64 protein-coding genes are annotated in these 57470 nt (G+C 58.1%); 63 read left to right on the top strand and 1 reads right to left on the bottom strand.

Annotated features, from left to right (window positions below; genetic code table 11):
* The first annotated feature begins 42 nt into the window (after positions 1–42).
* From GFC01_RS07695 to GFC01_RS07650, 10 genes are all read left to right on the top strand, one after another.
* Positions 43–636, top strand: coding sequence for a prepilin-type N-terminal cleavage/methylation domain-containing protein (locus GFC01_RS07695; protein WP_152946052.1), 594 nt, complete (start codon positions 43–45; stop codon positions 634–636).
* Positions 637–734: 98 nt separating this feature from the next.
* A complete protein-coding gene (locus tag GFC01_RS07690) occupies positions 735–1115 on the top strand; it encodes a prepilin-type N-terminal cleavage/methylation domain-containing protein (RefSeq protein WP_194174862.1) in 381 nt (126 codons plus the stop codon).
* 24 nt (positions 1116–1139) lie between these two features.
* Positions 1140–1799 (top strand): prepilin-type N-terminal cleavage/methylation domain-containing protein, encoded by a 660-nt coding sequence (locus GFC01_RS07685; RefSeq protein ID WP_152946050.1) that lies wholly within the window; start codon positions 1140–1142, stop codon positions 1797–1799.
* Between the two features lie 54 nt (positions 1800–1853).
* The gene (locus GFC01_RS07680) at positions 1854–3359 is read left to right on the top strand and encodes a PilX N-terminal domain-containing pilus assembly protein (protein ID WP_152946049.1); all 1506 of its coding nucleotides are present in this window, start codon (positions 1854–1856) and stop codon (positions 3357–3359) included.
* Between the two features lie 101 nt (positions 3360–3460).
* On the top strand, positions 3461–3955 hold the full coding sequence (locus tag GFC01_RS07675) for a prepilin-type N-terminal cleavage/methylation domain-containing protein (protein ID WP_152946048.1): 495 nt from the start codon (positions 3461–3463) through the stop codon (positions 3953–3955).
* A gap of 34 nt (positions 3956–3989) precedes the next feature.
* On the top strand, positions 3990–5057 hold the full coding sequence (gene pilM / locus GFC01_RS07670) for a type IV pilus biogenesis protein PilM (RefSeq protein ID WP_152946047.1): 1068 nt from the start codon (positions 3990–3992) through the stop codon (positions 5055–5057).
* Positions 5054–5854, top strand: coding sequence for a PilN domain-containing protein (locus tag GFC01_RS19970; RefSeq protein WP_152946046.1), 801 nt, complete (start codon positions 5054–5056; stop codon positions 5852–5854). The genes pilM and GFC01_RS19970 overlap by 4 nt, the downstream gene beginning before the upstream one ends.
* Positions 5854–6567, top strand: a complete 714-nt coding sequence (locus tag GFC01_RS07660; RefSeq protein ID WP_243137340.1) for a type IV pilus inner membrane component PilO — start codon at positions 5854–5856, stop codon at positions 6565–6567. The genes GFC01_RS19970 and GFC01_RS07660 overlap by 1 nt, the downstream gene beginning before the upstream one ends.
* A 113-nt stretch (positions 6568–6680) precedes the next feature.
* Positions 6681–8099 carry a TldD/PmbA family protein gene (locus GFC01_RS07655; RefSeq protein ID WP_152946044.1) on the top strand — a complete coding sequence of 473 codons (1419 nt, stop codon included), beginning with the start codon at positions 6681–6683 and terminating at the stop codon, positions 8097–8099.
* A gap of 37 nt (positions 8100–8136) precedes the next feature.
* Entirely contained in the window at positions 8137–8778 is a 642-nt protein-coding gene (locus tag GFC01_RS07650; RefSeq protein WP_152946043.1) for a Uma2 family endonuclease, read from the top strand.
* Between the two features lie 228 nt (positions 8779–9006).
* On the opposite strand, the gene GFC01_RS07645 is transcribed toward GFC01_RS07650, so the two are convergent.
* On the bottom strand, positions 9007–9285 hold the full coding sequence (locus GFC01_RS07645) for a DUF3243 domain-containing protein (protein ID WP_243137334.1): 279 nt from the start codon (positions 9283–9285) through the stop codon (positions 9007–9009).
* A 231-nt stretch (positions 9286–9516) separates the two neighbouring features.
* Between GFC01_RS07645 and GFC01_RS07640 the strand changes: the two genes are divergently transcribed.
* The 53 genes from GFC01_RS07640 to GFC01_RS07380 all read left to right on the top strand — a co-directional run.
* Entirely contained in the window at positions 9517–9729 is a 213-nt protein-coding gene (locus GFC01_RS07640) for a hypothetical protein (RefSeq protein ID WP_152946041.1), read from the top strand.
* 190 nt (positions 9730–9919) lie between these two features.
* A complete protein-coding gene (locus GFC01_RS07635) occupies positions 9920–11248 on the top strand; it encodes a TldD/PmbA family protein (RefSeq protein WP_152946066.1) in 1329 nt (442 codons plus the stop codon).
* A gap of 150 nt (positions 11249–11398) precedes the next feature.
* Positions 11399–11854 (top strand): type II 3-dehydroquinate dehydratase, encoded by a 456-nt coding sequence (gene aroQ / locus GFC01_RS07630; RefSeq protein ID WP_152946040.1) that lies wholly within the window; start codon positions 11399–11401, stop codon positions 11852–11854.
* On the top strand, positions 11844–12923 hold the full coding sequence (locus tag GFC01_RS07625) for a M24 family metallopeptidase (RefSeq protein WP_341473826.1): 1080 nt from the start codon (positions 11844–11846) through the stop codon (positions 12921–12923). The genes aroQ and GFC01_RS07625 overlap by 11 nt, the downstream gene beginning before the upstream one ends.
* A gap of 44 nt (positions 12924–12967) precedes the next feature.
* Positions 12968–13525 carry an elongation factor P gene (efp, locus tag GFC01_RS07620; RefSeq protein ID WP_341473825.1) on the top strand — a complete coding sequence of 186 codons (558 nt, stop codon included), beginning with the start codon at positions 12968–12970 and terminating at the stop codon, positions 13523–13525.
* Positions 13526–13743: 218 nt separating this feature from the next.
* The gene (locus GFC01_RS07615; protein WP_152946038.1) at positions 13744–14193 is read left to right on the top strand and encodes a CD1247 N-terminal domain-containing protein; all 450 of its coding nucleotides are present in this window, start codon (positions 13744–13746) and stop codon (positions 14191–14193) included.
* A 402-nt stretch (positions 14194–14595) separates the two neighbouring features.
* A complete protein-coding gene (locus tag GFC01_RS07610; protein ID WP_341473824.1) occupies positions 14596–16275 on the top strand; it encodes an FAD-dependent oxidoreductase in 1680 nt (559 codons plus the stop codon).
* 237 nt (positions 16276–16512) lie between these two features.
* A complete protein-coding gene (spoIIIAA, locus tag GFC01_RS07605) occupies positions 16513–17523 on the top strand; it encodes a stage III sporulation protein AA (protein ID WP_152946037.1) in 1011 nt (336 codons plus the stop codon).
* Positions 17523–18041 (top strand): stage III sporulation protein SpoIIIAB, encoded by a 519-nt coding sequence (gene spoIIIAB, locus GFC01_RS07600; RefSeq protein WP_152946036.1) that lies wholly within the window; start codon positions 17523–17525, stop codon positions 18039–18041. The genes spoIIIAA and spoIIIAB overlap by 1 nt, the downstream gene beginning before the upstream one ends.
* 94 nt (positions 18042–18135) lie before the next feature.
* On the top strand, positions 18136–18339 hold the full coding sequence (gene spoIIIAC, locus GFC01_RS07595; protein ID WP_152946035.1) for a stage III sporulation protein AC: 204 nt from the start codon (positions 18136–18138) through the stop codon (positions 18337–18339).
* Between the two features lie 13 nt (positions 18340–18352).
* Positions 18353–18739: a stage III sporulation protein AD gene (spoIIIAD, locus tag GFC01_RS07590; RefSeq protein WP_341473823.1), complete on the top strand. Its 387-nt coding sequence runs from the start codon at positions 18353–18355 to the stop codon at positions 18737–18739.
* A gap of 10 nt (positions 18740–18749) precedes the next feature.
* Complete coding sequence (gene spoIIIAE, locus GFC01_RS07585; RefSeq protein ID WP_152946034.1) at positions 18750–19934, top strand: stage III sporulation protein AE; 1185 nt, start codon at positions 18750–18752, stop codon at positions 19932–19934.
* 15 nt (positions 19935–19949) lie between these two features.
* The gene (locus GFC01_RS07580) at positions 19950–20597 is read left to right on the top strand and encodes a stage III sporulation protein AF (RefSeq protein ID WP_152946033.1); all 648 of its coding nucleotides are present in this window, start codon (positions 19950–19952) and stop codon (positions 20595–20597) included.
* A gap of 70 nt (positions 20598–20667) precedes the next feature.
* Positions 20668–21297, top strand: a complete 630-nt coding sequence (locus tag GFC01_RS07575; protein ID WP_152946032.1) for a hypothetical protein — start codon at positions 20668–20670, stop codon at positions 21295–21297.
* Complete coding sequence (locus GFC01_RS07570; protein ID WP_152946031.1) at positions 21298–21876, top strand: SpoIIIAH-like family protein; 579 nt, start codon at positions 21298–21300, stop codon at positions 21874–21876. It begins immediately after the preceding gene.
* Positions 21877–22389: 513 nt separating this feature from the next.
* On the top strand, positions 22390–24279 hold the full coding sequence (gene accB / locus GFC01_RS07565; protein WP_152946030.1) for an acetyl-CoA carboxylase biotin carboxyl carrier protein: 1890 nt from the start codon (positions 22390–22392) through the stop codon (positions 24277–24279).
* A gap of 92 nt (positions 24280–24371) precedes the next feature.
* Entirely contained in the window at positions 24372–25718 is a 1347-nt protein-coding gene (gene accC / locus GFC01_RS07560) for an acetyl-CoA carboxylase biotin carboxylase subunit (protein WP_152946029.1), read from the top strand.
* A gap of 90 nt (positions 25719–25808) precedes the next feature.
* A complete protein-coding gene (locus GFC01_RS07555; RefSeq protein WP_152946028.1) occupies positions 25809–26213 on the top strand; it encodes an Asp23/Gls24 family envelope stress response protein in 405 nt (134 codons plus the stop codon).
* Positions 26214–26226: 13 nt separating this feature from the next.
* Entirely contained in the window at positions 26227–26757 is a 531-nt protein-coding gene (gene amaP / locus GFC01_RS07550) for an alkaline shock response membrane anchor protein AmaP (protein ID WP_152946027.1), read from the top strand.
* A gap of 52 nt (positions 26758–26809) precedes the next feature.
* A complete protein-coding gene (locus tag GFC01_RS07545) occupies positions 26810–27028 on the top strand; it encodes a DUF2273 domain-containing protein (RefSeq protein ID WP_152946026.1) in 219 nt (72 codons plus the stop codon).
* Between the two features lie 30 nt (positions 27029–27058).
* A complete protein-coding gene (gene nusB, locus GFC01_RS07540; protein ID WP_341473822.1) occupies positions 27059–27490 on the top strand; it encodes a transcription antitermination factor NusB in 432 nt (143 codons plus the stop codon).
* A 124-nt stretch (positions 27491–27614) separates the two neighbouring features.
* Positions 27615–28472 carry a sulfide/dihydroorotate dehydrogenase-like FAD/NAD-binding protein gene (locus tag GFC01_RS07535; RefSeq protein ID WP_152946024.1) on the top strand — a complete coding sequence of 286 codons (858 nt, stop codon included), beginning with the start codon at positions 27615–27617 and terminating at the stop codon, positions 28470–28472.
* On the top strand, positions 28472–29899 hold the full coding sequence (gltA, locus tag GFC01_RS07530) for an NADPH-dependent glutamate synthase (RefSeq protein WP_152946023.1): 1428 nt from the start codon (positions 28472–28474) through the stop codon (positions 29897–29899). The genes GFC01_RS07535 and gltA overlap by 1 nt, the downstream gene beginning before the upstream one ends.
* A 17-nt stretch (positions 29900–29916) precedes the next feature.
* Entirely contained in the window at positions 29917–31125 is a 1209-nt protein-coding gene (gene xseA, locus GFC01_RS07525; protein WP_152946022.1) for an exodeoxyribonuclease VII large subunit, read from the top strand.
* Positions 31126–31152: 27 nt separating this feature from the next.
* Positions 31153–32004 (top strand): bifunctional 5,10-methylenetetrahydrofolate dehydrogenase/5,10-methenyltetrahydrofolate cyclohydrolase, encoded by an 852-nt coding sequence (locus GFC01_RS07520; RefSeq protein WP_152946021.1) that lies wholly within the window; start codon positions 31153–31155, stop codon positions 32002–32004.
* 53 nt (positions 32005–32057) lie between these two features.
* Positions 32058–32690 carry a cyclodeaminase/cyclohydrolase family protein gene (locus GFC01_RS07515; RefSeq protein ID WP_341473821.1) on the top strand — a complete coding sequence of 211 codons (633 nt, stop codon included), beginning with the start codon at positions 32058–32060 and terminating at the stop codon, positions 32688–32690.
* Between the two features lie 219 nt (positions 32691–32909).
* Positions 32910–33176, top strand: coding sequence for a DUF4160 domain-containing protein (locus GFC01_RS07510; RefSeq protein ID WP_152946020.1), 267 nt, complete (start codon positions 32910–32912; stop codon positions 33174–33176).
* Entirely contained in the window at positions 33086–33748 is a 663-nt protein-coding gene (locus tag GFC01_RS19340; RefSeq protein WP_341473820.1) for a DUF2442 domain-containing protein, read from the top strand. The genes GFC01_RS07510 and GFC01_RS19340 overlap by 91 nt, the downstream gene beginning before the upstream one ends.
* A 10-nt stretch (positions 33749–33758) precedes the next feature.
* Positions 33759–34742 carry a tRNA modification radical SAM protein MnmL/YtqA gene (gene mnmL, locus GFC01_RS07500; protein WP_152946018.1) on the top strand — a complete coding sequence of 328 codons (984 nt, stop codon included), beginning with the start codon at positions 33759–33761 and terminating at the stop codon, positions 34740–34742.
* Between the two features lie 55 nt (positions 34743–34797).
* Entirely contained in the window at positions 34798–35055 is a 258-nt protein-coding gene (gene xseB / locus GFC01_RS07495; protein WP_152946017.1) for an exodeoxyribonuclease VII small subunit, read from the top strand.
* Positions 35056–35061: 6 nt separating this feature from the next.
* Positions 35062–35946, top strand: a complete 885-nt coding sequence (locus GFC01_RS07490) for a polyprenyl synthetase family protein (protein WP_152946016.1) — start codon at positions 35062–35064, stop codon at positions 35944–35946.
* An 888-nt stretch (positions 35947–36834) separates the two neighbouring features.
* The gene (locus GFC01_RS07485; protein ID WP_152946015.1) at positions 36835–37422 is read left to right on the top strand and encodes a hypothetical protein; all 588 of its coding nucleotides are present in this window, start codon (positions 36835–36837) and stop codon (positions 37420–37422) included.
* Between the two features lie 27 nt (positions 37423–37449).
* On the top strand, positions 37450–39375 hold the full coding sequence (gene dxs / locus GFC01_RS07480; RefSeq protein WP_152946014.1) for a 1-deoxy-D-xylulose-5-phosphate synthase: 1926 nt from the start codon (positions 37450–37452) through the stop codon (positions 39373–39375).
* Between the two features lie 3 nt (positions 39376–39378).
* Positions 39379–40197: a TlyA family RNA methyltransferase gene (locus GFC01_RS07475; protein WP_152946063.1), complete on the top strand. Its 819-nt coding sequence runs from the start codon at positions 39379–39381 to the stop codon at positions 40195–40197.
* A gap of 12 nt (positions 40198–40209) precedes the next feature.
* Positions 40210–41076 (top strand): NAD(+)/NADH kinase, encoded by an 867-nt coding sequence (locus GFC01_RS07470; RefSeq protein WP_152946013.1) that lies wholly within the window; start codon positions 40210–40212, stop codon positions 41074–41076.
* Positions 41066–41647 carry a tRNA 5-(aminomethyl)-2-thiouridylate-methyltransferase MnmM gene (gene mnmM, locus GFC01_RS07465; protein ID WP_152946012.1) on the top strand — a complete coding sequence of 194 codons (582 nt, stop codon included), beginning with the start codon at positions 41066–41068 and terminating at the stop codon, positions 41645–41647. Before GFC01_RS07470 ends, mnmM begins: the two co-directional genes overlap by 11 nt.
* Positions 41644–42099, top strand: coding sequence for an arginine repressor (gene argR, locus GFC01_RS07460; protein WP_152946011.1), 456 nt, complete (start codon positions 41644–41646; stop codon positions 42097–42099). The genes mnmM and argR overlap by 4 nt, the downstream gene beginning before the upstream one ends.
* A 5-nt stretch (positions 42100–42104) precedes the next feature.
* Complete coding sequence (gene recN / locus GFC01_RS07455) at positions 42105–43796, top strand: DNA repair protein RecN (RefSeq protein ID WP_152946010.1); 1692 nt, start codon at positions 42105–42107, stop codon at positions 43794–43796.
* Between the two features lie 232 nt (positions 43797–44028).
* Positions 44029–45375, top strand: coding sequence for a SpoIVB peptidase (gene spoIVB / locus GFC01_RS07450; protein WP_243137331.1), 1347 nt, complete (start codon positions 44029–44031; stop codon positions 45373–45375).
* Positions 45376–45570: 195 nt separating this feature from the next.
* Positions 45571–46332, top strand: a complete 762-nt coding sequence (spo0A, locus tag GFC01_RS07445; RefSeq protein ID WP_152946061.1) for a sporulation transcription factor Spo0A — start codon at positions 45571–45573, stop codon at positions 46330–46332.
* A 223-nt stretch (positions 46333–46555) separates the two neighbouring features.
* Complete coding sequence (locus GFC01_RS07440) at positions 46556–47245, top strand: P-loop NTPase family protein (RefSeq protein WP_152946009.1); 690 nt, start codon at positions 46556–46558, stop codon at positions 47243–47245.
* 160 nt (positions 47246–47405) lie between these two features.
* Positions 47406–47627, top strand: coding sequence for a 4Fe-4S binding protein (locus GFC01_RS07435; RefSeq protein WP_341473828.1), 222 nt, complete (start codon positions 47406–47408; stop codon positions 47625–47627).
* On the top strand, positions 47620–48687 hold the full coding sequence (locus GFC01_RS07430) for a 3-methyl-2-oxobutanoate dehydrogenase subunit VorB (protein ID WP_152946007.1): 1068 nt from the start codon (positions 47620–47622) through the stop codon (positions 48685–48687). The genes GFC01_RS07435 and GFC01_RS07430 overlap by 8 nt, the downstream gene beginning before the upstream one ends.
* Positions 48687–49433, top strand: coding sequence for a thiamine pyrophosphate-dependent enzyme (locus GFC01_RS07425; protein WP_207707590.1), 747 nt, complete (start codon positions 48687–48689; stop codon positions 49431–49433). Before GFC01_RS07430 ends, GFC01_RS07425 begins: the two co-directional genes overlap by 1 nt.
* Entirely contained in the window at positions 49434–49994 is a 561-nt protein-coding gene (locus GFC01_RS07420; RefSeq protein ID WP_152946005.1) for a 2-oxoacid:acceptor oxidoreductase family protein, read from the top strand.
* A 131-nt stretch (positions 49995–50125) separates the two neighbouring features.
* Positions 50126–51235, top strand: a complete 1110-nt coding sequence (locus GFC01_RS07415) for a M20/M25/M40 family metallo-hydrolase (protein WP_152946004.1) — start codon at positions 50126–50128, stop codon at positions 51233–51235.
* 79 nt (positions 51236–51314) lie between these two features.
* Positions 51315–51938 carry a stage II sporulation protein M gene (gene spoIIM, locus GFC01_RS07410; RefSeq protein ID WP_194174860.1) on the top strand — a complete coding sequence of 208 codons (624 nt, stop codon included), beginning with the start codon at positions 51315–51317 and terminating at the stop codon, positions 51936–51938.
* Between the two features lie 57 nt (positions 51939–51995).
* On the top strand, positions 51996–52301 hold the full coding sequence (locus GFC01_RS07405; protein WP_152946002.1) for a hypothetical protein: 306 nt from the start codon (positions 51996–51998) through the stop codon (positions 52299–52301).
* 128 nt (positions 52302–52429) lie between these two features.
* A complete protein-coding gene (locus GFC01_RS07400) occupies positions 52430–53536 on the top strand; it encodes a DUF362 domain-containing protein (RefSeq protein ID WP_152946001.1) in 1107 nt (368 codons plus the stop codon).
* Positions 53537–53809: 273 nt separating this feature from the next.
* The gene (locus GFC01_RS07395; RefSeq protein ID WP_152946000.1) at positions 53810–54001 is read left to right on the top strand and encodes a hypothetical protein; all 192 of its coding nucleotides are present in this window, start codon (positions 53810–53812) and stop codon (positions 53999–54001) included.
* 139 nt (positions 54002–54140) lie between these two features.
* A complete protein-coding gene (gene xerD / locus GFC01_RS07390; RefSeq protein WP_152945999.1) occupies positions 54141–55049 on the top strand; it encodes a site-specific tyrosine recombinase XerD in 909 nt (302 codons plus the stop codon).
* Positions 55050–55136: 87 nt separating this feature from the next.
* A complete protein-coding gene (locus tag GFC01_RS07385) occupies positions 55137–56336 on the top strand; it encodes a phosphopentomutase (protein ID WP_152945998.1) in 1200 nt (399 codons plus the stop codon).
* Positions 56318–57470, top strand: a 1153-nt coding sequence (locus GFC01_RS07380) for a pyrimidine-nucleoside phosphorylase (protein WP_152945997.1), incomplete at its 3' end; no start/stop codon positions are given. The genes GFC01_RS07385 and GFC01_RS07380, both read left to right, overlap by 19 nt.

The following is a 57470-nucleotide window of genomic DNA, read 5'->3' as shown; positions in this document are numbered from 1 at the left end:
GGGCGTACCATCCGCTTTTTTATAGGCCGGGGGGATTCTGGATTGATTAAACGATTTTCTAAAAATGAAAAAGGTTTCACCCTTGTGGAGCTCCTGGTGGTCATCGCCATTATCGGCATTCTTGCTGCCATCATCATGCCAAATGCCTTCAGGGCGGTACATAAGGCAAAAATTACCAGAGCCATCAATGAGTTAAAAGCTATTGCTGCGGCAGCTATGCAGTTTTATGCCGGTGTGGGAACCTGGCCCAGCGATGCTGAAGGTGCTGATCCAGGCCTGGTTACCAGGCCGGCTGATGCCGGGCGCGGCGATGGGGGGAACTTCGGGTACACAACTGATCTCAGTAACTGGAACGGTCCGTACCTGGAAAAATGGCCCCTGCGCAGCCCCCTGGGCGGGGTGGGTCCCCTGTCCGGAGATGGTGCCTATGGGTGGCATTTGGGGGCAAAGCATCCCGGCTGGGAAGGGCCGGCTTACTGCTGTGCCGCTGAGTTGCGCGGCGTGCCCAAGGATATTTTTGAGCAGATCGACGAGGTTGTCGATGGCGGCGACGGTTGGACAAAAGGGAAGATAAGGTCCTGGGGTGACCCGGCTAATGTTGACTCCTTGCAGTATATTGTCAGTGAGTGGAACTAGTTAACGACTTTGCTTTAGAGGCTTGATACAGGCTGATCGTGTTAGATGAGGTTATTAAAGAAAGGTTTTCTCTTGAAATGAGGGCAAGTGTTTATAGATTGAAAATATTGAGTAGCAATCATGACCGCGCCTTCACCCTGATCGAGGTCCTGGTGGCCGCCGCCATTTTGGTGCTGGTGGCGGCCACCGCCGTAAATCTGCTGGTCTCAGGCAAGATGGCTGCTCAGGCAGCCTGGGAGGATACGGTGGCCGTAAACGCCGCCCAGGCCGTGATGGAGGAACTGCTGGCCAGCTCCCTTGCCGGCGGCGAAAGGCAGGATGAACCGCGGTCCTTTCCCGGCGCGTCCGGTTATGCTTACACATATTCGGTAGATACCTATCAGCCGGATGAGCGTCTGGTCCAGGTGCGGGTCACCGTCCACTACCGGCACCAGGGGCGGGAGCGGCAGCTGGAGCTAGTGACGCTGAAGCGCAGGTGATGATGGATACAGGTGGCGATAATAATGGTGAACGGGGCGAGCGCGTGCAGGCGGCAGGCAATTGTAGCTTTCAGGGCGGGAGCCGCTGAAAGATCCCGGCACGGGAAAACAGGTGCTGAAGGGAAACCGGTTACCGGATGGCGGGCGTGGCTGCCAGGGCTGGCCCTGGGGTGCCGGGGCCTGACGCTGATTGAGGTCTTGGTGACGGCCGTCCTTCTGTCTTTAATCCTGGGGGCGGCCTATTTCGTCGTCGATAGCACCATGCTCAACTGGAAAAAGGGCGACGAGCAGGTTGACGTGCAGCAAAACCTGCGGCTGGCCATGGACCGGCTGACCCGGGAGCTGAGGACAAGCGTTAGTATAGATCCAAATATGGATCTATTTATCGGAAAAGATGAAAATGGCCGGCAGTGTATAATTTTTAAGAATATCCTTAGGCGCCAGAACAACACAGAATACATAGGGTATATTAAGTATTATCTTGATGGCAGCGAGATAAAGCGGGCCACCAGCAGCAATAAAATTAACTGGGAAGGGGACAATCCCGTGGCCGGGCGGGTTCAGGCGGTATCATTCCAGGGAGTTACCGGCTTGCCGGCCACGGTGGAGATAAAGCTCACCGGCACCAACGGTTTTGTTTTAACTTCCCGCGTGACCGTGCGGATGATGCGCGAACAAAATTAATTTTCCCGGAATAAATGTTCCGTATAGAAGAGAATTTGGGGAGGGCATCTTGCATTGACCGGCGGGCGCAAGGGAAAATTCAAGAGCGGGCAGGTATGCCGGAGGCTTCCTGGTTTCTGGAAAAACATGCGTGCTGGAGCACAAAAAGGCGCGGCCCTGATCACGGTGCTCCTGCTCACCCTCCTGCTCCTGGTCTTTGCCGGCTCCCTGGTCCAGCTGACCACGGTGGACAAAAGAATGTCCGCCAACCAGGTGGCCATGACCCAGGCCCTCTACCTGGCCGAGGCGGGGGTGGAAATGGCGGTCGTCCGCCTGGCCGGGAATTTTGATGCCGGGCCGCCGTCCACGCCAATCGTGTTGGGGAACGGCCGGATCTCAAAAATTACCGTGAGCCCGGTGGATGCCAGCACCAGAGAGATCCTGGCCGAGGGGCGGGCGGGCAACGCCCGCAAGGCACTCAAAGTGCGTGTCCAGCGCACGGTTGCCCCCGTGCTGCAGAACGCCCTTTGTGCCGGAAATTCCCCTAACTTAAGCGGCAACGTATCTATTAGCGGCAACTTGTTGATTAACGGCAATTTGGAAACTGGCTCCAGTATAAGCCTTACCAATTCCAGGCTGGTGGTGGTGAAGGGCAATCTGGATAATGAAAATGGTAGCATCAACATTTTGTCCGGAGGCAGCCTTTTGGTGGGAGGCAACCTCTACAATAGACACGGCCGCATTGAAACTCCGGGCTACCTCCAGGTGGACGGCAGCATTGATAACGCTTCAGGCACCGTAATTTTCTCCCCCGGCGGGATCTACTACACCCCTTCCACGGAATACCCGGGGGGCACGTTCATCATTCAAAATGACGGCCAGGTACCCCGGCTGGACGGCCCGCGGGAAAATATTGCCAAACTGGTTGAGCCGGCGGACAACCTGGACCCGGCGGGAAAAGTGGCCGCCTACCAGGGCTATCCCCGTTTGGCCGTGACCGAACAGGGAAACAAATATGAGTTTGACTTCACCGGTAAAACTGCCGGCACCTATTACCTGGATACCACTACTTTGGGTGGACAGGATAATAAAGTCCAAAAAATCCAGCTTGCGGGTACATACACCGGGAAATGGTTCATAGCTGTTAAAGGGGACGTGGAGATCAAAGGTAATTTAATGCCGTCGAATGCAAGCCAGGATGTTCTGGTTTTGCTGGTGGATGGTATGGTTAAAGTATCCGGAAATGGGAATGTTAATAATAGTAATGGTAATGGTAATGGTAATGGTAATAGTAATGGTAATGAAAATGGCAATGGCAATGAAAATAGAAACGGAAATGAAAATGAAAATGAAAACGGAAATGAAAACAAAAGTTTAAGTGCCATTATATATGCAAGCCGGTTCGAGGCTGCTGGGAGCAGTACCATCAGGGGGACGGTGGTTGCCCAATCTTTTGATGTCGGTGGTAACGCGAGCCTGATTCAGGATAATAACCTGATCCGGAACGCCGTTCCCGTCCTGCCGTCAGATCTGGTCACTATGAAAATTATTTCCTGGCGGGAGGAATACGACGTATTTTGATTTCCCGAACCTGCCCGTATCGACCTGAAAGTTTGGTAACATATCCATTTCAGGGTTTCCTTCAAGCAGGACTTTTTTACTTACACCACGAAAGTATATTCATGTTTCGCCAGTTTTCGTTCCCAAAAATTACATTCTTGCCCGGGGGCTTTACTTTGCTCGAGGTTCTTGTCTCCACGGCCATCAGTGCCACCCTGCTTTTAATTGTGGTGCCCGCCGTACTTAACGGTTTAAGCAAGTACGCCCTGTACACCGGCGCCCGCCAGATGGCCACGGATATACGCGGCTGGCAGCAGCAGGCCCTTTCCGCAGGGGATACCATGTCTACTTACAGCATACAGTTTGATCCCCTCAATGACACCTATCATTTAATGATTAATAATGTGTCCAGACAAAAACAGTCTCTCCCTGTTTACCTGGACCTGGACTCGACAAATTTTCCGTCCAATGAGCTAAAATTCAACCTGCGGGGGGTCCCTGTTTCCGGTGGCGGGACGATTACCTTGCGTGAAAAGTTGACCCGAAGAAGTTATTACGTCATTGTCGCCCCTGTTACCGGAAGGGTACGAGTTTCTCCTCTGCCCCCGGCAGGTTAATCCAGATTATCTAAATATAAATGGAAGGTCGCCGATGTTTAGAAGCAAAAATTTTACTGCTGTTGATGTCGGAACTGGCGAAATCAAAATTGCGGTTCTTTCCTGCCGCCGCCGGAGAGTGATCTGCAATCTGCTGCATCGTTACATGAGCCCCGGCATGGAACACCTGGAAGGGGAAGGGACTGACGAACTGGCCGCAGCTCTCAAGGCGGCCTTTAAATCTGCGCCCGGAGCAGGAAGAAAGGTAATTACCGCCATCGGGGGACAAAGAGTGATTACCCGGCAGCTGCGTCTGCCGGCAATGCCTCTGAAGGAGCTGGAACAGGCGACCGTGTGGGAGGCGGAGAAACTGGTGCCGCTGCCCGTCGATGAGCTGGTAATCAGGCCCGTGGTGCTCGGGGAAAGCCAGAATGGAGAAAGCGGGCTGTTTCATGTCCTCCTGGTGGCCGTGAGAAAAGAACTCGTCTACCGCTACTACGATGCTTTCGACCGGGCCGGTCTGCAGATTACGGCCATTGACCTGCAGCACCTGGCCCTGTGGCGGGTCTTTCACGGCCCTTTTGGATACCCGGTTCATGACGGTGGGGTACGGGCAGTGCTGGATCTGGGTTTTTCTTCCGGCCAGTTTGTCGTTTTAAAAGGACAGGAACTGGTTTATGTGCGTTCTCTGCCGGTCGAATTGGGAAGGTTGCTGCCCGCTGGCGTTTTTGAGCCGGCACCGGCAGAACCCGTACGACCTCCCGGGGGTATGGATATATCGGGCGGGGAAGCCGCTGCCGCCGCCGCGGAAGAAATATCCGGTGAGTATGCCGGTTATGATGAAACACAGTTCGAACATTTGGGGGAGCTGGTACGGGAGATCCGCCGCTCCCTGGACTTTTACCAGCTGCAGGAGCGGGACAACCCGGTGGAAACCCTGGTGGTTACCGGCGGCTTCAGCAAAATCAAGGGGTTGCCTGCTTATCTGGCCGGTCAGCTGGGAATAAGGGTGGCGGCCGGTTTTCCCCGGCTGCCTTTCCGGGATGTTAAGAATCCTCCCCAGGTGCTGGACCCGGGCTTTTCCGTGGCGGTGGGCCTGGCTTTGCGGGAGGTGTTGCAGTGAATTACCGGGTTAACCTCCTGCCTGCGGAACTGCAACCCGGGCCCGTCCTGGAACCGAAACGCCTGCTGTTAATTTCCCTGGCTACCTTCACAGCAGGTGGGCTTGTTATTGCCTGTGTCTTTTGGGGCATAAATTTTTACCATATGCGAATTGAGCTGACTGCCATCAAGCAGCAGGTGCCCAAACTCCAGGAAACGGTTGCCCGGCTGGAGGAACTCAAGAAACAGCGCCAGGAGCTGGAGGCAGCGTCCGGTGAACTGGAACGCCTGATCCAGCAAAGGCACGCCTGGTCCGGTATGTTGCGGGACGTCAATAAAGTGGTCCCCCGGGAAGTCTGGCTGACTGCCCTGCGATTGCAGGCGGCTGGAAATGTTTCAGGAGCAGGCCAGAAGGTGACCGGATCCGCCGCCGATCAAAAACCGGGCTCCGTTCCTTCCCTGCTGCAGAGCAGCCTGGAGCAGGCCGGTCGGGCAGCAGGTGATGCACTCCAGCAGGTATCCGCTCAGCCCGGAGCACCGGCAGCCGTGCCGGCAGGCCAGGGGGGAGAAACCGGGCAGTCGGGGCAGGCAGCCAGCCAGGTCCGGCGCGAGGACGGGAATGCCATTCCCCAGCCGCCCGATACTTTAACCCTGGAAGGGAATACTACTTCCCTGGCCGCCGTGGGGGTCTTCATTTATCAGTTGGGAAAACTACCCTATTTCTCTCGGGTTGACCTGAACGAAATTAAATATGATGAGACAAAGGGCGTCACCACTTTTAGCATTTCCGCCCGGTTAAAAGGGGGCGGTGGGTTTTGATGGCACGTGGCCTGGAGAAGAAGACCGGAACCATACTCATACTGTTGCTGGCCTTTATTTATGCCGGTTACCGTTTCGTATTAATGCCCCAAATCCAGGCTTACCAGATAACAAAAACCGATTTGAACGAAACCAGGGCACTCATCTCCCGGTTGTCCGCCGGGGCCGGTACCCTGGAAGAAGAAAAAAAGGTTCTGGAAAAGACCCAAAAGCGTTTTCTGGAGTTGAACAACAGGTTCAACACCGATATGCAGGACGGCCAGTTTCTCGTTCAGTTCAGCCGTGTGACGGAAAAAAACCGGGTACTGGTTTTGAAATTTAAACCGCTGGCCATCGTGGATAGGGGATATGTGCTGGTTCTGCCTGTGGAAATAGAGCTCAAGGGTTTATTTCCCCAGGTGACGGTGGTGATCGATTATCTGGAAAACCTCCCCAATTTCAGTGAGCTGCGCAATATTCAAATTACCCGTTACGAGCCTGAAAATGCGGGTGGACAGTCCCCGACACTGCCTGATGGTACGGTGACGGCAAGTACGACGCTTCTGCTCTACTCACGGCCGACTCCTGCCGGACGCCTGCAGCTGGAGGAGGTCAGACGCTGGGCACTGGGCCGTCCCAACCCCTTCGTTTCGGGCCGGCCGCCTATTTCTTCTGCATTGCCGGAAAAGGCATCAGGAACGGCTGGCCAGGGATCTGTTCCGGCGTCTTTCTAGCCTGGTGCGATGAGGATACCCGGGTAATCTCTCCAGCAGGAAACAGGTATAGATTGTTAAATTTTTATAACAATAAATATGGAGTGATTAATCCCGCCAGGAGGTGATTCTTTTTGGTCGATAAACAGTTGTTAAAAGAAGTCCTGGATCTCGCCCTCTCCAGCGGCGGCGATTTTGCCGATATCTTCGTGGAGCATAAACAGGCCACGGGCATCGGCCTGGAGGGGGGCAAGATCGAGCGGGTGCATTCGGGCATCGACCTGGGCGCGGGTATCCGGGTGCTCAACGGCGATGCCACGGCCTATGCCTATACCAACGACCTGAGCAAGGACGGCCTTACTGAGGCGGCGCGGGTTGTCAGCCATGCCTCCCGGGGGCAAAAAAAAGAATATCACCTGGATATGCGCCGCGTGCGGCCCCTGGTGGAATTCTCCATCAAGGAGCGCCCCGACGGGGTGAAGCCGGAACGCAAGGTGGAAGCCGTGCAGGCCGCCGACCGGGCCGCCCGGGCGGTGGACGGGGACAGGATCAAGCAGGTGATGGTGGGTTACGGGGATGTGGTCCAGAAAGTAACCGTTGCCAACAGCGCCGGGGAATATGTGGAAGACGAGCGGATCCGCACCCGCCTGATGGTGCAGGTGGTGGCCGCCGAGGGAACCCTTTTGCAGACGGGTTACGAGGCGGTGGGCGGCCTGGCCGGGTTTGAACTGCTGGAGCAGTTCCGGCCGGAGGCGGTGGCGGAAACGGCCGCCCGGCGGGCCGTGGAAATGCTCAAGGCGCAGCCGGCCCCCACCGGCAAAATGCCCGTGGTCATGGCCGGGGAAGCCGGGGGGACCATGGTGCATGAGGCCTGCGGCCACGGGCTGGAGGCGGATCTGGTACAGAAGAAGCTTTCGGTTTATGCCGGCAAAAAGGGGCAAAAGGTGGCTGCCGACATTGTTACCGTTATTGATGACGCCGGTATGTCCGGCCGGTACGGCTCCTACCGTTTTGACGATGAAGGGGTGCCGGCCAGGAAGGTGACCCTCATTGAAAAGGGCGAGCTGACCGACTACATGTATGACCGGCTCACCGCCTCCCGGGAAGGGCGGGAATCCAACGGCCACGGCCGGCGGGAGTCCTACCAGCACAAGCCCATCCCCCGCATGGGGAACACCTACATAGCCCCGGGGAAAACGGATCCGGAGAAAATAATCAAAGAGACGAAAAACGGCCTGCTGGTCAGGAAAATGGGCGGCGGCCAGGTGAATACCACCACCGGGGATTTTGTCTTTGATGTGGCCGAGGGGTACCTGATCCGGGACGGGGAGGTGGGTCACATGGTGCGGGGCGCCACTTTGACGGGCAACGGCCCCGAGGTGCTGCGCATCGTGGAGATGATCGGCAAAGACCTGGGTTTCACCATCGGCACCTGCGGCAAGGACGGCCAGGGGGTGCCGGTGAGCGACGCCCAGCCCACCATGTTTATCAAGGAGCTCATTGTGGGCGGTACGAGCCATGGCCGGCCCAATGGCAAGATCCGGCGTCTGTAGGGCCGGCGGTCACAGGCAAAGCTAAGGGGGGGCAATAATGAGCCGGCTTAAGGAAACGGCAGCGGTTTACGAAACCAGGCCGTTGCCGGAAGGCAAAATCACCTTTGAGGAGTTTTTGGCCTGGTGCGACGAGGATACCTGGGCGGAGTGGGTGGACGGGGAGGTCGTTATATTGACGCCGGCAGCCAGAAAGCATCAAAAGATAAATGCGTTATTATCAACCTTGTTAAGGGAATTTGTTCTCAGGCACAATTTAGGAGATGTTTTGACCGCTCCCTTTCTGGTGCGTCTGCCCGAAACCCTGCGCCGGGGCCGGGAGCCGGATATTCTTTATGTAAGTAACGAAAAACTGCCTCTATTAAAGGAAACATACATGGACGGCTCCCCCGATCTGATCGTGGAAATAACCTCGCCGGAAAGCCTGGCCCGGGACCGGGGGGAAAAGTATGTGGAATATGAGGCCGCAGGCGTTAAGGAATACTGGCTTATCGACCCGGACCGGCGGCAGGCGGAGTTTTACCGGCTGGGGGAAAAGGGGCGCTACCGGACAATCCATCCGGATGACAGTGGAATCTACCGTTCGGAGGCCATCCCCGGCTTCTGGCTGCAGGTGGGCTGGTTGTGGCAGGAGCCGCTTCCTTCGGCTATCGACTGTTTGAAAGAAATGGGTTTGATTTAAATAACAAAGGATCGCGTTGCTTCGCCGTGGTTCACTTTTTACGCGCCGGGTGCGGGATGCCGGCACTAAACGACCTGGTGCTTCCGGGTCCCTTCGATGAATATCTTTCGGTAGATGCCGGGCCGTGCCTGTTCCGGTTTGCCTGAATCGTAACCCGAAAAACAACAGGCGGGGTTCAATGCCGGATCCCGCCTTTGGAAATTTTATTCCTCCGCTCTTAAATCTGTTTTAAAATGCCGCATAATTCCCCGGCCGCTGGCTGACCAGTTTGGTCATCAGGTTGGCCAGGGCCTGCTTTTCCTGCTGGTCGGCCACCGTCCACAATTCTTTCAATACCTTTTGTTCCGGGTTGGCCGGGGCCACGTTGTCGGCCAGCACCTGTCCCGCCTGGTGGGCCAGGCTGACGATGCGGTCTCTGGAAACGCCCAGTTCCTCGGCAAACTCCACCGCCTGCCCCAGAAAGCGTTTCCAGTTCTCCCAGTCGGTACTTACCTGCCGTATGTCCAATTCAACCGCTCCCTTCATGGATCTGATTACCAGGCACCACGGTTCCAGTGGTGCTGTATATTAGTTTGCTCCTTTTTTCACCGGATTATTCAAGAAAAGGAATACACAACTGTTGAAAAAGCGGCATATGGTAACAAAGAGATAATGCCTGACACCTTGAGATATTGTTGCAAAACCAGCGAGGTACAGGCGGCGGTTATGCTACAGTATCCTTGAGGAGGTTTTGGGGCCGTGAAAATTGGCGACATAGTAACCCGCAGGGTCTGCGGCGAGGAAATGCAGTTCTGCATACTGGGGTTTTATACCAAACAGAGTACCGGGGAACGGGTGGCCATTCTGGCCATGCTGGACCCCGCCACCATAGTGGAGACACCGGTAAGGGAGCTGGCTCCCGTAAAGGTGCGCGATCTCTTCGCCCTGACCACCAGCCTGTATGTGCACTGACTGCCTTAAGGCAGTTTTTATTTTGGGTTCTTCCGGTGTGGTAGGGTAACGCGAATTCTCCCGCCTGTCCGGGTGGGCGGGGGCGAAAAAGTGGCGGATTTCGAATGCTTCACAAAGGAATAGGTTTAAATTCATTGAATAATACTTATGTTGATGTGGAAAGGAGTGGGGGTTGACATTGGTTGATTTGATGGATATTGCCCGGTTTGCCCTGGAGCGGGCCGGGGCCCTGGGAGCAGGCATGGCCGAGGCCTACCTGAGCGCTGAAAAGGAACTGACCATTGAGGTGCGGGACGGCAGGGTGGAAACCATGAAGCTGGCCCGGGACCGGGGGCTGGGTTTGCGGGTTGTGCAGGACGGCCGCGCCGGCTTTGCCTTTACCACGGACCTGAACCGGGCGGCAGTGGAAGAAATAGTCAGACAGGCCATGGGCAATGCGGCCAGCACCGCACCCGATCCCTACCGGGTTCTGCCCGGGCCGGCAGCAGCCTACCCGCAGCTGGACCTGTACGATCCGGCCATCCGGCAGGCCACGGTGGAGGAAAAGATCGAAATGGCCCGGCAGATGGAAAGGGCGGCCCGGAATGTGGATCCCCGGGTGAAGATCATTGAGACCGCCGCCTACCAGGACGCCGAAAGCGAGGTTACCCTGGTGAACAGCCGGGGCATTACCTCCCGGTACCGCAGCGCCTACTGCGGCCTGTATGTGTCCCTGGTGGCCACCGAAGGGGATGACAGCCAGACCGGCTTTGCCCTGGACTACAGGCTGCACTACCGTGAACTGGATCCCTGGAAGGTGGGGCAGGAAGCCGCCCGCCGGGCGGTGCGCATGCTGGGGGCCAGGCCGGTGGCCACCCGCCGGGCGGCGGTGATCCTGGAACCCTATGTGGCCACGGGTTTTCTGGGCCTTTTGGGCCCCGGCCTGACCGCCGAGGCGGTGCAGAAGAACCGCTCCCCCTTTGCAGGCAAGGTGGGGCAGCAGGTGGCCTCCACCCTGGTCACCGTGCTGGACGACGGGGCAATGGCCGGGGGCATTGCCTCCGCGCCCTTTGACGGCGAAGGGGTGCCCACCGGCCGCACGGTATTGATTGAAGGGGGCGTTTTAAAGGGCTTTTTACATAACACCTATACGGCCGCCAGGGACGGTGTGCAATCCACCGGCAACGGGGTGCGGGGCTCCTTTAAAAGCACGCCGGAAGTGGGCACCACCAACTTTTTCATCCAGCCCGGCACGGTTTCGCCGGAGCAATTGATCCGGGATACGGCCAGCGGGCTTTATGTCACCGAGGTAATGGGGATGCACACCGCCAATCCCATTTCCGGGGACTTTTCCGTGGGGGCGGCGGGCATACTGATCGAGAACGGTCAGCTGACCCGCCCCGTGCGGGGGGTGGCCATCGCCGGCAACCTTTTGGAACTGTTGAATCACGTGGATGGTGTGGCCGGCGACCTGACCTTTTTCGGCGGCCGGGGGTCCCCCACCATCAGGGTGGCCCGGATGAGCATCAGCGGCCACTAACCCCAAACGGTTCAGCACCAGTAATTGCACTGGAGTGAGCGTGAACAACGCGGCACCATAGCGAGGTCACTGAGCATTTACGGCTTTGCAACCCGCCGGCCGTGTGGTAAAATGTGTGTTGTTATCCTTTCCGGCGGTGGTGTTTCTTTAATGAAAATACTGGTACTGCACGGTCCCAATTTAAACATGCTGGGGCGCCGGGAGCCCGGGGTTTACGGCACCCTGACCCTGGACGAAATCAATGCCGGCCTGCAGGAACTGGGCCGGGAGCTGGGGGTGGAGGTTCATTGCTACCAGTCCAACCACGAGGGGGACCTGGTGGACAGGCTGCACCGGGCGGCAGAGGAAGAGGATGCCGTGGTCTTTAACCCCGGTGCCTACACCCACTACAGCATCGCCTTAAGGGATGCGGTGGCCGCCACCGGCCTGCCGGTGATCGAAGTGCACCTGTCCAATATTTATGCCCGGGAAGAATTCCGCCACCATTCGGTCATTGCTCCGGTGGCGGCCGGCCAGATCAGCGGCCTGGGCGTGACCGGCTATGGCCTGGCCCTGCGGGCGGCGGTGGAACTGGCGCAAAACAGGAGGAGCAACAGTGCCGGATAGAATTGACCGCCTGCGGGCGAAGCTGGCCGGAGAAAAGGTGGATGCCTTCCTGGTGCTCCGTCCGGAAAACCGGTTTTATTTAAGCGGCTTTACCGGTACCGCCGGGGCTTTGCTGGTTACCCCCCGGGAGGTATTTTTCTTGGCCGATTTCCGTTATGTGGAACAGGCCCGCTCCCAGTGCACCCGCTGCCAGGTGGTTATGTTCAAAGATTCCCTCCACGAACTGCTGCGGGAGAACCTGCCCCGCTGGGGAGTATTCCGGCTGGGATGTGAGGGGGATTACCTTACATACAAACAATTTGCCACCTTCCGGGAAAAGCTGGAGGGAATAACCCTGGTTCCCCTGTACGGTATTGTGGAAAACCTGCGGCAGGCCAAGGAAGAAGCCGAACTGGACATAATCTCCCGGGCCGTGTCCATAGCCGACCTGGCCTTCAGCCACATCATGGGTCTTTTAAAGCCGGGCATTACCGAGTGGGACGTGGCCCTGGAACTGGAATTTTTCATGCGCCGCCATGGAGCATCCAAAAACGCCTTTGAGACCATTGTGGCCTCCGGCCCCCGGGGGGCCATGCCCCACGGCGTAGCTTCCCACCGGGTCATTCAGCCCGGGGACCTGGTGACCATGGATTTCGGCTGCCAGTACCAGGGCTACCATTCGGATATTACCCGTACGGTGGCGGTGGGCAGGTCGCCCGATGCCCACCAGCGGGAAATCTACAACCTGGTGCTTTCGGCCCAGAGGGCCGCCCTGGCTGCCGTGCGGGCCGGGGTGAAAGCCTGTGATGTGGACCGGGCCGCCCGGGAGGTTATCGAAGGAGCCGGGTACGGGGACAATTTCGGGCACAGCACCGGCCATGGCGTGGGTCTGGCGGTGCATGAGGAGCCATCCGTATCAAAGAAGAATGAAAACCCCCTTGAACCGGGAATGGTGATCACCATCGAACCGGGTGTATACATATCCGGCTGGGGCGGTGTGCGCATTGAAGACATGGTGGTGGTGGAGGAAGGGGGCTGTCGTGTCCTCACCGGCGCGCCCAAAGACACCCTGCTCATCTGCCCGTGTTAGCGGCTGCAATGTTTATTCTGCATTTCAAGGAGGTTTTTTGACCTGTGATTTCCACCAATGATTTCCGGACCGGGTTGACCATTGAGCTGGATGGAGACGTTTATCAGGTAATTGACTTCCAACACGTAAAGCCGGGCAAAGGCTCGGCCTTTGTGCGGTCCAAGCTGAAAAACCTGCGTACGGGGGCGGTCATTGAAAAGACCTTTAACGCCGGCGAAAAAATTCCCCGGGCCCATGTGGAGCGGCGGGAAGCCCAGTACTTGTATAATGACGGCACCAGTTATAATTTTATGGATATGGAGACCTTCGACCAGTTTTCCATGACCGCCGAGCAGCTGGGTGATGCGGTAAAGTTCCTCAAGGAAAACATGACCATCAACCTGCTCATGTTCCAGGGGAGGTCCATTGGGGTGGACCTGCCCAACTATGTGGAACTGACGGTGGTGGAAACCGCTCCCGGCATCAAGGGAGATACCGCTTCCGGCGGGTCAAAGCCGGCCACCCTGGAAACGGGTTATGTGGTTCAGGTGCCCTTTTTCATTGAAGTGGGCGACGTGTTACAGATTGACACCCGCACCGGCCAGTACATCAAGCGCGCCTAGCCATTGGGATGTGGGAAGTGGGAGGTTGGAGGTGGGATTAAGAAGGCATTCGGCTAAGGCCGAATGCCGGCCATAAAATCACATCCCCTTGCCCCTCGTATCATGGCTTCAGAGAAGTGGTCCATTCGCTTTTTTAGGAAATATATGTTTAAAACCCCCCGGCCGGAGAAATACTATAAAAGTCCAACTGCGGCATTAATTTTGAAGGGGGTTCTGTAATGGAAGACCTCAAGTCTAGGGTAGCCTACCTGCAGGGTCTTTCCGCAGGTATGAACCTGGAACCGGATAGCAAGGAGGGCAGGCTTTTAAGCGGCATAATCGACGTTCTGGGTGATTTTGCCAATTCCTTCGGCCGGCTGGAGGAGGCCCAGGAGCAGCTGGAGGACTACCTGGAAAGTATTGACGAAGACCTCTATTCCCTGGAAGACGAGGTTTATGATGGCGGGGCTCTGGATGATGAAGAATACATGGAAGTGGAATGCCCCCGTTGCGGCGAAATAGTGTGTTTCGACCCGGAAATTGTGGAAGACGATGATGTCATTGAAGTGACCTGCCCCAACTGCGACGAGGTGGTCTTTGTCAACGACGACACCTATGCCTCCGCTGACGAACCGGAACTGCTGGAAGGGCGGGTCTCCCCGGCCCGGGAAGAGGACGATGATCTGTGATTGCTTACCGGAGCCGTATTCAGGAGAATGAGCTTTCGCCAGCATGGGAAGAAGAACCATGATGGCTTACCGGAGGGTTCCGGCACCGGCTTGTTCCCGGGGTTGCCGGAACCTTTTTTATTTACCCGCGGCAGGGTTTTCATTCTGCTGCGGAAGTGTTCACTGAAACTGGTGGTTAATATAAAGGCACGGCGTTGTCCTTAAGCGATAAGACATTGCGAAGCGCCGGTAACAGCACCCAGCGAGCTGTGGTGCTGTCGGCGCGGAGCACTGGAGTGAACGGGACAACGCCGTGCCTGCACCGGTTTGATTGAATACGTACCCGCTGCGTTACCCCCTTGACTTGTCCGGAAAAACAGGTTTACAATAGGCCAGAGGTACAAAGGGGAGGCGAATTACCACGTGAGTAAGATTGTAATCATTGGCGGTGTGGCGGCAGGCCCCAAGGTGGCGGCCCGGGCCCGGCGTTTGATGCCGGATGCGGAGATCACCATCATTGAAAAAGGCCGTTTGATTTCCTATGCCGGCTGCGGCATGCCCTTTTATGTGGGCGGCCAGATCAAGGACTTCAACCAGTTGTTCAGCACCTCCTATGGCGTTATGCGGGACGAGCATTATTTTATGAATGAAAAGGGGGTAAAGGTGCTCACCCGCACCGAGGCCACGGCCATCGACCGGGAAAAGAAGGAGGTAACCGTTACCAACCTGGACACCGGGGAAACCTTCACCATACCCTACGATAAACTGGTGCTGGCTACGGGTTCCGAGCCCTTTGTCCCCCCCATTCCGGGCATGGATTTAAAGGGGGTGCACCGGCTCAACCACCCCGACGATGCCCGGGGGATCATGGAACAGGTGGAGGGAGTGGGTGAAGCGGTGGTCATCGGCGCCGGCCTCATCGGCATGGAAGCGGCCGATGCCCTGGTCAAGCGCCGTATTTTCGTGTCCGTGGTGGAACTGAAGGACCAGATCCTGCCGGGGGTGCTGGATCCGGACCTGGCTGCCGTTCTGGCCTACCGCCTGGAAGAGGCGGGGGTGGAATTCCACCTGGGGACAAAGGTGCTGCGCCTGGAGGGAGACGATGAAGGTAATGTGGCCCGGGTGGTCACGGAAAGCGGGGCCATTGACGCGGAAATGGTGATTGTGGCCGTGGGGGTGCGGCCCAATGTTAAGCTGGCCCGGGAGGCGGGGCTGGCCATCGGCGAGACGGGAGCCATCCAGGTGAACGAATACCTCCAGACCAGCGACCCGGACATCTACGCCGTGGGCGACTGTGTGGAAAACCGGCACCTGGTTTCCGGGCGCATGGTCTACATTCCCCTGGCCTCCACGGCCAACCGCCAGGGCCGGGTGGCCGGCGACAATGTGGCCGGCGGCAGGAGCAGGTTCAAGGGAGTGCTGGGCACGGCCGTGCTCAAGGTCATGGGCTGGAATGTGGGCCGTACCGGTTTGGGCGAGCAGCAGGCCCGGGAGCTGGGTTATGACGTGACTGCGGCGGTCAACGCCACCCACGACCGCACCCATTATTATCCCGGCCATGACAACCTGCTGATGAAGCTGGTGGTGGAAAAGGGCAGCCGGCGTATCCTGGGCGCCCAGGCCATCGGCGGCGGCGAGGTGGTCAAGCGCATTGATGTGGTGGCCACGGCTCTGCACTTCGGGGCCACGGTGGACGACCTGGCCGATGTGGATCTGGGATATGCGCCGCCCTTTTCCACTCCCATCGATCCGGCCCACCACACGGCCAACATCGTCCGGAACAAGCTGGCCGGGCTGGCCCGGACCATCACTGCTCAAGAGCTCAAGGAAAAAATGGACCGGGGCGACGACTTCGTCCTGCTGGATGTGCGCACGCCGGAACAGTACAATTACCGGCACATTGCCGACGACCGGGTGATGCTGGTCACCCTGGGCGACCTGCGCCGCCGCATTGAGGAGATTCCGCGGGACAAGGAAATCGTCACCCTCTGTGCCCTGGGCATGCGCGCCTATGAAGCCATGCGCACCCTGGCCGGGGCCGGCTTTAAGGATGTGAAATTCGTCGAAGGGGGCCTGCAGGCCTGGCCCTACGATCTGGAGTAAATAAATACCGGGCCCGTTAATTTATTAATCGCGTGATAATTATTATCACCCTGCAGTGGCGAATAATGCCACTGACAAACTTACCAGAAGAGGTCTGCCCCCCATAACATCATTTACCAGGATGGCTTCGGCCACAGGACCCTTCACTTTGAGTGGAGGGTTCTTTTTTTGACAAATTATGGGGGTCTAAATCCCTGTCCGGCTAAATATCTATGGAGTGTAAGGGAGGGACAAACCATGGGCGTTACCCCTGTATTGCGGCCGGTTTGGCCGGACAAGGGTTTTCCGGGCGGGGAAATACTGCCGGTGCTGCCGGCCCACATCAGAAAATTCATAGCCGGGCTGCCTCCTGAAATCCTGGAAGGGCTGGAAGAAATCCGCTTGCGCCAGAACAGGCCCCTGATCCTGGGGCTGGTACATAAAGATGTCTTCCTGGATCCCGAAGGAAACCCGGTCCTGACCCCGGAGCGGGCCTACCGGGTAAGTGCCGACGACCTGGAACGGGCCGTACAGCTGATCACCGGTTCATCCCTGTATGCCCTGGAGGAGGAACTGCGCAACGGTTACATCACCCTTCCCGGCGGGCACCGGGTGGGCCTGACCGGCCGGGCGGTTATGGAAGGGGGGCGGGTCAAAACCTTAAAATACATCAGTTCCCTGAACATACGCATCTGCCGGGAGGTGCCGGGCATGGCCATGTCCCTTTTGCCCCACCTCATCGACCGGCAGACGAAGGGCATATATCACACTTTGATTTTCTCCCCTCCCCGCTGCGGGAAGACCACACTGCTCCGGGACCTGATCCGCCTCCTGAGCAACGGTGTGCCGGAACTGGGGCTGCCCGGGGTCACCGTGGGGGTGGTGGATGAACGCTCGGAACTGGCCGGCTGTTACCGCGGGGTACCCCAGCGGGATGTGGGTATGCGCACCGATGTGCTGGACGGCTGCCCCAAGGCCGAAGGGATGGTTATGCTCCTGCGCTCCATGGCTCCCCAGGTGATTGCCACCGACGAGATCGGGCGCAGGGAAGACATTGCCGCCCTGGAAGAGGTGTTCCATGCCGGGGTGCGGGTGCTGGTCACCGTCCACGGCTCCAGCCTTTCCGAACTGAACAGCCGCCCCGCCCTGCAGCAGCTTTTCCGCTTAAGGGTGATCCAGCGCTTTGTCCTGCTGGGACGCTCCCGGGGTGTGGGCACCGTGGAGGATATCATTGACGGCATCAACATGCGCTCCCTGGGGGTGAAGTAATGTTCAAACTGCTGGGCAGTCTCCTGATTATCCTGGCCGCCGGCGGTATGGGCATAACCATCTCCAGGAATTATGCCCGCCGTCCCAGGGACCTGCGCAGCCTGCAGGCGGCACTGCAGATGCTGGAGACGGAGATCACCTATACCGCCACCCCCCTGCCCGAAGCTCTGGGCCAGGTGGCCCTCAGGGCCGGGGGGCGGGTGGCTCCCCTGTTCAGCCGTGCCCGGGAAGAGCTTTTGTCCATGTCGGGTTGTACGGCCCGGGAAGCCTGGGAAACTTCCCTGAAAGAATTTTACCCGGGCACCGCGTTGCAACCGGTGGATCTGGCCGTTTTACGCGGACTGGGCGCAGCCCTGGGCATTTCCAACATACAGGATCAGAGCAAGCACCTGCGCCTGGCCATGGAACAGCTGGGGCTGGAGATGGTCAGGGCGGAAGAAGAGGCCGCCCGTTATGTAAAACTGTGGAATTACCTGGGCTTTCTGGGCGGCCTGGCGGCGGTACTCATGCTGTATTAAATGCCGTGACCAAACCGGAGAGTGCCCGGGAGGCGTCTGCGGCGGGGAACGGCCGCCACCGGGGAATTCATGTTTTAATCAGGGGGGGATAAAAATGGGCTACGATATCAACCTGATCTTCAAGATCATCGGCATCGGCATACTGGTGGGGGTGGCCCACTATGTACTGAAAAATTCCGGCAAGGAGGATTACGCCGTCATTGCCACCCTGGGCGGCCTGGGCCTGGTGCTGATCTGGGTGGTGCAGCTGCTGGGCAATTTCTTCGATCAGGTTAAATCGGTGTTCAAGCTCTTTTAAAGGGGTGGCGCCGGTGGAGATCATGCAGATTGCCGGCCTGGGTATAGTGGCCGCGGTAATGGCGGTAACCATCCGGCACAACAAACCGGAAATGGCCGTGCTTTTGAGCATTGCCACGGGTCTGATCCTTTTTCTCATGGTCCTGGGCAAAATTGGTGCGGTCATCGACGTGCTCAGGGAGCTGGCCGCCCGGGCCAACCTGAACATGGTTTACCTGGGCACCATCCTGAAAATAGTGGCCATAGCCTACATTGCCGAGTTTGGCGCCCAAATCTGCCGGGATGCCGGTGAGGGGGCGGTGGCGGCCAAGATTGAATTTGCCGCCAAGATCCTGGTGCTGGTCCTGGCGGTGCCCATTGTCATTGCCGTACTGCAGTCCCTGTTGAAACTGGTGCCGTGAGGTGGTCGTCATGACCCGGTTTGGGTGGTATATGGCCCTGACCCTTTGTTTAATGATGTTCCTGTCCTGTCCGGCGTACGCCCCTGGAGAAGAGGTTTCCCCCGGAAAACCGGAAGCTGCTGCCGCCGGTGATCCCGTGGATATGAGCGGGGCCGGGGATCTGGTCAACCGCCTGGATGAGGAAATCCAGAGGGCCGTTCCCGGATTTAATTTTAAAGAACTGGTCACGAAACTGTTGAAAAGGGAAATGGACTGGAGCCCCGTCACCCTCCTGCACACCGGGTTGACCTACCTTTTCCGGGAAGTGGTGGCCAATGCGGCCCTTCTGGGGAAGCTGGTCATCCTGGCCATGATTTGTGCCGTACTGCAGAATTTTGCCACCGCCTTTGAAAGGGGAACCACCGGCCAGCTCACCCATACCGTGGCCTTTCTTGTGCTGGTGACCATTGCCACCGGCTCCTTCGCCCTGGCGGTACAGACCGGCCGGGAAGTGGTGGACAGGATGGTGGGTGTAATGCAGGCACTGCTGCCGGTGCTGCTCACCCTGCTGGTGGCCCTGGGTGGTGTGGCCTCGGCGGCCATCTTCCACCCGGTGATCCTGGTGAGCCTTACCGTGATCGGCACACTGGTGAAGGATATCGTCCTGCCCCTGATCTTTTTCTCCGCCCTTCTGGGCCTGGTCAGCCACCTTTCTCCCCGGTTCAAGGTATCCAACCTGGCCGGATTGTTTAAAACCGTGGCCTTGGGACTGATGGGCCTGTGCGGCACGGTTTTCCTGGGTCTGCTGGCCGTCCAGGGGGTGGCCGGGGCGGTGGGCGACGGGGTGATCCTGCGTACGGCCAGGTTTTCCCTGGATGCCTTTGTTCCGGTGGTGGGGGGCATGTTTTCCGACGCCCTGGAAGCGGTGATCGGTTCCGCCCTGCTGATCAAGAATGCCCTGGGCATCGCCGGGGTGGTGGCCGTGTTTTTCGTGATGACCCTGCCCCTGATCAAACTCCTGTCCCTGGCCTTCATCTACAAGCTGGCCGGGGCGCTGATCCAGCCCGTGGACGATTCCCGGGTGGCTGATTGCTTAAACGACCTGGGCAACGGGGTGATCTCCATTTTTGCCGCGGTGGCCACCGTGGGCCTGGTCTTTTTCTTTGCCATCGCCATCGTGGTGGGCGTGGGCAATCTCACCGTAATGCTCCGCTAAGGGGGGAGGGATGGGGTGGAAACAGTCCGCAACCTGGTGCAGAACCTCATTGTTATTGTCATCCTGGCCGTATTTCTGGAGATGCTCCTGCCGGCCGGTGAGATGCGCCGTTATGTCAAAACGGTTATGGGCCTGCTGGTGATCGTGGCGGTGCTGCAGGCCATCGGGGGGGTGGTGCGCGGGGAGTGGCGGCTGGAACTGCCCGAACCGGCCCTGAACAGTCCTTTCCCCGGCACGCCGGGACTGGCGGACATTATGGCCGGAGGAAAGCAGTTAAGAAACGGTCAGCAGGAAAAGGCCCTCCAGGAGTACCGCCAGGGTATCGCCCGCCAGGTCAGGGCACTGGCCGGGCTGCAGGGCCAGGTGACAGTGCTGGGGGCAGAGGTGGAGGTCTACACGGATCCCCGGGATCACCGCTATGGCCAGGTGAGGGAAATAAAGCTGTTGCTTTCCACCGGTTCCACCGGTAACGGGGCCGGGGAAAAGGGGCCGGCGGTGGTGGAGCCGGTGATTGTGGACATTGGCTCCAGGGGGGCCGGGAGCGCAGCGACCGGCACGGCGCCCACTCCGGAGGCAGACCGGGCCGCCCGGAAGCTGGCCGCCACTCTGGCCAGTTTCTACAACCTCCCGGTGGATAGCGTAAAGATTGAATTTGGCGGGTGAAGGAAACTTTCAATCCCATGGGGCGGTATTTCACTGGTGTTAAAGCCATGCGAGTCAGGGGGGTTTGAAAATGTCCATCTGGAACAGGTTTACCGGCGGGCGGGGTGAGGGGGGTCTGCCCCGCAAGCTGCAGGACAAAAAACTATGGCTGCTGGGGGGACTGGTGGTCCTGGGGGTGGCCCTGCTTCTCCTGGGCAGTTTTACTCCGCCGGTCAAACAGCCGCCGGTACAAAACAACGCTTCCCCTTCCACCCAGGAAGTTAAGTTTCAACCACCGGAGGGTTCCGCCATGGCCCGGCAGGAGTCGTCCCTGGAGGAAAAGCTGCGGCAGATGCTGGGCCAGGTGGAGGGGGCCGGCCGGGTGGAGGTAACTGTACGCCTGGCCAGTTCCAGCCGGGAAGAGTTTGCCGTGAATACCACCACCAGCAAAAAAACCACCCAGGAGAAAGATCAGGCCGGGGGCACCCGGGTAACCAACGAGAATACGGACACTGATCAGCTGGTTGTGATGCGGGACGGCCGCGGCGAAATGCCGGTGGCCACCAGGGAGGAGGCGGCCCGGGTGGCCGGAGTGCTGGTGGTGGCCGATGGCGCCCGGGATCCCGGGGTAAAGGCCCGCCTGTTCCAGGCGGTGCAGGTGGCCCTGGGTATTGAGCCCCAGAAGATCCTGGTCCTGCCCAGGGAAAGGGGGGATATGTAGATGTATTATATCCTCATTCGCAAAAGGTTTGTTCTGGCCGCTTTTCTCGGTTTGCTGGGCCTGGCCCTGCTGGTAATGGGGTGGCGGGGCGTTCCCGGGCAAACAGTTAAAAAGGAAGCCGGCATCCCGGCCTCCGCACCGGCGACCGGGAAAGTCGAAATGGGCGGTACCGGTACCGCCGGCACCGCCCTGGATCTTTCCCGCAAATCCCTGGAGTCCAGCAAGGAAGGCAGCGCCTTCTTTGTGGAATACCGTCTGGACCGGGAGCGCACCCGGGGACAACAGGTGGAACTGCTGCGGGAAATTGTGAACAGCCCTTCCACGGCTGCCGAAACCCGCCGGAAGGCCCAGGAAAAGCTTTTAACCATCAGCCAGAACATGGCCCGGGAGATGGAAGTGGAAAACCTGATCCGGGCCAGGGGATTCCAGGATGCAGCTGTCTGTCTGGATGAAAAGGGAGCCACCGTGGTCGTTCTGGCCCCCCGCATCTCCAAAGAAGAGGCGGCGCGTATCAACGAACTGGTCTCCCGCGGTACGGGAGTGGATGCCCGGAATGTGGTGATCATACCCAGGCCGTAGCCGGGCTCTTCGTCCGGCACTCACTGGCGTATAAGATCTTCGTAGTATGTTTATTCAGTCAAACCGGTGCAGGCACGGCGTTGTTCCGCTCACTCCGCAGCGATCGCGTAAGATGCGCACCACAGCTCGCTGGGTGCTGTTACCGGCGCTTCGCAATGTCGTTCGCTCTGGACAACACCGTGCCTTTGTATTGACCACCGGTTTCAGAGAACATTTACGATGACCGTCATGCTGTCAGCGTGATCGCTGCGGAGTGAACGTGGACAACGGGGCACTAAAGCGGGGAGCAGTGTTTTTTAAGGCTGCTCCCTATCCTTGCGGCCAGTCACCGTGCCCTCGAATTTGTGAAAAAATATACTTGCAGATATATTGTATACTTGTTTTCTTCCTATTCCATGGAACGTCGCATTTTTATATAATAACACTAGTTAAATAATTAACAGGCCCTGATTTCAGGTTGTAGTTACTGCAACCTGAGTATTTTTTGTTTTGACCTGTTTGGGGAGGGTTTCCATGGCGCACAAACTCAAGATTACCGACACCACTTTGCGTGACGGCCACCAGAGCCTCTGGGCCACCCGCATGCGCACTGCCGACATGCTGCCCATTCTGGAAAAGATAGATGCGGTGGGCTATCACTCCCTGGAGGTCTGGGGCGGCGCCACCTTTGACGTCTGCATGCGTTACCTGAACGAAGATCCCTGGGAGCGCCTGCGCACCCTGAAAAAGTACATCAAGCGCACCCCTTTGCAGATGCTTTTACGGGGCCAGTCCCTGGTGGGCTACCAGCACTATCCCGATGATGTGGTGGAAGCCTTTGTCTATAAAATGGTGGAGAACGGTATCGACATCATCCGTATTTTCGATGCCTTAAATGACCTGCGCAACTTTGAGGCTCCCATGCGGGCCGCCAGGAAAACGGGCGCCCACATCCAGGCGGCGGTGGTTTACACCGTCAGCCCCGTGCATACCACGGAGCATTATGTACAGACGGCGGTGCAGCTGGCCCAGATGGGCGCCCATTCCATCTGCATTAAAGACATGGCCGGCCTGCTCACCCCCTACCGGGCCTATGAGCTGGTCAAACTGATCAAAGAAAATGTGGATCTGGCCGTCCAGCTGCACAGCCATTATGTGGGCGGCCTGGCCGTGGGCGCCTACCTGAAGGCGGCGGAAGCCGGCGTGGATGTGGTGGATACCGCCGCCGTGCCCCTGGCCTTCGGCTCTTCCCAGCCGCCGGTGGAAACGGTGGTGCGGGCGCTGCAGGAAACACCCTACGATACCGGCCTGGACCTGGGGCTGCTCTTTGAAATTGCCGCCTATTTCGAGGACCTGCGCAAATCCCTGGGCTATGAGCGGGGGGTAACCCGCATCAACGACATGCGGGTATTTGAACACCAGGTGCCCGGGGGGATGATTTCCAACCTGGTGACCCAGCTGGAGGAACAGAAGGCCCTGCACCGCCTGCCGGAAGTGCTGGCCGAAATCCCCCGGGTGCGGGCCGAACTGGGTTATCCGCCCCTGGTGACGCCCACCAGCCAGATTGTGGGCACCCAGGCGGTGCTCAATGTGCTCACCGGCCAGCGTTATAAGCTCATTCCCGGGGAAGTGCGGGCCTATGTGGAAGGGTTGTACGGAAAACCGCCGGCGCCCATCGACCCGGAGGTGGCCCGGAAGGTTCTGGGTGACAAAGAGCCCATCTCCTGCCGGCCGGCGGATTTACTGGAACCCAAAATGGATAAAATAAGAGCAGAGATTAAAGACCTGGCGGAAAAGGAAGAAGACTTTATTTCCTATGCTCTGTTTCCCCAGGTGGCCAGAAGATTTTTTGAAAATCGCCGCCGGCCCCCTTCCCAGCAGGTGGAAAGCGCCCCGGCGCCGGCCCCGCGCCGGGAGCAAAAGGCCGGCCTCAAGGAGGATGCCAGTATGAATTTACAGGAAATCAAGGAGTTAATCAAACTGATTGACCAGACGGCTATTGCCGAGGTGTCCCTGGAAAGCGCCGGGGTGAAGGTGGCCATCAGAAAATCGGCCGCCCTGCCGCCTGCGCCCGTGCACGAACAGTCCGGGGTATCCCCGGCCTCCGGGGATACGGCGGTGGCCCCGCCGGCACCGGCATCAACTCCCGCACCGGCAGGGGAAAAAATTACCGATAGGGCCGGTTTAACGGCCGTCACCGCCCCCATGGTGGGCACCTTTTACCGGGCCCCGGCCCCCGATGCGCCGCCCTTCGTCCAGGTGGGCGACGTGGTGGAGAAGGGCCAGACCCTGTGCATTATCGAGGCCATGAAGTTAATGAATGAAATTGAAGCCGAAATGGCCGGGGAAATCGTCGAAATCCTGGTGGAAAACGGCCAGCCGGTGGAATACGGGCAGGAGCTGTTCCTCATCCGGGAGAAGTAATGATTCCAAGATTCAAGGTAAGTATTCAGTAAACCCGCCACCATCGGCACCGTAACGGGTTCATTGAATTTACGATTCAAGGGAGTTGGGCCATGTTTAAAAAGATACTGATTGCCAACCGGGGAGAGATTGCCCTGCGCATCATCCGCGCCTGCCGGGAGATGGGTATTAAGACGGTTTTGGTTTATTCCCAGGCCGACCGGGACAGCCTGCCGGTGCACCTGGCCGACGAGGCATACTGCATCGGTCCGGCGCCGGCCTCCCGCAGCTATCTGAACATTACCAACATCATCAGTGCGGCCATGGTTTCCGGGGCGGAAGCCGTCCACCCCGGATATGGTTTTTTATCCGAAAATGCCGGCTTTGCCGAAATATGTGAAAGCTGCGGCCTTACCTTCATCGGGCCGCCGGCTCAGGCCATGGAAAAAATGGGGGCCAAGGCGGTGGCCCGGGAAATGGCCCTTAAGGCCGGGGTGCCCGTGGTGCCCGGCTCAACCGGTGTGCTGAAAAGCGCTGAAGAGGCACTGGAAGTGGCCGCTGAAATCGGTTATCCAGTGCTGATCAAGGCCTCCGCCGGTGGTGGTGGCCGCGGGATGCGGGTGGCCCAGGGGCCCGCGGATTTGATCCAGGCCGTCCAGACGGCCCAGACGGAAGCCCAGGCCGCCTTTGGCAATGCCCAGGTTTACGTGGAGAAGTATGTGGACGAACCGCGCCACATTGAATTTCAGATCCTGGGGGATAAACAGGGTAATCTGGTTTACCTGGGGGAAAGGGACTGTTCCATCCAGCGGCGCAACCAGAAAATGATCGAGGAATCCCCTTCCACCGCCTTAACAAAGGATCTGCGCCGTAAAATGGGGGAATGCGCCCTGAAAGTGGCCCGGGCCGTGGGCTACCACAATGCGGGGACCGTGGAATTCCTGCTGGATAAGCACCATAACTTTTATTTTATTGAAATGAATACCCGAATCCAGGTGGAACATCCGGTAACGGAAATGGTCACCGGCATCGATCTGGTGAAAGAACAAATCCGCCTGGCCGCCGGCGAACCCCTGGGCTATGACCAGGAAGATATTCAACTGCGGGGCTGGGCCATTGAATGCCGCATCAACGCCGAAAACCCCGCCCGCAATTTTGCCCCCTCTCCCGGACGGATTACCGCCTACCTGCCCCCGGGCGGGCCGGGGATCCGGCTGGACAGCGCCGCCTTTCCCGGCTGGCAGGTGCCGCCCCATTATGATTCCATGATTGCCAAGCTCATTGCCTGGGGCCAGGACCGGGAGGAAGCCATTGCCCGCATGCAGCGGGCGCTGGGGGAATTTGTCATCGAAGGCATTCATACCACCATTCCCTTTCACCAGCGGGTAATTCAAAACGCCTTTTTCCGCCGGGGCGAGATCTATACAAACTTTATTCAGCGCCGCATCCTGGGGGAATAGCCGGTTGCACCTGCCGGGACACCATGATATAATGGACATGCCGTGGTGGAGGTAAAATATAACAACGGTTCCGGGAGGTAGGGAACGAATATGAATGGAAATAAAGAAGTGGTGGTGCGGGAGGAGCAAACCAGCCTGGGTTCCATCCGCATTGCCGATGAAGTGGTACGGGTCATTGCCGGTCTGGCGGCCACGGAAGTAACCGGGGTGGCCGGTATGAGCGGTGGCGTGGTGGGCGGCATCGCCGAAATGCTGGGCCGGAAGAACCTGTCCAAGGGTGTCAAGGTGGAAGTGGGGGAAAAGGAAGCGGCCGTGGATATTTTCGTCATCATGGAATACGGCACGCGTATTCCCGATGTGGCCGTTCAAATCCAGGAAAATGTCAAAAGGGCCATTGAAGCCATGACCGGCCTTTCCGTGGTGGAAGTTAATGTGAACGTCCAGGGAGTATCCTTCAGCCAGGAAGGGAAGGAAGAAGAGCACCGGGTCCGTTAGGGGGGGTTCATGAATGGGGCCCTTTGACCGCGGCCTCATGGTAGTTTATACTTTAATTTTGACCATAACCTTGATTTTTGCCGGCGGTGCCCTGCTGGGTCTCTTGCCGTCTTACCGGATATGGGACGGTCTGAACCGGATCCTGGAACAGCCCTTCGATCTGGCGGCTCTTCTCCTGGTATTTATTTTGATGGGTGCCCGCCTGTTCTGGGTGGGTATCAGGCCCGGCGGACCCCGGGCCGTGGTGCATGAAGCGGCCCACGGCCAGGTGCGCATCGCCCTGGTGGCCATCCAGCACCTGGTGGAAAAGGTGGCCCTGCAGTTAAACGGGGTGCGGGAGGCCGCTGCCCGGGTCTATCCGGGGAAGGAAGGCATCCGTATTAACGTCAGGGTGGCGGTTACGCCGGATATAAGTATACCGGAATGCTGTCACACATTACAGCGGCAGGTTCAGGAGCGGGTGCTGGCGGTGACCGGGATAACGGTCCAGGATGTGGCCGTTACGGTGAAGAGTATCTCTGCCCAGAAGCCCCGGGTGGAATAGGACCGGCACCGGTGGTTGATGTGGTTGCATGCAAATGAGGTGTGCAGTACCGATGGATTGGAAAGATATGCAGGAATTCTGGCGGCAGCACCGGGGAAAAATTACCGGTGTGTTTTTGGGACTGGCCTTCGGCTGGTTTGCCATTATCTACGGCATCTTCAAGGCCGTTTTTGTTGCCCTGTGCGTTGCCGTGGGATACTATGTGGGAAAACGGCTGGATGAACGGGTGGACTTCCGGGAAATGCTGTCTCGGTTGTTCCAGGAAAGATGAACGGCCGGTTTGTTCCGGGAGGTATGCGTGGTGGGCCGCAGGCAGGCCAGGGAAGCAGCGTTGCAGGCTTTATATCAGGTGGACGTGGGAAAGGTTGACCCCGGGCAGGCTCTGGCCAACCTGGCGGAAATGCGGGGGATTGCCCCGGAGGATCTGGATTTTGCCCGGGAGTTGGTCACGGGTACCCTGGCCCATGTACAGGCACTGGACCTGATTATTTCCGGTTTGAGCCGGGATTGGCGCCTGGAGCGCATGGCTGTGGTGGACCGCAATATCATGCGCCTGGCTCTTTTTGAGATTTTCCACCGGGAGGACATCCCTTCCAGCGTATCGGTCAACGAGGCGGTGGAGCTGGCCAAGACCTTCGGAGGGGCCGACTCCAGCCGTTTTATCAATGGCATTTTGGGCCGGGTGGTCAAAGAGCCGGACCGTTATTTTCCACTGAAAGAAGAGGGGGTATAACCCTTTTTTCTTTTTGCAAGATTTGTTCATAAGCAGGCCTTTGAGAGCAGGATTTTGCCGTCCCGGCTAGAATTATATGATAATTGCTTATTTTAGTGCTTACAAGGGAGGGGAAAGGGTTTTTATGTTCAGGATTTTAGACAAGCAGGTGCTTTCGCCGGTAATCAAGCAAATGGTTATTGAAGCGCCCCTGGTGGCCAGGAAATGCCAGGCCGGTCAATTCATCATCCTGCGCATCCATGAGGAGGGGGAGCGCATTCCCCTGACCATCGCCGACTTCGACCGGGAAAAGGGCACCATTACCCTTGTGTTCCAGGAGGTGGGCAAAACCACCATTCAGCTGGGCTCCCTGGAGGCGGGGGACAGCATCCGGGATTTCGTCGGTCCGCTGGGTACGCCTTCCCACATTGAAAAATTCGGTACGGTGATCTGTGTGGGCGGCGGCGTGGGTGTGGCGCCGGTCTTTCCCATTGCCCGGGCCTTGAAGGAGGCCGGTAACCACGTCATCGGCATTATGGGGTCCCGCACCAGGGAGTTGATGTTCTGGGAAGATAAAATGCGGGAAGTATGCCACGAGCTGTTTGTCACCACCGACGACGGTTCCTACGTACGCAAGGGTTTTGTCACCGACGTGCTCAAGGAAGTGATCGAAGAGCGGGGCAAGGACAACATCGCCATGGTCCTGGCCATCGGTCCCCAGCCCATGATGCGTGCCTGCTGCAATTTAACCAGGGAGTACGGCATCAAAACCGTGGTCAGCCTGAACTCCCTGATGGTGGACGGCACGGGCATGTGCGGCTGCTGCCGGGTGACCGTGGGCGGCAGGACCAGGTTTGTTTGTGTGGATGGGCCGGAATTTGACGGCCATGAAGTGGACTTTGCCGAACTGGCCCGCCGTTCGGCCACTTTCCGGGTAGAGGAACAGCGGGCTATGGAGCATCATCAATGCCGGTGCGGACAAGGATGCGGAGGTGGCAGATAATGACCGAGAGTAAAACTCCCAAAAAACAAATTATTCCCAATAAACACCCCATGCCCCACCAGGACCCGGTGGAAAGGGCGAAAAACTTCAACGAAGTGGCCCTGGGCTATGACGAAGAGACTGCCGTGGCCGAAGCACAGCGCTGCCTCCAGTGTAAAAAGCAGCCCTGCCGGCAGGGCTGCCCGGTGGAAGTGTTCATTCCCGACTTCATCAAGCTGGTGGCGGAAAGGGACTTTGCCGGAGCCATTAAGAAGATTAAGGAGAAAAACGCCCTGCCCGCCGTTTGCGGCCGGGTCTGTCCCCAGGAAAACCAGTGCGAAAAATACTGCACCCTGGGCAAAAAGCATGAACCCGTGGCCATCGGCCGTTTGGAACGTTTCTGCGCCGACTGGGAACTGGCCCAGGGGGTTCTGCCCCAGGAAACGGCCCCGGCCACTGGTTTTAAGGTGGCCGTGGTGGGTTCCGGCCCGGCCGGCCTCACCTGTGCCGCCGATCTGGCCAAACTGGGGCACAGGGTGACCATTTTTGAAGCCCTGCATGTGGCCGGCGGAGTGCTCATGTACGGCATCCCCGAGTTCCGCCTGCCCAAGCGGGTGGTGCAGGCCGAAATTGAAAACCTGAAAAAACTGGGTGTGGAAATCATCACCAATGCCGTGGTGGGCAAGTTTGCTACGGTGGACGAACTGATGGAAGAAGAGGGTTTTGACGCCGTTTTTGTGGGTACCGGAGCGGGGCTGCCCATCTTCATGAACATACCCGGGGAGAACTCCTGTGGCGTCTACTCGGCCAACGAGTTTCTCACCCGGACCAATTTGATGAAGGCCTACCTGTTCCCCGACTGGGATACCCCCATTAAAGTGGGCCGGAAGGTGGCCGTGCTCGGCGGCGGCAACGTGGCCATGGACGCGGCCCGGACGGCGCTGCGCCTGGGTGCCGAAGAGTCCTGGATCGTCTACCGCCGTTCGGAAAAGGAACTGCCGGCCCGGCACGAGGAAGTGGAAAACGCCAAAGAAGAGGGCGTGAAGTTTGCCTTTCTAACCAGCCCTACACAGATTTTTGCCGATGATAACGGCTGGGTGAAGGGTATGGAATGCCTGCGGTACGAACTGGGCGAGCCCGACGATTCCGGCCGGCGCCGGCCCGTGCCCATTCCCGGTTCCGAGTTCACCATGGATGTGGATACGGTGGTGGTGGCCATCGGCCAGACTCCCAACCCGCTGGTGCCCCGGACCACCAGGGGCCTGGAACTGGGCAGGAAAGGCAACATTGTGGCCGATCCGGAAACGGGAGCCACTTCCAAACCCGGGGTTTACGCCGGCGGCGACGTGGTAACCGGTGCGGCCACGGTCATCCTGGCCATGGGGGCGGGACGCATTGCCGCCCGGTCCATCCACGACTACCTGATGAACAAGAAGGCTCAGTCCTGATCCCGGCGTGGTAAATAATGCTTCGATTACTCACTGTAAGCGAACTCACCGCTCATATCAAAAATCTTTTCGACAACGACCCGCTATTGTTAAACCTCTGGGTAAAGGGTGAGATCTCCAACTACAAACAGGCGGCCAGCGGTCACCTGTACTTCACCCTGAAGGACGAGGGCTGTGCCATTAAAGCGGTAATGTTCCGTTCCCGGGGGCGCCGCCTCCTGTTTGAACCGGAAGACGGTATGGCCGTGCGCATACGGGGTTATGTCACGGTTTACCCCCGGGATGGTACATATCAGTTATACGCCGAAGAAATGGAACCCGAAGGGACGGGAGCCCTCTACCTGGCCTTTGAGCAGCTGAAAAAGAAGCTGGAAAAGGAAGGCCTGTTCGACCCGCGGCATAAAAAGAAAATACCCCGTTTGCCCCGGCGCATCGGTATAGTCACCTCGCCCACCGGGGCGGTGCTGCGGGATATGGTCAAGATCATCCGCCGGCGCTTCCCCGGCGCGGAGATCATTTTTGTGCCCGTGGCGGTACAGGGGGAGGGGGCACCCGGAGAAGTGGTTCGGGGCATCCAGTTGTTGAACCGGCTGAATGCCTGCGACGTGATTATCACCGGCCGGGGCGGCGGCTCCCTGGAGGAACTGTGGGCCTTTAATACCGAGGTGGTGGCCCGCAGCATCTTTAAATCCCGCATTCCGGTTATTTCCGCCGTGGGTCATGAGACCGACTATACCATCGCCGATTTTGTGGCCGACCTGCGGGCGCCCACCCCTTCGGCGGCGGCGGAAATGGTGGTGCCGGTGCGGGAGGAAATGGCCCGCCAGGTGGAAATGCTGCATAACCGGCTGTGCCGGGCGGTGGGGGAGAAAATCCGGGGTTACCGGCACAGGCTGGACCTTTTAACCCGCAGCCGGGTGACGAGTTCGCCGGTGGAGGTGCTCTGCGGGTCCCGGTCCCAGGTGGTGGACGAGCTCGCCCGCCGGCTGGGTGTAACCATGGAGCGGTGCCTGGAACAGGGTAAAAACCGCCTGGCCGTGCTGACCGGGCGTCTGCAGGCCTTAAGCCCGCTGGCCACCCTGGCCAGGGGGTACAGCATTTGTAGCCTGGTGGATACCGGCGAGATCATTCGCACGGCCACCGGCGTGTCCAGTGGGGACGAGGTACAGGTGGAGTTATACCGGGGTCGTATATTTTGCCGGGTAACCGAATCCTGTCCGGAGTGAACAAACATTAAAGGGGGAGGCTTTTAAATGGCAGCCACATTGATTGACGGTAAAAAAATTGCGGCGGAAATCCGGGAAGAGGTCAGGGCCGAAGTGGCCGCGCTCAAAGAAAAGGGGATCACTCCCAAACTGGTGGCCGTGCTGGTGGGCGACGATCCGGCATCGGTGGTTTACGCCCGTTCCAAGGAAAAGGCCTGCGGCAACGTGGGCATTGCCTTCGAGCTTTTCAACCTGTCCGGCGACACCGCCGAAGAAGAAGTTCTAAGTTTGATCAAACGCTTAAACGAAGACGACAGCGTGCACGGGATCATGATTGAAATGCCCCTGCCCAAACATATCAGCAAGCAGCGGGTGCTGGAAGCCGTATCCCCGAAAAAGGACGTGGACGGCGCCCACCCCATCAACCGGGGGTACCTGTTGAGCGGTGCCGACGGTCTTTTCCCGGCCACTCCCCAGAGCTGCGTCGAAATTATGCTCAGAAGTGGTATTGAAATAAAGGGGAAAAACGCCGTCCTGGTGGGCCGGGGTGAAACCGTGGGCAAGCCCCTCATCTTTATGATGCTCAACCAGAACGCCACCATCACCGTCTGCCACACCAGAACCGCCGACCTGGCCTACCACACCCGCCAGGCGGACATCCTCATTGCCGCCGTGGGCCGGGCCAAAATGATCAAGGCGGACATGATCAAGCCGGGCGCCGTGGTGGTGGATGCCGGCATCAACCAGCTGGAAAACGGCATCTGCGGCGACGTGGACTTTGAAAACGCCAAAGAGGTGGCCGGGGCTATCACTCCCGTACCCGGCGGCGTGGGCAGCCTGACCACCGTGCTCATTCAAAAGAACGTTTTAAAGGCCATCAAGCTGCAGGGAAAGGCGTAAATGGTCGCCGGTCGTCGGTGGTTGGTAATGAAACGAAAAAGGAGGGTTAAGTTGTGAGCGAAATCTTTGACTTTCCCTTTCGCAAGTTAGTGGCCGTGGCCGCCTCCGATGCCCCCACCCCCGGCGGTGGCAGTGTTTCCGCCCTGGTGGGCGCCCTGGGCGTGGCCATGACGGCCATGGTGGGCAACCTGACCGTGGGCAAGCCCAAATATGCCGAAGTGGAACCCCAGGTGAAGGAAATCACCGGCGCGGCCTATTTCATCATCAATAAACTGGAGAAGCTGGTGGCCGCCGACATTGCCGCCTTCGGCAAGTTCATGGAAGTCTACCGCCTGCCCAAAAACACCGGGGAAGAAAAGGCCAGGCGGGAAGAACTGATGCAAAAAGCCCTGAAAACGGCCACCGACACCCCCATGGAAGTGGCCCGCACACTGCTGGAGGCCCTGGTGATCACCGACAGGCTGGCCAAAATCGGCAACAAGATGGCCATCAGCGACGCCGGCGTGGCTGCCTACGTCTGTGAAGCGGCCATCAACGCCGTCCTTTTAAGCGCCGACATCAACATTCCCATGATCCAGGACCAGGATTATGTAAACCGTATTCTGGACGAAAAGCAAAAAATTGTCTCCGAAGCCAAACGGCTGAAGGAATCGGCCGTGGCCGTGGTGGAGGAAAGGATGAAGTAAAGGGACCGTGCATTATTAAGAAAACCAGTACCATTAGACACGAAAGGCCGGGAGGATGAATTTCCGCCCGGCTTTCCCTTTTCAAATTCATGGACAACAGGAATCCCTTTGTTGCGGGGTCCCTTTTTGTGGTAATATAAGAGCAACAGATTCATAAATGATCATAAATAGTTACCTGCCGGGCGATTAAGGGGAGCTAAACGGAAGGGGTCGGGAAAGATGTCACCGAATATTTCTTCCTTTGAAGGTATCAATATTTTCATGCAATGGAATGATCATATTCCACCTCACTTTCATGCAGTTTATGGAGAATTTGAAGCGATAATTGACATCAAAAATTGTGCTGTTTTGGCAGGTATTCTGCCCAAATCAAAGCTTAAACTGGTACTGGCCTGGTGTGTATTGCACAGGGAAGAGTTGCTGGTCAACTGGGAGCTGGCGATGGAAGGAAAGCCGTTGCAGAGAATAAATCCGTTGAGGAGGTGATTTGCTATATGGAATATATCCCAAATGTTATCCAGGTAATGCCACTTAAAAATTACCGTGCACTGGTTTTCTTTGATGATGGAAAAATTGTCATTTATGATCTAAATCACCTATTGGCCCTTGATGTTTTTAAACCATTAAAAGATATGTTCCTTTTTAGCAAAACGATGACTGTTTTAAACGGTACCCTTGCTTTTGATCTTAAAGGAAAATATGATCCGGCTGAGTGTATAGATATAGATCCCGTCGTGATCTATAAGGAAGGAGTTGACGTTACTGAGGAGCTTAGCTGGCGGGATGATTTATTGGCAATCGATTATGACCAGTTGCATCAGAGAAAAAAGGGAACGCCGGGTGTAAAATATAAAACCGGTGAGGTATGCCGGCAGGTTGAATTCATGGAAAAAAACGCGGAGCTGGCCGACGGTACGGATGGGATCAGGACCCGGACTTTATGCGCAGTAGCCCGGGCGGCACTGCAAAAGGGCTTTTCCATCGACGACATAGTTGAAATAACCGGTTTGACCCGGGAAACGGTGAACAGGATTCAAAACGACCGGAAAGGGTTTTAAATACAGGGGGATGCTGGTGATAGCGGTGGAAAAACAGCGCTACCGGGTCTACTCGGACCATTTAAAAGAAAAATTCGGGGGCAAGGTATATAAACTGCCCATCAATCTTCCGGGCACCTGTCCCAACCGGGACGGTAACGTGGGCACCGGCGGCTGCATTTTTTGTGACGAACAGGGGGCCGGCTTCGAGTGCCTGCCCAGCAGCCTTTCGGTGCAGGAACAGCTGGCCGCCAACCGGGACTTTTTCCGCAGGCGATACAAGGCCGAAAAATTCATCGTTTATTTCCAGGCCTTCACCAATACCTACCTGCCCTTTGACCGTTTCCGGGAGTATGTCCTGGCGGCCGCAGAGGGGGAGGATGTGGTGGGTATTTCCATTTCCACCCGGCCGGACTGCGTCAACGACCGTTACCTGGACTTCCTGGCGGAGGTGGCCGGGGAAAAGGGCCTGGACATGAACATCGAGCTGGGTCTGCAGACGGTCAACTACCACTCCCTGCTACGGGTGAACCGGGGGCATACCCTGGCCGAGTTCCTGGATGCGGTGCAGCGCATAAAGGGGCGCGGGTTTGCTGTCTGCGTTCACCTTATTCTCAACCTGCCCTGGGACGACATGACCGATGTGGTGGAAAACGCCAAGATTCTGTCCGTTCTGGGGGTGCAATACGTAAAGCTCCACTCCCTGTACGTGGTCCGGGATACGGTGCTGGGGAAGATGTACGAAAAAGGGGAGTTCACCATCATCACCCTGGCCGAATATGTGGACCGGGTGGTCACCTTCCTGGAACATCTCCATCCCGCCGTGGTCGTCCAGCGCCTGGTGGGCCGGGGGCCCTATGACCGGGTGCTCTTTTCCAACTGGGGGGTGAGCTGGTGGCAGGTGAAGCAAGGTATTGAATCCCGGCTGGAGGAACTGGATACATATCAGGGGCGGCGCTGCGATTACCTGAACGGCCCGGCCCTCAGGAGGAGATTTGACCCGGGCGAAGAATAAGTTTAACTACGTGCATTATCCTTATTTTCACCCGGTAAAAAGTGAGGTTAGGGGAATGAATAAACCCAGTTTTGAAGATGCCCTGGGCCGGCTGGAGGAAGTGGTGCGGCTGCTGGAAGGTGGGCAGCTGCCCCTGGAAAAATCTCTGGAACTTTTCGGGGAAGGAATCACCCTGGTCCGCCTCTGCCGGCAACAACTGGAAGAGGCCGAGGGGCGCATTTCCGTACTGATGGCCGGTGAAAACGGGGAAGTGGTGCAGAGGGAAGTGGACGCGGGTCTGACCGAACTGGCCGCCTGTATACGGAAGGAGTAGTATATATTGGATTTCATCAAAGAGTGGAAAACCCGGGCTGCCCTGGTGGACCGGGCACTGGATGACTACCTGCCGGCGGCCGGCGCCTACCCGGCCATAATTCACCAGGCCATGCGCTACAGCCTTTTTGCCGGGGGCAAACGCCTGCGCCCGGTGCTCACCCTGGCGGCCGCCGAAGCGGTGGGGGGTGTTCCGGCCCTGGTCCTGCCGGCTGCCTGCGCCCTGGAGCTGATTCATACCTATTCCCTGATCCACGATGACCTGCCGGCCATGGACAACGATGACTTCCGGCGGGGAAAGCCTACCAGCCACCGGGTTTATGGCGAGGCGGTGGCCATTCTGGCCGGCGATGCCCTGCTCACCCATGCCTTTGCTTTGCTGGCCCGCGCCAGGGAAGGGGTGCCGCCGGAACGGGTGCTGCAGGTAATCGAAGAGGTGGCCGGGGCGGCGGGTACGGCGGGATTGATCGGCGGACAGGTGGTGGATACCCTGGAAACGGGACGGGCGGTGGATGCCGCCACTCTGGAGTACATTCACCGGCATAAAACCGGAGCTCTTTACCGGGTGGCGGTGCGGGCCGGAGCCATCCTGGCCGGGGCAAAAGAAGGGGAACTGGCTGCCCTGACCACCTACGCCGAAAACCTGGGGCTGGCCTTCCAGATTCAGGACGATATTCTGGATGTAACGGGGGACACGGCCAGGCTGGGTAAACCGGCGGGCAGCGATGAAAGAAACAAAAAGGCCACCTATCCGGCCCTTTTCGGTCTGGATACGGCCAGGATCAGGGCTGAAGAGGCCGTCCAGCGGGCACTGGACGCCCTGCAACCCTTCGGCGCCCGGGCCGATTTTCTGTGTGCAATGGCCCGTTTTGTCATAGCCAGGGATTATTGATGGGCGGCGGTTTTTGGCCGGACTCGCTATAACGAGCATTAACGTGCGCTGCAGACCTTCAGCAGGCTTTAGTAAAACAATGTTTATTAAAAGTCCCTGCCAACCGTGCGGTGTCCTAAACAGTTGGCAGTGTCGTTTGTAAAGGGTTTTCACTTATGCTATAATATTTTCCCGAATACAATTGGATAATGGATAAGTGATGCAGTATCCTAGTCAGGTAACCTTTTTTGAAGGCGGGCCTAAAAATCCGTCGCGGGCACATCGATGAAGTTCCTGGTGCTGGCTGCTGACGCCCAGTCGGGGGTTGGTACTGGGAGTTAAGGAGGTGGGGCGACCCGCAATGGCATGCGGGCGTGGACCCCGCCTCCGCGGAGACCCAAGTGCGTGGGAAGCTTAAAGTGTACTATGGCTTGGGGTGTGAACCTGCATGTGGTGAAAGCTGCGTGCAGTGTAGCCTGCCTTGAGTGGTTGCGGTGGATGGGTCGATTGTTCCGGCAGCGATTCCCCAGGGCCCGAGGAAAATTGCCGGTAACCTGAAACCGCTGCTGCAAAAGAGGCTAGAAAAAGGTATCCTGTCGAGGAAAACTCCTAGGCTGTCCGGGAATCCGGGGCAGCGCGGGGATTGCAGTGTGGACTCAGTGGTAATCCAGTCCCGGGACCGGCAACGTCCCGGAAGCAGTCCGAAGGGGAAACCGCCGGCCTGGCGACAGCCGGTGATTGCTTGGGAAAACCTGCTGGACCTTAAGCCACAATATTTACCCGCGCTGCCATCACTTATCCTTACATAACCGATTAAGTCCGGTGAGTGCCGGGCAGATTAAACCTGTTTTATCGATGAACGACCGTTTCCACGGGGATTCACCTTAAAATTGTATGAGGTGAACATGTTTGGGCAACAATAAATCTACAGTTTCCGGCCGGTACATCTTTTTTGTGGGTACGGCCTCTTTTTTACTGGCCGTGGTTTTTTTCTGGTTTTCGGAAGTGCTGGCCGGCAAAGTAAAAAGCCTTTTATTATCCTTTCTCTTTTTAATTATAATTATACTGGCGGGCATTCTGGCCGATATTATCGGCACCGCGGTGGCTGCCGCCAGTGAATCCCCCTTCCACGCCCGGGCGGCCAAAAAAGTGCCCGGAGCAACGGAAGGGGTATTCCTCATTCGCAACGCCGACCGGGTGGCCAATATCTGCAACGATGTCATCGGCGATATCGCCGGTACGGTCAGCGGCGCTCTGGGTATTGCCCTGGTGTTGCAAATTATGCTGTACTGGAAGGGGATCAGCCAGCTGTTGTTGAATATGCTGGTAACGGCATTGATTGCCGCTTTCACCGTGGGTGGCAAGGCGGCGGGAAAGCGGCTGGCTTTGAGCAGAGCCAATGAAGTTATTTTCCTGGTGGGAAGATCCATTGCCGCCATTCAGCAATTGACCGGGATAAACCTTATTGGCCGGACGAGGCGCCCGGGTAGTCGTTAGCCGGGAGCTATCTGGAAAGGAGAAAATATGACCAGGTTATTGTCCAAAATTAATTCCCCTGCCGACCTGGCTGCGCTGGACCTGTCAGGTTTACAGCAACTGGCCCGGGAGATCCGCCAGGAGCTGGTGGAGACGGTGGCCGTCACCGGCGGTCACCTGGCCCCCAACCTGGGGGTGGTGGAGCTCACCCTGGCGTTGCACAAGGTTTTTCAGACACCCCGGGACAAAATCATCTGGGATGTGGGTCACCAGTGTTACGTGCACAAGCTGCTCACCGGCCGGCGCACTGTTTTTCACACCCTCCGCCAGTACGGCGGCATCAGCGGGTTTCCCTGCCCCAGGGAGAGTGAACACGATGCCTTCGGCACCGGTCACAGCAGCACTTCCATTTCAGCCGCCCTGGGCATGGCCCTGGCCAGGGACTTAAAAGGTGAGAATTACGGAGTGGTGGCCGTTATCGGCGATGGAGCCATGACCGGCGGCATGGCCTTTGAAGCACTGAACCACGCCGGGCACAAACGGACCAATCTGATTGTGGTGTTGAATGACAATGAAATGTCCATTGCCCCCAACGTGGGAGGATTGTCCCGGTACCTGACCCGGTTGCGTACGGATCCCATGTATTCCCGGGGAAAGGAAGAGCTGGAACACCTGTTAAAGCGCATTCCGGCCATCGGTCCCCGGGTGGCCCGGGCGGTGGAGCGGCTCAAGGATTCCCTGAAATATCTGGTGGTACCCGGCATGTTTTTTGAAGAACTGGGCTTTATTTACCTGGGTCCCATCGACGGCCATAACATCCAGGCCATGATCAATGTTTTTCAGCAGGCCAGGTCCACCCAGGGGCCGGTCCTGGTGCACGTGCTTACCCGCAAGGGCCGGGGCTACCCCCCGGCCGAGGAAAACCCCGATCAGTTCCATGGAGTGGGTCCCTTTGATATTCAAACCGGCCGCGTAATAAAAAAGGAGGGGGAACCCCCCTCCTATACCGAGGTTTTCGGCCGCACCCTGGTGGAACTGGGACGGCAGGACGAACGGATCGTGGCCATTACAGCGGCCATGCCCGCGGGTACGGGTCTTTCACACTTTGCCCGTGCCTTCCCGGAACGCTTTTTCGACGTGGGTATAGCCGAACAACACGCCGTGACCCTGGCTGCGGGCCTGGCCGCCGGGGGATTGAAGCCGGTGGTGGCCATATATTCCACTTTTCTGCAGCGGGCCTATGATCAGGTACTCCATGATGTTTGCCTGCAGAACCTGCCGGTGACCTTCGCCCTGGACCGGGGCGGATTGGTGGGAGAAGACGGGGCCACCCACCACGGCGTGTTTGACCTGACCTATCTCAGATCCATACCCGGTATGGTGGTTATGGCTCCGGCAGATGAAAACGAACTGCGACACATGTTGAAAACCGCCCTGGAGCATCCCGGACCGGTCGCCCTGCGCTATCCCCGCAGCGCCGGTACCGGTTGTCCTGTGGACGGGGAGCCGGTTTCCCTGCCGGTGGGACGGGCACAGGTACTGCGGGAAGGGAACGATATTACCCTGCTGGCCCTGGGCAGCATGGTTTCCCCCGCCCTGGAAGCAGCCGGCGTGCTGGCCCGGCAGGGCATCTCGGCGGCGGTAATCAACGCCCGGTTTGTCAAGCCTTTGGACGAGGAAATTATCACCCGCTATGCCCTGCGTACCCGGCGGATAATCACCATTGAGGAACATAATCTGGAGGGCGGTTTTGGCAGTGCCGTGCTGGAACTGCTGGCAGACCGGGGGTTGCGCAACATTCAAATAACGCGCCTGGGTATTCCCGGCCAGTTCATCCTGCACGGCCGGCGCTCTTTGCTTCTGGCCCGGTGCGGGTTGACAGTGGATGGCCTGGTGGATACGGTTTTAAATAATCTTAAAGGCCGCAGGACTTCGGTGAGGGTTAACCTGGGAGCAGGTACGGGGGGCAAATAGGTGATGGCCGAAAAGCGCCGGCGTCTGGACATGCTCCTGGTGGAAAGGGGGTTTTTCCCCAGCAGGGAAAAGGCCAGGGCGGCAGTTATGGCCGGTCAGGTCCAGGTCAACGGCCGACCGGCGGATAAACCCGGCCGGCTGGTTGATGCCGCTGTTTCCCTGGCGGTTGCTCCCGGGATGCCCTATGTCAGCCGCGGTGGTTTAAAGCTGGAGAAGGCCATTAAAAGTTTTGATCTTGACTTTCGCGACCGGGTGGTGCTGGATGTGGGAGCTTCCACCGGCGGTTTTACCCACTGCGCCCTGCAGCATGGCGCCCGCCTGGTTATTGCCGTGGATGTGGGGTACGGACAGCTGGCCTGGCAGCTGCGCAATGATCCCCGGGTGGTGGTCCTGGAGCGGACCAATATCCGCCATCTGGATGCCGGCCGTTTGCCCTGCCTGGCGGATGTGGCGGTAATCGATGTTTCATTTATCTCCCTGGCCCTGGTATTGCCCCGTTTACAGGATTTGACTACCGCCGGTGCCCTGGGGGTGGCCCTGATCAAGCCCCAGTTTGAAGCCGGACGTGGAAAGGTGGGTAAGAAGGGTGTGGTCCGGGAGCCGGCGGTACACCGGGAAGTGATTGCCGGGGTTTGCTCTGTACTGGCCGGCCTGGGATGGGGTGTGCGCGGTCTGGATTTTTCCCCCGTTAAAGGACCGGAAGGGAATATCGAATTCCTGATTTGTTTCCACCGGAACCCGGCCAATCTGGTGGATCTGCCCGCCGCCATACCCGCCGTGGTGGCTGCCGCCCATGAACAGCTGGATGATCGCGGGGTTTGAAGGGGTGACCGCATGAAAACAATCGGCATGGTGGTAAACCCGGCCAGAACAGGAGTTGTGCCTCTGGTGGAACAAATAATAGACTGGTTGAATGTCCGGGGGTATGGGGTGGCCATAACCGATGAGGCGGCCCGGTTGATCAACCGGCCGGCTCTGGGAATGCCCCGGGAGCAACTGGTGAACCGGGTGGATCTGATGATGGTTCTGGGCGGCGACGGCACACTGTTACGCAGCGCCCGGGAATGCGCCCCCCGGGGAATACCCATTCTGGGCATAAACCTGGGCCGCCTGGGTTTTCTCACGGAAATCGACCTGCCCGAGGTGTTAACGGAACTGGAAAAACTGCCGTCCGGTGAATATGCCGTTGAAGAACGGATGATGCTGGAGGCCCGGGTGATCCGGGGAGGTTCCGTGGTGGGGCGGGCCATCGGTTTAAATGACGCGGTGATTACCAAGGGAGCCTTTGCCCGGCTCATTTTCCTGGAAACCTGCGTCAACGATGATTTCGTGACCACCTATCCCGCCGACGGCCTGATTGTGGCCACTCCCACCGGTTCCACCGCCTATTCCCTTTCCGCCGGCGGACCCCTGGTAACACCGGAACTGGACCTGCTGCTGGTCACTCCCATCTGTCCCCATTCCCTCTGGACCCGTCCCCTGGTCATCAGCGGTGAAAGCCGGGTGAGGGTGGTCCTGCGTTCCAGGCAGGCGGAGGTTATGCTTACGGTGGACGGGCAACACGGCTTTGCCCTGCAACCCGATGACACCATCATGGTGGAAAAATCGGTCCACCGTGCCCGCTTTATACGTTTAAAACACCGGAGTTTTTTCTATCTATTGCGTCACAAATTAACCGAAGGTGAACATAATGGTCCCTGAACGAACGGCCAGTGCCACCGCATGGGCACAGGCATTCATTGCGCCGGTATTGATACCCGGTTCCGTGGCGGTGGACGCCACGGCCGGAAAGGGCCTGGATACGGAGTTTCTGGCCCGGGGTGTGGGCGCTGCGGGGCGGGTATTTGCCTTTGACATTCAACCCGGGGCACTGGAAATAACCCGCCAAAGGCTGGTAACCGCGGGTTTGCTGGAACGGGTGACCCTGTTGCTCCGGGATCACGCCGCCATGGCCGCCCACGTGCCGCCGCCGGTCAAAGCGGTCATGTTTAACCTGGGCTATTTACCCGGTGGCGACCACCGCATTATTACCCGGCCCGGTACCACCTTACGGGCATTGCAGGACGCCCTGGCATTGCTGGCCCCGCAAGGCCGCCTTTCCCTGGTGGTATATACGGGGCATCCCGGTGCCCGGCAGGAGCAGGAAACCCTGGAGGAATATGTGGCCCAACTGCCTCCCCGGGAGTACACGGTCCTGCGCCTGGCCTTCTGGAACCGCTCCCCCCGGGCTCCGGTGGTCATACTGGTGGAAAAGGCAGGTGGCGGCAGTTGAAAAGCCGGCGCCATAGACAAATACTGGAAATCATTAATCGGCAGATCATCGGCACCCAGGAAGAACTGGCTACCGCCCTCAAAGAGGCCGGTTTTGCCGTGACCCAGGCCACCGTTTCCCGGGATATCCGGGAACTGGGCCTGATTAAGATACCGGTGGGTAACAACCGCTTCCGGTATGCCCCACCGGTGGACAGTTCCCTGCGGCCCCGGGAGGAAAGGTTGAAAAGACTTTTCCGGGACTCGGTCCAGTTCCTGGATTACAGTGAAAACCTGGTGGTGATCAAGACCCTGCCCGGAGAAGCCCAGGGAGTGGCCTCGGCCCTGGATCAATCCCGCTGGCCGGAAATCATCGGTACGGTGGCCGGAGATGATACCATTCTGGTGGTGGTCAAGCCCAAAAGGCTGGTGGCTACCGTACTGGAAAGATTAAACCAGCTGTCCCGGGGGTGAAAGGAATGCTTCTTTCCCTGGATATACAGGATTTTGGGTTGATCGACGGACAAACCATCGCTTTTACGCCCGGACTTAATGTTCTGACGGGGGAAACGGGAACGGGCAAATCCATTATTATTGAAGCGCTCCAGCTGGCCCTGGGCGGCCGTGCCCGGTCCGAATTCATCCGCACCGGGCGGGAACGGGCCCGGGTCACGGCCATGTTTGATATTGGCGGGTTGCCGGCGGTGGAACAACTGCTCCTGGACGCCGGTATTCCCCTGGAGGAGGACGGCACGTTGATCCTGAGCCGGGAACTGGCCGCCAGCGGGCGCCATACCTGCCGGATCAACGGGCAGGTGGTCACTTTAGGCACATACCGGGAGGCGGCTTTGCATCTGGTGGATATCCACGGGCAGCACGAGAACCAGTCCCTGTTTAACCCCGATGTTCACCGGGATCTGCTGGACCGGTTCGGTGGGTTGTGGCCCCTGCGGGAAGAAGTGGCCGCCCTTTACCGCCAGTGGCAGAAGGTAAAGACCCGCCTGGAAGATTTGCGCCGGGGGGCCAGGGACAGGCTGCAGCGCATGGATATGCTGGCCTATCATGTGGAGGAAATAGACAGGGCGCAGTTATCTCCCGGGGAGGATGAAGAACTGGTCCGGGAGCGCAACCGCCTGGCCAATGCGGAAAAGATTGCCGCTCTGGCGGCCCGCTCCTACGCGGCATTGCACGGAGGCGAGGACGGGTTTCCCGGCGTACTGGACCTGCTGGGGCAGGCCAGCCGGGATATGGACGAACTGGGCGGGGTTGATGCCGCCCTATTGCCCCTGGCGGAAAGTTTACATAATGTTCTTTACCAGGTGGAAGATGTGTGCCGGGAACTTTCCCAATACCGGGACGGGATAGAATACAACCCGGAACGGCTGCAGCTGGTGGAAGAAAGGCTTTCCCGCATCCGGGAATTAAAACGTAAATACGGGGACAGTGTGGAAGAAATATTGCATTACCGGCAGGAAGCGGCAGCCGAGCTGGAGGCCTTACAATCCGGCGAGGAAAATGCCGCTGCCCTGGAAGAGGAGGCCGCCCGCCGGGAGAGGGAATGGCAGGAAAAGGCCGGGGCCCTTTCGGCCGCCCGCCGGCGCATTGCCGGCCGTTTACAGGAAGATGTTACCCGGGAACTGGCGGATCTGGAGATGGGGCGGGTAAACTTTCAGGTGCTCTTTGAGGAACTGCCCGGTCCGGCGGCCAGCGGCCGGGACCGGGTGGAATTTTTGATTTCCCCCAACCCGGGGGAACCCCTCAAGCCCCTGGCCAGGATTGCTTCCGGCGGCGAGCTGTCCCGGATTATGCTGGCCACCCGGTCCATTCTGGCGGCGGTGGATGAACTGCCCACCCTGGTTTTCGACGAGGTGGACACGGGCATTGGCGGCCGCACGCTGCAGGCGGTGGCTGAAAAGCTGGCCTCCATTGCCCTTTCCCGCCAGGTTATTTGCGTAACCCATTCCGTGCAGATTGCCAGTTTCGCCCGCACCCACTGGCGTATTTTTAAACAGGTGGAAAACGGGCAAACCTGCACCCGGGTGGAAATGCTGGATAAGGAAGGCCGGCTGGCGGAACTGGCCCGCATGCTTGGCGGGCGGGAAGTGGACGGCCTGGCCATGGATCATGCCCGCTATCTGCTGGAAAAGGCCCGGGGCATGTCCGCCGGTTAAACCGTATGTTGCCATTGTTTTAAAAAGCTGATTTGCCTTAAAAGTCGAATGTAAATTTTTCCATAAAGTCCCTATCAGGGCTTTTTTTTTTGCCCAAAAGTAACAAACGCCCTTAAAGGCAGAAAAACAGCCAATATGGCAACTCACGGTATATTTAGTCAGAATAACAGACAATATCTCTGGCTATCTTAAGAATGCACGCTATTATTACCGATTTTGATGGTTTTTATGGTTGCCATTTTTCACTGCCAGCTTTCTTACGGAGGGGAGGCGATGGATTCTGAAAAGAAGAAGATACTTTCCCGCAGCTTTTTTACTGATCACCACTCTGGTTCTCCTGATGGTCAAGGCCGTATGCAACCCCCTTTGCTGGGCAAAGGAACAAAATGTGGCCGTAGGAGATCCCCTTTTGCCCGGGGGATTGCCGGGAAAAATATTGCAAGTTTCAGTGACCGACGGTAACGCCGCCGAAAAGGTACTCAGCTCCCGTACCGTGATTCCCCTGGCCCTGTCTCCCGGCCGGGTGTACATGCAGGTAAAACTACTGGGCCTGATTCCGCTGAATCATCTGGTGGTCAACGTGGTTCCGGGTGTACGGGTGATTCCGGGGGGCCATTCCATCGGTATATTGCTCCACGCCCAGGGAGTGATGGTGGTCGGCTACTCGGCCATAGTCGATCCCCAGGGCCAGCGTCATAATCCCGCCCTGGAGGCCGGGATAAACAGCGGGGATATTATTTTAAAAATTAACGGCCGCCAGGCCGAAAGCAACCAGCAGGTACGTACGGAAGTGATCCGTTCCGGGGAAGCGGGGCGGCCGGTGCTCCTGGATCTTAAGCGGGGCCAGCGGATTTTTTCCGCCAGGGTGAAGCCCGTCTATTGCTCCCAGACCCGGCGATACCGCATCGGCCTTTTTATCCGGGACAGTGCGGCGGGTGTGGGCACCCTCACCTATTACGATCCCCGCAGCAATAAATATGGCGCGCTGGGTCATGTTATCTGCGATATGGAAACATCCCGGCGCATCGATCTGGCCGACGGGCGGATTGTGGAAGCTCAGATCCAGGGGATTCATCCCGGTCGGCGGGGTCAGCCCGGGGAAAAAATCGGTCTTTTTAACGGTAACGGTGTCATGGGGGACATCACCAAAAATTCCTCATGTGGTATCATTGGTTCCCTGAAAAAGCCCCTGTCCAACCCCCATTACCGGGAGCCGGTGCCCGTGGCCATGGCCTACCAGGTAAAAGAGGGGCCGGCGGAAATGCTGACCGTGCTGAAGGGAAATCGCGTTGAACGCTTTGCCGTAGAGATAGTGCAGGTTATGCCCCATAATAGGAGGGAAGGAAAGGGAATGGTCATTAAAGTGACCGATCCCGCACTGCTGAAAAAAACCGGTGGTATAATCCAGGGGATGAGCGGCAGTCCCATTATCCAGGAGGGAAAATTTGTCGGTGCGGTAACCCACGTATTCATTAATGATCCCACCCGGGGTTACGGTGTACTGGCCGAGTGGATGCTCCTGGAGGCCGGGTTGGTACCGGTGACGGGTGGGACTGTTGAAGAAATGGGAGCAGCATAAATCTAAGTATTTTCGACTAGGACCGGGATATTTGTTCGGATGATGAGTTTCATGTCAAATAGAAACAGATATGGTAAATTATAAATTATTTTACTCCTGGCAGCAGGAGTTTTTTTTTAGCCGTCGAATCAATTGGATTTAAATACCTCAATAGAAAAATTTTTATTTAAAAAAATTAGGAGGCGGGAATTGAATATGAAAAAACCGGTTAAGGTGTTGATTGCCGACGATAATCGGGAGTTTTGCGAGTTGCTGAAGGAGTTTATCAAACAGCAAGAAGATATTGAGATTTGTGGTACAGCATATAATGGATTGGAAGCCTTTGAACAAATAAAAGAGCAAAATCCGGATGTAGTGGTTCTGGATATTATCATGCCCCATTTGGACGGCATCGGAGTGCTGGAAAGGCTGGGTACCATTCCCCACCGGCCGAAGGTGATTATGCTGACGGCCTTCGGTCAGGAGAGCGTTACCCAGCGGGCGGTGGAACTGGGTGCCGATTACTACATTCTAAAACCCTTCGACTTTGCCGTTCTCACCACCCGCATCCGCCAGCTGGCCGACGGGGTTAATGTTTCCCAGTATATTTCCCCCGTCCGGCCGCGGAATATGGATGTGGCGGTAACCAATATCATTCACGAGATGGGTGTACCGGCGCATATCAAGGGTTACCATTATCTGCGGGACGCCATTCTGGCGGTAATCAACGAGGTGAACCTGCTGGGGGCGGTAACCAAGGAGCTGTACCCGATGATTGCCCATAAATACCAGACGACCCCCAGCCGGGTGGAAAGGGCCATCCGTCACGCCATCGAACTGGCCTGGGACCGGGGCAATGTGGAGATGATGACCAAATTCTTCGGCTATACCATTAATCTCGAGCGGGGCAAGCCTACCAATTCCGAATTCATCGCCATGGTGGCCGACAAGCTGCGGATAGAAGCCAAAGTAAGCTGACGCAAAAAAAGGACAGACTACTTTTTGTGCTGCGTGAAATGCCGGGCAAAATGAGATCTGGTTCCTGGCAGTCCGTCTTTTTTCATGCCGGTTGTCCGTTGTTTCCTATCCTGCAGAGTCAGGATGCCGCTCTTTTTTCACAAACTGGATAGGAAATCCGGTATTTTTGTCGAATAGGCAATAATAGTCCGGCAGTAAAGGGATTCCGGAAGGAGTGGTGCGGATGAGGGAGGCGCTACGCCGGATAACCATTTTTGCGGGCCATCTGGGTAGCGGGAAAACCGAACTGGCTATAAACTTCGCCCTGAAACTGGCAGCGCAGGATTTACCCACATCCCTGGTGGACCTGGATGTGGTGAACCCCTATTTCCGCACCCGGCTGGTAAGGGAAAGACTTGAAGGCCTGGGATTGACGGTAATCTGCCCCCGGGGTGAATGGGAGCGGGCGGATCTGCCGGCCCTGCCGCCCGTTATCCGGGGTGTGCTGGAGGACCACACCCGGTACGGCGTTTTTGACGTGGGTGGCGATGATGTGGGAGCCACCGTCCTGGGCCGTTTCAAACCCCAGCTGGAGCAGGCCGGTTATCACCTGTGGCTGGTGGTAAATGCCTGTCGCCCCTTTACCAGGAATGAGAAGAGCATCCTTGAAGTCCTGGCCGGAATTGAAAGAGCCTGCCGGATGCGGGTTACCGGACTGGTAAGTAATACCAACCTGGGACCGGCCACTGACATGGATGTGGTTCTGGCCGGGCACCGGGTGGTGCAGGAAGCCGCCCGGAAGCTGGGGCTCCCGGTGGTGCTGCTGGGTGTGCGCCGGGAACTGGTAGGCGCCGGCCGGCGGGATTTGCCCCGGGACGTAGCCCTGTTGCCCCTGGACCTGTATATGCAGTCGTCCCGGCCGGAAGCCCTGTAGCAAAGGAAAGGGGGTTGCCGGGCCGTTTATCATGGAAACAAGGGCGAAACACCGCCCTTGTTTCTGTGAAAGGGGCGGCGCCAGCAGGAACCGGCGCGGCGGAAAGAAGACATCCCGGTTTTTACCGGACGCAGGGAACATGGGAGGGAGATATTTGGTTGTGGCGCGCGTAACATTTAGAGAGGAACGGTGCAAGGGTTGCGAATTATGCCGGCATTTTTGCCCCAGGGGAATTATTGCTATGGCCAGCCATATCAACGGCATGGGCTTTCACCCGGCCACCGTCACCGAACCGGAAAAATGCACCGGCTGTGCCACCTGCGCTAAAATGTGCCCGGATCTGGTTATAGAGGTGGAAAGGGAGGTGGTGCAGGTTGGCTAAGATTTTGATGAAAGGGAACGAAGCCATTGGTGAGGGGGCCGTGCGGGCCGGCTGCCGTTATTTTTTTGGTTACCCCATCACACCCCAGAGTGAACTGCCCCATTACCTGGCCAAAAGGATGCCCGAGGTGGGCGGCCTTTATCTGCAGTCGGAAAGCGAGACGGCGGCCATCAACATGGTCTACGGGGCGGCCGGCGCGGGTGCCCGGGTGATGACTTCGTCTTCGGGCCCGGGCATCAGCCTGATGCAGGAGGGTATCTCCTACCTGGCCGGCGCCGAACTGCCCTGTGTCATTGTGAATATGATGCGGGGCGGCCCGGGTCTGGGTAACATCGCCCCGGCCCAGTCGGACTATTTCCAGGCCACCCGGGGAGGCGGCCACGGTGATTACCGGCTTATTGTCCTGGCCCCTTCTTCGGTGCAGGAGATCCTGGACCTGATGCGGGACGCCTTTGACCTGGCCGACCGTTACCGCAACCCGGTCATGGTGGCGGGGGACGGCATCCTGGGCCAGATGATGGAACCGGTGGAACTGGCCGATGAAGAGGAGGATGTACCCATACCTCCCCGGCCCTGGGCGGCCACCGGGCGTATGGGCGGGGAAAAGAAGCTGATCAATTCATTGTATATCGTTCCCGAGGATCTGGAAAAGCATAATATCAAACTGGCCGCCAAATACAACCTGATCAGCGAGAAGGAACAGCGCTGGGAGGACTACCGGCTGGAAGGGGCCAGGCTGGTTCTGGTGGCCTTCGGTACGGCCGCCCGGATCTGCAAGGCGGTGGTGGACCGGGCGCGGCAGGATGGGCTGGCGGTGGGTCTCATCCGGCCCATTACCCTCTGGCCCTTCCCGGTGCGGGCCTTTACTCCGGTGGTGGAGCATGCGGCCGCCTTCCTGTGCGTGGAGATGAGCATGGGACAGATGGTGGAAGATGTGCGGTTGGCGGTAAACGGCCGCCGCCCGGTCTATTTTTACGGCCGCTGCGGGGGAATGCTTCCGGTGGCCGCCGATGTGTACCGGGAAGTGAAAAAAATTATGGCCGGGGGTGAAGAAAAATGATGCAGAAAGTATTTACCCGGCCGGCGGCTTTAAAGGACATACCCACCCATTACTGCCCCGGCTGCACCCACGGCATTGTACACCGGCTGGTGGCCGAGGCAATCGACGAACTGGACATCTTCGACCGGACCATCGGCGTGGCTCCGGTGGGATGCTCCGTTTTTGCCTATAATTATTTCGACTGCGATATGTACCAGGCTTCCCACGGCCGGGCGCCGGCGGTGGCCACCGGGGTGAAAAGGGTCCTGCCCGACCGGGTGGTGTTTACCTACCAGGGGGACGGCGACCTGGCGGCCATCGGTACCGGTGAAATCGTCCACGCGGCGGCCCGGGGGGAGAAATTCACCGTCATCTTCATCAACAACGCCATCTATGCCATGACCGGCGGGCAGATGGCCCCCACCACCCTGCTGGGGCAGAAAACCACCACCACACCCGGCGGGCGGGATAAGGATATCAACGGTTTTCCGGTGAAAATGCCGGAAATGCTCAGCGTCCTGGACGGCACGGCCTATGTGGCCCGGGTTTCGGTGCACAACCCGGCCAACGTGGTCAGGGCGAAAAAGGCCATTAAGCGGGCCTTCCAGGTACAGATGGCCGGCCTGGGCTTTTCCATGGTGGAGGTCCTTTCGGCCTGTCCCACCAACTGGGGCCTGCCACCGGTGCAGGCGCTCCAGTGGCTGGGTGAAAACATGATTCCCTATTATCCCCTGGGTGAATTCAAAGTTCCGGCGGAGGTGGGTTAAATGTTTCAAGGGATTCTTATCGCCGGTTTCGGCGGCCAGGGCGTACTGTCCACCGGGCAGCTGCTGGCCTATGCCGGCATGCTGGAAGGAAAATACGTGGCCTGGATTCCCTCCTATGGACCGGAGATGCGGGGTGGAACGGCCAACTGCGGAGTAACCATCTCCGACCGGCCCATCAGCTCGCCCGTGGTCAGTGAACCGACCACGCTGATTGTAATGAACCGCCCCTCCCTGGAAAAATTTGAACCGGCGGTGGTGCCCGGGGGATTAATCCTGGTCAACAGCTCGCTGATCGATCTAAAGGTGCAGCGCAGGGATGTTCAGGTGTATTATATTCCGGCCAATGACCTGGCCGAGGAGTTGGGCAACGGCAAGGTGGCCAATAATATTATTCTGGGTGCCCTGCTGGCCCTGACGGACGTGGTGTCCCTGGAAGCGGTGGTGGAATCCCTGCGCAAAGTCCTGCCGCCCCGCCGCCATAACCTGCTTCCCGTCAACTGCCAGGCGCTGGAGACCGGTGCCCGGCTGGTCCGGGGAGTGGAAGCTGCCCGGGCCGTATAAAAAATACTACCTTTTAAGCCGGTTTTCCGGTGGTTTCCCTCAGGCCGGCGGGAACAGTTGGATTTCGACCCTGTCCGGGGCGGAAAGCTACCCTGCCCCGGCACTCCACTTTTTTACCGGGGGAATGATAAATGATCAATCAAGCCAGGATCCTGACCGAATTTTTGGAACTGGTACAGGTGGACAGTGTCAGCGGACAGGAAGAAAGGCTGGCCGCCCTGCTGATGGAACGTTTGCGGGAACTGGGATTGGCTGTCCGGGAAAGGGGCTGTGACAAGAACGGTAAAACCGGCAATTTGCTGGCCACCCTTCCTCCCCGGGGGTGCGATAATTACCTTTTCCTGTGCGCCCACATGGATACGGTGGAGCCGGGACAGGGGGTGCGGCCTGTGGTGGAAAACGGCATTGTCCGTTCCTCCGGCGATACCATCCTGGGTGGGGACGATAAGGCAGGTATTGCCATTATTCTTGAGGCAATCAGGGTAATCCAGGAGAACAACCTGGAGCATCCCGGGCTGGAAGTGGTTTTCACCACGGGAGAAGAAATCGGGTTGCTGGGGGCCAGGGAATTGGACTGCCGTCTTTTGCGCTCGTCCATGGGTTATGTGCTGGATTGCGACGGGGCTCCAGGAACAATGGTGGTCCAGGCGCCCACCCAGGATAAAATAGCGGCTCTGATCCGGGGCCGGGCCGCCCACGCGGGTATTAACCCCGAAGAGGGCATCAACGCCATCCAGGTGGCCTCCCATGCCATTGCAGCCATGTCCCTGGGACGGCTGGATGAAGAAACTACGGCCAACATAGGGTTTATTTCCGGAGGCAAAGCCATCAATATTGTGCCCGATTCCTGCCGGCTGGACGGCGAAACCCGGAGTCTGAACGGGGCCAAGTGCCGTGCCCGGACTGCCGCCATGGTCTCCCTTTTAAAAGATACCGCCGCCCGGTTCGGGGCGCAGGTGGATGTGGTTACTGAAACCCTGTACCACGAATTCAAGCTCTCCCCGGACCATCCGGCCGTGAGGTTTGCCGTGCGGGCGGCCGAAAACCTGGGCCTTACGCCGCGGCTGATCCGGACCGGTGGCGGCAGTGATGCCAATATTTTTAACCACCGGGGGATTACCTGCGTCAATCTGGGTATAGGCATGAGCAAAGTGCACACCTGCGACGAATTCATCCGGGTGGCGGATCTGGTGACCAGCGCCCGCTACCTGCTGGAAATAATCCGGGTGGCCATGGAGTAGCATTATTTCGTTCATACCCTCCCCTTTTTTCCCATATAAATGAGCATGGACAGGTCTGCCGGGAAGGAGGGGGGGTCTCTTGCGCCGGTACTGGATCAAAACCCTGCGGGCCGGCTGGCTGCTTTACCTGCTGGTGCTGGCCGTTTTCAGCCTGGGGCTGGTTTGTGGTGCCCTGAATATTGATTTCCTTCCCCCGGGTGGCATGGCCTCCCTCCACGATTACCTGAGCGCCTTCTTGAAAGAGGCGGGCGGGGGGCAGGTGGATACCGGGCAACTGGCCCGCCAGGTCATGTACGACAAACTATATTTTATGACCGCCCTCTATCTGGCGGGGCTCACGGTTATTGGCATTCCGGTCGTCCTGGTGCTGGTTTTTTTAAGGGGGTTTGCCCTGGGCTTTACCGTGGCTTTTTTAAGCCGCGATCTGGCACTCCAGGGGTTGTTCCTGGCCGCCGTGGCCATCATGCCCCAGAACCTGCTTTTTCTACCGGCCCTGTTTGTGGGGGCGGTGGCCGCCCTTACCTTCGCCCTTTTACTTTTCCCCAGACGGTCCGGAATGGGCGGGAAAATATGGGGTTCCCTGGTACGGTATACCGGGATCATGGTAGCCGTAGTGGCTGTGGCCCTGGGGGCCGGGCTGGTGGAGATTTACCTGTCTCCCTGGTTGACCCGTATACTGGCCGGAATGATTATTCCCCGTTAACGAAGCACGGCAGTCCCAATGTAAGTTCCTGACGCACACGGGAGGGAAGGGTCTGAAATGCCGGTGATTATTATTTCCCGTTTAAAGCGCAGGGTAATGTTCTGCCTGCGCATGCTGGTGATCCTGGCCATTCTGGCCGTGCTCTGCGGGCACCTTTATGGCCTGGTGAGGGGTAGTCCCTCACCGGTTCGCCCCCGACCGTCCACTCCCGGTCCCATGCCTGTGGAGGATGGGAATAGGCGCTCCTTTTATCATCCGGCCACCGGACCGGTAATAAATGGGGGAAATGTTATGGATCGCCTGCTGCATTTTTTACGGGAATATTACCGGGGAAAGGATGCGGGCGTACATCATTACGAATAATTCACCGGGTGGCCGCCCGGCAGACAGGAAAATTGAATTTTTGCTAGAATTGTAGTTATTGGCCATTCCCCGGAGATTGAAAGGGCGGTGGCCGACTACCAATGCCAATCTTCTGGAGGGATGACTACTTGGCGGCGAAAGTTTTCTTTGCCGATATGAGGGCCAGTCATAAGCAAAATTTACTGGACAAGGTGGAAAAGCTCTTTGAGGCGGCCGGGATAAAGGACATAATTGCGGCCCGGGATCTGGTGGCTTTTAAAGTGCATTTCGGTGAGCGGGGCAATACCGGATATATCCGGCCCCAGTTTATCCGGCGCCTGGTGGACAGGGTTAAAGAACTGGGGGGAAACCCCTTTCTCACCGATGCCAACACCCTGTATGTGGGCAGCCGGGCCAACGCCGTGGATCACCTGAAAACAGCCGTTGAAAACGGTTTTGCCTATGCGGTGGTCAACGCTCCCCTGATTATTGCCGATGGTCTGACGGGCAAGGACTATATCAACGTGCCGGTAAATTTAAAGCACTTCCATGAGGTGAAGATCGGCAGTGCCCTGGTCCACGCCGACGCGCTCATTGCCGTAAGCCATTTTAAGGGTCATGAATTGACCGGCTTTGGCGGTACACTGAAAAACATCGGCATGGGTTCGGGTTCCCGCAGCGGCAAGCAGATGATGCATTCAGACGTGCTGCCCAGGGTCAAGGAGGAAAAATGCGCGGGATGCGCCCGGTGTACACGCTGGTGTCCCGGCGAAGCCATTTCCATCTCCCGGGAAACCAGGAAGGCTTCCATTGATGAACAAAAATGTATCGGCTGCGGTGAGTGTACGGTTACCTGTCCCGAACAGGCCATAGGAATCAACTGGAAAACGGAACCGGATGTCATCCAGGAAAAAATAGTGGAGTTTGCCGCCGGGGTTTTGCAGAACAAAAAGGGCAAGGCGGGGTTCATCAACTTTGTTACCAATGTCTCCCCGGAATGCGATTGTGCCGGCTGGACCGATGCTCCGGTGGTAAGGGACATAGGTATTCTGGCTTCCCTGGATCCGGTGGCCCTGGACCAGGCCTGCGCCGACCTGGTAAACCAGGAAAAAATTCTGCCCGGCAGCCGCCTGGAAGGACAGGACGTTCAGGATAAATTCCGCGCCCTCTGGCCCCAGGCCACCTGGGAACGCCAGCTGGCTTACGGGGAAGAAATTGGATTGGGTACCCGGGAGTACGAATTGATCAAAATTTAGGTTCGTGTTTTAAACCAAACCGCTTTAAGGAGGGTGTTTGTCCCCATTCGCCCCTTAATTTTCGCGTAAGGTGCGCCCCGCCGCGGGCAATGGGGCCGGTTCCATACTCGTCCCTGGGGCTGCCTGGGGGTTATCGGCAGGTTCGAACCCCGGGCCCGCCCTACGACATATTCCCCTGTTTCTTGGTTTTTAACAAAATTTTAACCGGTGACAGGGAACCTTTTCCCCATAAATTCCGTCTATAAAGTTAAAAGTTCAGGGGAAGGGATGGTCGTGGACAGGAAAATATCTTTAGGTATCCTGGCCGTACTGGTTCTGGTGGTTCTTTTTGTCCTGGCCCTGCTGCATACGCCCGTTCCCACCACCTCTGCATCCGGGAACGTTGCGACCTGGGAATATGTGCATTACCGGGAGTGGCCGGGCAGTTATCACCTGTATTTGCGCAGTTATAATGTAAAAATGTAAAAATGGCACCACAGGGGCTTTTGATGAAGAGCCCCCTTAATTTTTGCAGGGCACAATCAGGAAAATTATGCCACCCGGAAGGATTGAAACGGCTGCCCGTGGAATATTGGGGTAAGAGCAAACACGGGGGCGATGTGCCTTGGAGGGTCTGATCAACCATTTTATTCATTACCTGGCGGTGGAAAAGGGTCTGGCCGAAAATACCCTGGCATCATACCAGGGCGATTTGAACCAGTTCCGGGCTTTCTGCCGGGAAAAGGAACTGGACCCCATGGGTGCGGGAGGCCGGGGCGTGGTAATGGCCTACCTCCTGCAGTTAAAAAAGAGCGGTCGTTCGCCGGCCACCATTTCCCGGCATCTGGCGGCACTAAAATCCTTTTACCGGTTTTTGCTGGCTGAAGGGCTTGTGCATATGGACGCTACGGCCAATCTGGAGTCACCCCGCCCCCCCCAGCGCCTGCCCCGGGTACTGAGCACCCGGGAGGTGGAGAGTCTCCTCTCCCAACCCCGGATCTCCACGGCGGCGGGCTTAAGGGATAAGGCCATGCTGGAACTGCTATACGCCACCGGGATCCGGGTTAGTGAACTGGTTTCGCTGGACCTGGCCCACGTCAATCTGGAACACGGGTTCGTCCGTTGCTTCGGCAAAGGGGCCAGGGAACGCATTATTCCCCTGGGGTCCGTGGCCTGCCACTACGTTTCGGAATACCTGTTGCGTTCCAGGGGCACACTGGTGAAAGGGAAAAATACCGCCGCCCTGTTTGTCAACCAGCAGGGTCAGCGGCTCACCCGGCAGGGTTTCTGGAAAATTATCAAGAAATACGCCCGCCAGGGCAGGATTAACAAAGTGATTACCCCCCATACCCTGCGTCACTCCTTTGCCACCCATTTGCTGGAAAACGGTGCCGACCTGCGGTCGGTACAGGAATTGCTCGGCCATGCCGATATCGCCACCACCCAGATCTATACCCACCTGACCCGTGCCCGGTTACGGGAAATATACGACCATACCCACCCCCGGGCGGCGGACATAAAAAAAAGCAACTGACAAAAAGGGACAGGCCTTTTTCAGGAACAATTCCATGGCAGTATTTGCACTGACGACTGACGACTTTTTTAAAGGAGTTGAGGCCGGTTGGACACAAAGATCAGCCGGATTACCCTTATTGTCCTGGACAGCGTGGGTATCGGCGCCCTGCCCGATGCGGCCCGGTACGGGGATGAGGGCAGCAACACCCTGGCCCACATCGCCCGCTATGTGGGGGGACTCCGCCTGCCCCACCTGGGGGCATTGGGGCTGGGCAATATACTGGCCATAGAAGGGGTGCCTCCGGCGGGAAAGCCAAAGGCTGCCTACGGGCGCATGGCTGAAGCCTCCGCCGGCAAGGATACCACCACCGGTCACTGGGAGATCGCCGGGTTGCTGCTGGAGCGCCCTTTTCCCGTTTACCCCCACGGGTTTCCACCGGAAATAATCAAGCCCTTTGAGGAGCGAATTGGCCGGCCCGTGCTGGGCAACAAGCCCGCTTCTGGCACGGCCATCATTGAAGAACTGGGGGCCGAACATATGCGTACCGGCCGCCCCATTGTCTACACCTCGGCCGACAGCGTCTTCCAAATTGCCGCCCACGAGGAAGTAATCCCCCTGGAGGAGCTGTACCGCATGTGCCGCATTGCCCGGGCACTGCTCACCGGTGAACATGCGGTGGGGCGGGTAATTGCCCGGCCCTTTGTGGGGCAGCCGGGCAGTTTTCAGCGCACCGCCAACCGCCGGGACTTTTCCCTGCCCCCGCCGGCCCCCACCGTCCTGGATTTGCTGCAGGAAAAGGGCCTGGCCGTCCTGGCGGTGGGCAAAATTGAGGATATCTTTGCCGGGCGGGGTATTACTGAGGCATTGCATACGGAAAACAACATGGACGGGGTGGATAAAACCCTCACTTTTATGCGGCGGGACGACCGGGGGTTGATTTTTACCAACCTGGTGGATTTTGACATGCTCTACGGCCACCGCAACAATCCCCGGGGTTATGCCGGCGCCCTGGAAGACTTTGACCGGCGCCTGCCCGAAATACTGGCTGCCCTGCGGGACGACGAGGTACTGATCATCACTGCCGACCACGGTTGCGATCCCACCACCGGCAGCACGGACCACAGCCGGGAGTACGTGCCCCTTTTAGTTTACGGGCGGAAGGTGAAGGCGGGGTGGGACCTGGGCACCCGCCGGACCTTCAGCGACGTGGCCGCCACCGTGGCCGAACTCTTCGGCCTTTCCTATCCCCGGGGAAAAAGTTTTGCCGGAGAGGTGTGTGGGCAAATATGCGCATGTACGATATAATTTTAAAAAAGCGCCGGGGACATGAGCTGGCCACGGAGGAAATAAACTTTTTCGTGCAGGGCTACACGGCCGGCCGGATCCCCGACTGCCAGGCGGCGGCTCTGTTGATGGCCGTATTTTTTCAGGGGCTGACGGCCCGGGAGACGGCGGACCTCACCCTGGCCATGGCCGGCTCGGGGGACCGGATGGATCTCTCCGCCATTCCCGGCCCCAAGGTGGATAAACACAGCACCGGCGGGGTGGGGGATAAAACCACCCTGGTGCTGGCCCCCCTGGTGGCCGCCGCCGGCGTTCCCGTGGCCAAGATGTCCGGCCGGGGGCTGGGCCACACCGGGGGGACGGCGGATAAGCTGGAGGCCATTCCCGGGTTTAAGGTCAACCTTTCCCCGGAGGACTTTATCCGCCAGATCCGGGAAAATGGCCTGGCAGTGGTTACCCAGACGGGAAACCTGGTGCCGGCGGATAAAAAACTCTACGCCCTGCGGGATGCCACGGCCACGGTGGACAGCATTCCCCTGATTGCCTCCAGTGTGATGAGCAAGAAGATCGCCGCCGGTGCCGGTGCCGTCGTGCTGGACGTGAAGGCGGGCAGCGGCGCCTTTATGCGTTCCGTGGAGGATGCCCTTGCCCTGGCCCGGACCATGGTGGCCATCGGCCATCAGGTTGGTCTTCGGACGGTGGCGGTGATCAGCGATATGGACCAGCCCCTGGGTCTTGCCGTGGGCAATGCCCTGGAGGTGCGGGAGGCCGTGGAAACCCTGGCCGGGAAGGGGCCGGCGGATCTGCGGGAGTTATGCCTGGTGCTGGGCAGCCATATGCTGGTCCTGGCCGGAGCGGTGGACGGGGTAGAACAGGGCAGGGAAAAGCTGGCGGATCTGCTGGACCGGGGGCAGGCCCTGGCCAAATTCCGGGAAATGATCCGTGCCCAGGGAGGGGACCCGCGGGTGGTGGAAAACCCGGCCCTTTTACCGGCCGCCCGGGAGCAGGAGCCGGTCAGGGCAGGGCAGGAAGGTTACGTTACGGCCATCCAGGCCGAAGGCATCGGCCGGGCGGCCATGCTGCTGGGTGCCGGCCGGCGTACCAAGGAAGATGCCATTGACCCGGCGGTGGGTGTGGTGCTGCACAAAAAAGTGG

The sequence above is a fragment of the Desulfofundulus thermobenzoicus genome (genome assembly GCF_009428905.1).
Classification (GTDB): Bacteria; Bacillota; Desulfotomaculia; order Desulfotomaculales; family Desulfovirgulaceae; genus Desulfofundulus_A; species Desulfofundulus_A thermobenzoicus.
Note: the sequence above shows the minus strand (reverse complement) of the source record. Positions and strands in the feature narration are given on the sequence as shown.

Coding starts and splice junctions, on each gene's coding strand:
- GFC01_RS07575 (WP_152946032.1), top strand. CDS start 20,668: ATGTCCATCTGGAACAGGTTTACCGGCGGGCGGGGTGAGGGGGGTCTG.
- gltA (WP_152946023.1), top strand. CDS start 28,472: ATGACCGAGAGTAAAACTCCCAAAAAACAAATTATTCCCAATAAACAC.
- pilM (WP_152946047.1), top strand. CDS start 3,990: ATGTTTAGAAGCAAAAATTTTACTGCTGTTGATGTCGGAACTGGCGAA.
- GFC01_RS07415 (WP_152946004.1), top strand. CDS start 50,126: ATGATCAATCAAGCCAGGATCCTGACCGAATTTTTGGAACTGGTACAG.
- aroQ (WP_152946040.1), top strand. CDS start 11,399: ATGAAAATACTGGTACTGCACGGTCCCAATTTAAACATGCTGGGGCGC.
- GFC01_RS07535 (WP_152946024.1), top strand. CDS start 27,615: ATGTTCAGGATTTTAGACAAGCAGGTGCTTTCGCCGGTAATCAAGCAA.
- GFC01_RS07635 (WP_152946066.1), top strand. CDS start 9,920: ATGGATATTGCCCGGTTTGCCCTGGAGCGGGCCGGGGCCCTGGGAGCA.
- spoIIIAB (WP_152946036.1), top strand. CDS start 17,523: ATGTTCAAACTGCTGGGCAGTCTCCTGATTATCCTGGCCGCCGGCGGT.
- GFC01_RS07660 (WP_243137340.1), top strand. CDS start 5,854: ATGGCACGTGGCCTGGAGAAGAAGACCGGAACCATACTCATACTGTTG.
- GFC01_RS07440 (WP_152946009.1), top strand. CDS start 46,556: ATGAGGGAGGCGCTACGCCGGATAACCATTTTTGCGGGCCATCTGGGT.
- spo0A (WP_152946061.1), top strand. CDS start 45,571: ATGAAAAAACCGGTTAAGGTGTTGATTGCCGACGATAATCGGGAGTTT.
- GFC01_RS07650 (WP_152946043.1), top strand. CDS start 8,137: ATGAGCCGGCTTAAGGAAACGGCAGCGGTTTACGAAACCAGGCCGTTG.
- GFC01_RS07405 (WP_152946002.1), top strand. CDS start 51,996: ATGCCGGTGATTATTATTTCCCGTTTAAAGCGCAGGGTAATGTTCTGC.
- accC (WP_152946029.1), top strand. CDS start 24,372: ATGTTTAAAAAGATACTGATTGCCAACCGGGGAGAGATTGCCCTGCGC.
- GFC01_RS07615 (WP_152946038.1), top strand. CDS start 13,744: ATGGAAGACCTCAAGTCTAGGGTAGCCTACCTGCAGGGTCTTTCCGCA.
- GFC01_RS07545 (WP_152946026.1), top strand. CDS start 26,810: ATGGATTGGAAAGATATGCAGGAATTCTGGCGGCAGCACCGGGGAAAA.
- amaP (WP_152946027.1), top strand. CDS start 26,227: ATGGGGCCCTTTGACCGCGGCCTCATGGTAGTTTATACTTTAATTTTG.
- accB (WP_152946030.1), top strand. CDS start 22,390: ATGGCGCACAAACTCAAGATTACCGACACCACTTTGCGTGACGGCCAC.
- dxs (WP_152946014.1), top strand. CDS start 37,450: ATGACCAGGTTATTGTCCAAAATTAATTCCCCTGCCGACCTGGCTGCG.
- GFC01_RS07420 (WP_152946005.1), top strand. CDS start 49,434: ATGTTTCAAGGGATTCTTATCGCCGGTTTCGGCGGCCAGGGCGTACTG.
- mnmL (WP_152946018.1), top strand. CDS start 33,759: ATGCTGGTGATAGCGGTGGAAAAACAGCGCTACCGGGTCTACTCGGAC.
- GFC01_RS07675 (WP_152946048.1), top strand. CDS start 3,461: ATGTTTCGCCAGTTTTCGTTCCCAAAAATTACATTCTTGCCCGGGGGC.
- GFC01_RS07425 (WP_207707590.1), top strand. CDS start 48,687: ATGCAGAAAGTATTTACCCGGCCGGCGGCTTTAAAGGACATACCCACC.
- recN (WP_152946010.1), top strand. CDS start 42,105: ATGCTTCTTTCCCTGGATATACAGGATTTTGGGTTGATCGACGGACAA.
- mnmM (WP_152946012.1), top strand. CDS start 41,066: ATGGTCCCTGAACGAACGGCCAGTGCCACCGCATGGGCACAGGCATTC.
- GFC01_RS07510 (WP_152946020.1), top strand. CDS start 32,910: ATGTCACCGAATATTTCTTCCTTTGAAGGTATCAATATTTTCATGCAA.
- GFC01_RS07470 (WP_152946013.1), top strand. CDS start 40,210: ATGAAAACAATCGGCATGGTGGTAAACCCGGCCAGAACAGGAGTTGTG.
- GFC01_RS07570 (WP_152946031.1), top strand. CDS start 21,298: ATGTATTATATCCTCATTCGCAAAAGGTTTGTTCTGGCCGCTTTTCTC.
- spoIIIAA (WP_152946037.1), top strand. CDS start 16,513: ATGGGCGTTACCCCTGTATTGCGGCCGGTTTGGCCGGACAAGGGTTTT.
- GFC01_RS07475 (WP_152946063.1), top strand. CDS start 39,379: ATGGCCGAAAAGCGCCGGCGTCTGGACATGCTCCTGGTGGAAAGGGGG.
- GFC01_RS07520 (WP_152946021.1), top strand. CDS start 31,153: ATGGCAGCCACATTGATTGACGGTAAAAAAATTGCGGCGGAAATCCGG.
- GFC01_RS07685 (WP_152946050.1), top strand. CDS start 1,140: ATGGTGAACGGGGCGAGCGCGTGCAGGCGGCAGGCAATTGTAGCTTTC.
- xseA (WP_152946022.1), top strand. CDS start 29,917: ATGCTTCGATTACTCACTGTAAGCGAACTCACCGCTCATATCAAAAAT.
- spoIIIAE (WP_152946034.1), top strand. CDS start 18,750: ATGACCCGGTTTGGGTGGTATATGGCCCTGACCCTTTGTTTAATGATG.
- xseB (WP_152946017.1), top strand. CDS start 34,798: ATGAATAAACCCAGTTTTGAAGATGCCCTGGGCCGGCTGGAGGAAGTG.
- spoIIIAC (WP_152946035.1), top strand. CDS start 18,136: ATGGGCTACGATATCAACCTGATCTTCAAGATCATCGGCATCGGCATA.
- GFC01_RS07555 (WP_152946028.1), top strand. CDS start 25,809: ATGAATGGAAATAAAGAAGTGGTGGTGCGGGAGGAGCAAACCAGCCTG.